The sequence below is a fragment of the Micromonospora sp. AP08 genome (genome assembly GCF_008085935.1).
In the GTDB taxonomy this organism is placed as follows: domain Bacteria; phylum Actinomycetota; class Actinomycetes; order Mycobacteriales; family Micromonosporaceae; genus Micromonospora; species Micromonospora chersina.
In genome coordinates, this window is the sequence record NZ_VSEZ01000021.1 from 1 (window position 1) to 55,618 (window position 55,618).

55 protein-coding genes, 1 tRNA gene, 1 pseudogene and 1 riboswitch (1 of these 58 cut by a window edge) are annotated in these 55,618 nt (G+C 73.3%); of the genes and pseudogenes, 30 read left to right on the forward strand and 27 right to left on the reverse strand.

Annotated features, from left to right (window positions below; translation table 11 throughout):
- Positions 1-89 precede the first annotated feature (89 nt).
- The 5 genes from FXF50_RS26035 to dnaK form a co-directional block, all read right to left on the reverse strand.
- Positions 90-299, reverse strand: coding sequence for a hypothetical protein (locus FXF50_RS26035; RefSeq protein ID WP_148431580.1), 210 nt, complete (start codon positions 297-299; stop codon positions 90-92).
- Between the two features lie 173 nt (positions 300-472).
- A complete protein-coding gene (locus FXF50_RS26040) occupies positions 473-913 on the reverse strand; it encodes a heat shock protein transcriptional repressor HspR (protein WP_091315949.1) in 441 nt (146 codons plus the stop codon).
- A gap of 31 nt (positions 914-944) precedes the next feature.
- Positions 945-2,129 carry a molecular chaperone DnaJ gene (gene dnaJ, locus FXF50_RS26045; protein ID WP_148431581.1) on the reverse strand — a complete coding sequence of 395 codons (1,185 nt, stop codon included), beginning with the start codon at positions 2,127-2,129 and terminating at the stop codon, positions 945-947.
- Positions 2,130-2,208: 79 nt separating this feature from the next.
- Entirely contained in the window at positions 2,209-2,967 is a 759-nt protein-coding gene (gene grpE / locus FXF50_RS26050; protein WP_148431582.1) for a nucleotide exchange factor GrpE, read from the reverse strand.
- Positions 2,968-3,013: 46 nt separating this feature from the next.
- On the reverse strand, positions 3,014-4,879 hold the full coding sequence (dnaK, locus tag FXF50_RS26055; protein ID WP_148431583.1) for a molecular chaperone DnaK: 1,866 nt from the start codon (positions 4,877-4,879) through the stop codon (positions 3,014-3,016).
- A 208-nt stretch (positions 4,880-5,087) separates the two neighbouring features.
- On the opposite strand from dnaK, the gene FXF50_RS26060 reads away from it, so the two are divergent.
- The 3 genes from FXF50_RS26060 (at position 5,088) to FXF50_RS26070 (ending at position 9,890) form a co-directional block, all read left to right on the forward strand.
- Positions 5,088-6,923, forward strand: a complete 1,836-nt coding sequence (locus FXF50_RS26060; RefSeq protein ID WP_148431584.1) for a GTPase domain-containing protein — start codon at positions 5,088-5,090, stop codon at positions 6,921-6,923.
- A 17-nt stretch (positions 6,924-6,940) separates the two neighbouring features.
- Positions 6,941-8,599: a GTPase gene (locus tag FXF50_RS26065; RefSeq protein ID WP_148431634.1), complete on the forward strand. Its 1,659-nt coding sequence runs from the start codon at positions 6,941-6,943 to the stop codon at positions 8,597-8,599.
- Between the two features lie 67 nt (positions 8,600-8,666).
- Positions 8,667-9,890: a hypothetical protein gene (locus FXF50_RS26070; RefSeq protein WP_148431585.1), complete on the forward strand. Its 1,224-nt coding sequence runs from the start codon at positions 8,667-8,669 to the stop codon at positions 9,888-9,890.
- Positions 9,891-9,916: 26 nt separating this feature from the next.
- Here the strand turns inward: FXF50_RS26070 and FXF50_RS26075 are convergent, their stop codons facing one another.
- Positions 9,917-10,684 carry a hypothetical protein gene (locus FXF50_RS26075; RefSeq protein ID WP_148431586.1) on the reverse strand — a complete coding sequence of 256 codons (768 nt, stop codon included), beginning with the start codon at positions 10,682-10,684 and terminating at the stop codon, positions 9,917-9,919.
- A gap of 486 nt (positions 10,685-11,170) precedes the next feature.
- Here FXF50_RS26075 and pdhA point away from each other — a divergent pair, with 486 nt between their 5' ends.
- From pdhA to FXF50_RS26095, 5 genes are all read left to right on the forward strand, one after another.
- Positions 11,171-12,349: a pyruvate dehydrogenase (acetyl-transferring) E1 component subunit alpha gene (gene pdhA / locus FXF50_RS26080; RefSeq protein ID WP_148431587.1), complete on the forward strand. Its 1,179-nt coding sequence runs from the start codon at positions 11,171-11,173 to the stop codon at positions 12,347-12,349.
- On the forward strand, positions 12,349-13,338 hold the full coding sequence (locus tag FXF50_RS26085) for an alpha-ketoacid dehydrogenase subunit beta (RefSeq protein ID WP_148431588.1): 990 nt from the start codon (positions 12,349-12,351) through the stop codon (positions 13,336-13,338). Before pdhA ends, FXF50_RS26085 begins: the two co-directional genes overlap by 1 nt.
- 5 nt (positions 13,339-13,343) lie before the next feature.
- A complete protein-coding gene (locus tag FXF50_RS26090; protein WP_148431635.1) occupies positions 13,344-14,819 on the forward strand; it encodes a dihydrolipoamide acetyltransferase family protein in 1,476 nt (491 codons plus the stop codon).
- Between the two features lie 222 nt (positions 14,820-15,041).
- On the forward strand, positions 15,042-15,179 hold the full coding sequence (locus FXF50_RS29460; RefSeq protein ID WP_165823299.1) for a hypothetical protein: 138 nt from the start codon (positions 15,042-15,044) through the stop codon (positions 15,177-15,179).
- A 351-nt stretch (positions 15,180-15,530) separates the two neighbouring features.
- Positions 15,531-18,575 (forward strand): hypothetical protein, encoded by a 3,045-nt coding sequence (locus tag FXF50_RS26095; protein ID WP_148431589.1) that lies wholly within the window; start codon positions 15,531-15,533, stop codon positions 18,573-18,575.
- Positions 18,576-18,640: 65 nt separating this feature from the next.
- Here the strand turns inward: FXF50_RS26095 and FXF50_RS26100 are convergent, their stop codons facing one another.
- Positions 18,641-19,219 (reverse strand): TIGR03086 family metal-binding protein, encoded by a 579-nt coding sequence (locus tag FXF50_RS26100; RefSeq protein WP_148431590.1) that lies wholly within the window; start codon positions 19,217-19,219, stop codon positions 18,641-18,643.
- A gap of 194 nt (positions 19,220-19,413) precedes the next feature.
- Between FXF50_RS26100 and FXF50_RS26105 the strand changes: the two genes are divergently transcribed.
- From FXF50_RS26105 to FXF50_RS26125, 6 genes are all read left to right on the forward strand, one after another.
- Positions 19,414-20,958, forward strand: coding sequence for a recombinase family protein (locus FXF50_RS26105; RefSeq protein ID WP_148431591.1), 1,545 nt, complete (start codon positions 19,414-19,416; stop codon positions 20,956-20,958).
- A gap of 214 nt (positions 20,959-21,172) precedes the next feature.
- Positions 21,173-21,676: a DUF2637 domain-containing protein gene (locus FXF50_RS26110; RefSeq protein ID WP_148431592.1), complete on the forward strand. Its 504-nt coding sequence runs from the start codon at positions 21,173-21,175 to the stop codon at positions 21,674-21,676.
- Positions 21,677-21,897: 221 nt separating this feature from the next.
- Positions 21,898-22,254: a hypothetical protein gene (locus FXF50_RS26115; RefSeq protein WP_148431593.1), complete on the forward strand. Its 357-nt coding sequence runs from the start codon at positions 21,898-21,900 to the stop codon at positions 22,252-22,254.
- A gap of 525 nt (positions 22,255-22,779) precedes the next feature.
- A complete protein-coding gene (locus FXF50_RS26120; RefSeq protein WP_187399826.1) occupies positions 22,780-23,076 on the forward strand; it encodes a hypothetical protein in 297 nt (98 codons plus the stop codon).
- Positions 23,077-23,730: 654 nt separating this feature from the next.
- Positions 23,731-23,889, forward strand: a complete 159-nt coding sequence (locus tag FXF50_RS29465) for a hypothetical protein (RefSeq protein ID WP_187399827.1) — start codon at positions 23,731-23,733, stop codon at positions 23,887-23,889.
- A gap of 122 nt (positions 23,890-24,011) precedes the next feature.
- On the forward strand, positions 24,012-25,850 hold the full coding sequence (locus FXF50_RS26125; protein WP_148431595.1) for an NHL domain-containing thioredoxin family protein: 1,839 nt from the start codon (positions 24,012-24,014) through the stop codon (positions 25,848-25,850).
- Between the two features lie 16 nt (positions 25,851-25,866).
- Here the strand turns inward: FXF50_RS26125 and FXF50_RS26130 are convergent, their stop codons facing one another.
- Genes FXF50_RS26130 through FXF50_RS26140 form a run of 3 tightly spaced genes read right to left on the reverse strand, consistent with a single transcriptional unit; the run spans position 25,867 to position 28,146 of the window.
- Positions 25,867-26,616, reverse strand: coding sequence for a LamB/YcsF family protein (locus FXF50_RS26130; RefSeq protein ID WP_148431596.1), 750 nt, complete (start codon positions 26,614-26,616; stop codon positions 25,867-25,869).
- Entirely contained in the window at positions 26,600-27,637 is a 1,038-nt protein-coding gene (locus FXF50_RS26135; protein WP_370464158.1) for a biotin-dependent carboxyltransferase family protein, read from the reverse strand. Before FXF50_RS26135 ends, FXF50_RS26130 begins: the two co-directional genes overlap by 17 nt.
- Positions 27,535-28,146, reverse strand: coding sequence for an allophanate hydrolase subunit 1 (locus FXF50_RS26140; RefSeq protein WP_148431598.1), 612 nt, complete (start codon positions 28,144-28,146; stop codon positions 27,535-27,537). The genes FXF50_RS26135 and FXF50_RS26140 overlap by 103 nt, the downstream gene beginning before the upstream one ends.
- Positions 28,147-28,222: 76 nt before the next feature.
- Here FXF50_RS26140 and FXF50_RS26145 point away from each other — a divergent pair, with 76 nt between their 5' ends.
- Positions 28,223-28,900, forward strand: coding sequence for a hemolysin III family protein (locus tag FXF50_RS26145; protein ID WP_091322101.1), 678 nt, complete (start codon positions 28,223-28,225; stop codon positions 28,898-28,900).
- Positions 28,901-28,971: 71 nt separating this feature from the next.
- Here FXF50_RS26145 and FXF50_RS26150 read toward each other — a convergent pair whose 3' ends face one another.
- Complete coding sequence (locus tag FXF50_RS26150; protein WP_148431599.1) at positions 28,972-29,262, reverse strand: DUF6458 family protein; 291 nt, start codon at positions 29,260-29,262, stop codon at positions 28,972-28,974.
- Between the two features lie 116 nt (positions 29,263-29,378).
- Here FXF50_RS26150 and FXF50_RS26155 point away from each other — a divergent pair, with 116 nt between their 5' ends.
- Positions 29,379-29,915 (forward strand): histidine phosphatase family protein, encoded by a 537-nt coding sequence (locus FXF50_RS26155; RefSeq protein WP_148431600.1) that lies wholly within the window; start codon positions 29,379-29,381, stop codon positions 29,913-29,915.
- Between the two features lie 29 nt (positions 29,916-29,944).
- On the opposite strand, the gene FXF50_RS26160 is transcribed toward FXF50_RS26155, so the two are convergent.
- The 4 genes from FXF50_RS26160 to FXF50_RS26175 form a co-directional block, all read right to left on the reverse strand.
- Positions 29,945-30,214, reverse strand: a complete 270-nt coding sequence (locus tag FXF50_RS26160; protein WP_013283345.1) for a DUF6458 family protein — start codon at positions 30,212-30,214, stop codon at positions 29,945-29,947.
- Positions 30,215-30,388: 174 nt separating this feature from the next.
- A complete protein-coding gene (locus FXF50_RS26165; protein ID WP_148431601.1) occupies positions 30,389-32,245 on the reverse strand; it encodes an acyl-CoA dehydrogenase in 1,857 nt (618 codons plus the stop codon).
- A 140-nt stretch (positions 32,246-32,385) separates the two neighbouring features.
- Positions 32,386-33,513 (reverse strand): PP2C family protein-serine/threonine phosphatase, encoded by a 1,128-nt coding sequence (locus tag FXF50_RS26170; RefSeq protein ID WP_148431602.1) that lies wholly within the window; start codon positions 33,511-33,513, stop codon positions 32,386-32,388.
- Positions 33,514-33,613: 100 nt separating this feature from the next.
- The gene (locus FXF50_RS26175; protein WP_148431603.1) at positions 33,614-34,237 is read right to left on the reverse strand and encodes a septal ring lytic transglycosylase RlpA family protein; all 624 of its coding nucleotides are present in this window, start codon (positions 34,235-34,237) and stop codon (positions 33,614-33,616) included.
- A 205-nt stretch (positions 34,238-34,442) separates the two neighbouring features.
- Here FXF50_RS26175 and FXF50_RS26180 point away from each other — a divergent pair, with 205 nt between their 5' ends.
- Together FXF50_RS26180 and FXF50_RS26185 are read left to right on the forward strand one after the other, a co-directional pair.
- Positions 34,443-34,982, forward strand: coding sequence for a phosphoribosyltransferase (locus FXF50_RS26180; protein WP_148431604.1), 540 nt, complete (start codon positions 34,443-34,445; stop codon positions 34,980-34,982).
- A gap of 41 nt (positions 34,983-35,023) precedes the next feature.
- Positions 35,024-36,043 (forward strand): questin oxidase family protein, encoded by a 1,020-nt coding sequence (locus tag FXF50_RS26185; protein ID WP_148431605.1) that lies wholly within the window; start codon positions 35,024-35,026, stop codon positions 36,041-36,043.
- Here FXF50_RS26185 and FXF50_RS26190 read toward each other — a convergent pair.
- Entirely contained in the window at positions 36,036-36,548 is a 513-nt protein-coding gene (locus tag FXF50_RS26190; protein ID WP_148431606.1) for an alpha/beta hydrolase, read from the reverse strand. The two genes, FXF50_RS26185 and FXF50_RS26190, sit on opposite strands and share 8 nt — an antisense overlap.
- A gap of 87 nt (positions 36,549-36,635) precedes the next feature.
- On the opposite strand from FXF50_RS26190, the gene FXF50_RS26195 reads away from it, so the two are divergent.
- Complete coding sequence (locus tag FXF50_RS26195; protein WP_148431607.1) at positions 36,636-37,070, forward strand: ASCH domain-containing protein; 435 nt, start codon at positions 36,636-36,638, stop codon at positions 37,068-37,070.
- A 3-nt stretch (positions 37,071-37,073) separates the two neighbouring features.
- On the opposite strand, the gene FXF50_RS26200 is transcribed toward FXF50_RS26195, so the two are convergent.
- A complete protein-coding gene (locus FXF50_RS26200) occupies positions 37,074-37,952 on the reverse strand; it encodes an LLM class flavin-dependent oxidoreductase (protein ID WP_148431608.1) in 879 nt (292 codons plus the stop codon).
- A gap of 49 nt (positions 37,953-38,001) precedes the next feature.
- Complete coding sequence (locus FXF50_RS26205) at positions 38,002-39,054, reverse strand: MerR family transcriptional regulator (RefSeq protein WP_148431609.1); 1,053 nt, start codon at positions 39,052-39,054, stop codon at positions 38,002-38,004.
- Between the two features lie 141 nt (positions 39,055-39,195).
- Between FXF50_RS26205 and FXF50_RS26210 the strand changes: the two genes are divergently transcribed.
- A complete protein-coding gene (locus FXF50_RS26210) occupies positions 39,196-39,516 on the forward strand; it encodes a PadR family transcriptional regulator (RefSeq protein ID WP_148431636.1) in 321 nt (106 codons plus the stop codon).
- A gap of 38 nt (positions 39,517-39,554) precedes the next feature.
- A complete protein-coding gene (locus FXF50_RS26215) occupies positions 39,555-40,628 on the forward strand; it encodes a hypothetical protein (RefSeq protein ID WP_148431610.1) in 1,074 nt (357 codons plus the stop codon).
- On the opposite strand, the gene FXF50_RS26220 is transcribed toward FXF50_RS26215, so the two are convergent.
- Positions 40,615-41,175 (reverse strand): NUDIX hydrolase, encoded by a 561-nt coding sequence (locus tag FXF50_RS26220; RefSeq protein ID WP_148431611.1) that lies wholly within the window; start codon positions 41,173-41,175, stop codon positions 40,615-40,617. The genes FXF50_RS26215 and FXF50_RS26220 overlap by 14 nt on opposite strands.
- A gap of 31 nt (positions 41,176-41,206) precedes the next feature.
- On the reverse strand, positions 41,207-41,605 hold the full coding sequence (locus tag FXF50_RS26225) for a LysR substrate-binding domain-containing protein (RefSeq protein ID WP_255510197.1): 399 nt from the start codon (positions 41,603-41,605) through the stop codon (positions 41,207-41,209).
- 46 nt (positions 41,606-41,651) lie between these two features.
- Here FXF50_RS26225 and FXF50_RS30315 point away from each other — a divergent pair.
- The 4 genes and pseudogenes from FXF50_RS30315 to FXF50_RS26245 form a co-directional block, all read left to right on the forward strand.
- Positions 41,652-41,708: pseudogene (locus FXF50_RS30315) on the forward strand (hypothetical protein); the annotation flags it as partial.
- A gap of 103 nt (positions 41,709-41,811) precedes the next feature.
- Positions 41,812-42,303, forward strand: a complete 492-nt coding sequence (locus FXF50_RS26235; protein WP_148431612.1) for a GNAT family N-acetyltransferase — start codon at positions 41,812-41,814, stop codon at positions 42,301-42,303.
- Between the two features lie 83 nt (positions 42,304-42,386).
- A complete protein-coding gene (locus FXF50_RS26240) occupies positions 42,387-43,118 on the forward strand; it encodes a DUF899 family protein (protein ID WP_148431613.1) in 732 nt (243 codons plus the stop codon).
- Positions 43,119-43,138: 20 nt separating this feature from the next.
- Complete coding sequence (locus FXF50_RS26245) at positions 43,139-43,915, forward strand: nucleotidyltransferase domain-containing protein (RefSeq protein WP_187399828.1); 777 nt, start codon at positions 43,139-43,141, stop codon at positions 43,913-43,915.
- 154 nt (positions 43,916-44,069) lie between these two features.
- Here FXF50_RS26245 and FXF50_RS26250 read toward each other — a convergent pair whose 3' ends face one another.
- Entirely contained in the window at positions 44,070-44,717 is a 648-nt protein-coding gene (locus FXF50_RS26250) for an MOSC domain-containing protein (protein WP_148431615.1), read from the reverse strand.
- A 132-nt stretch (positions 44,718-44,849) separates the two neighbouring features.
- On the opposite strand from FXF50_RS26250, the gene FXF50_RS26255 reads away from it, so the two are divergent.
- Positions 44,850-45,611 (forward strand): hypothetical protein, encoded by a 762-nt coding sequence (locus tag FXF50_RS26255; RefSeq protein ID WP_148431616.1) that lies wholly within the window; start codon positions 44,850-44,852, stop codon positions 45,609-45,611.
- A 58-nt stretch (positions 45,612-45,669) separates the two neighbouring features.
- Positions 45,670-46,107 carry a hypothetical protein gene (locus FXF50_RS26260; protein ID WP_148431617.1) on the forward strand — a complete coding sequence of 146 codons (438 nt, stop codon included), beginning with the start codon at positions 45,670-45,672 and terminating at the stop codon, positions 46,105-46,107.
- A 559-nt stretch (positions 46,108-46,666) separates the two neighbouring features.
- On the opposite strand, the gene FXF50_RS26265 is transcribed toward FXF50_RS26260, so the two are convergent.
- A tRNA-Gly gene (locus tag FXF50_RS26265) sits at positions 46,667-46,740 on the reverse strand.
- Between the two features lie 241 nt (positions 46,741-46,981).
- Here FXF50_RS26265 and FXF50_RS26270 point away from each other — a divergent pair.
- The gene (locus FXF50_RS26270) at positions 46,982-47,965 is read left to right on the forward strand and encodes a zinc metalloprotease (protein ID WP_148431618.1); all 984 of its coding nucleotides are present in this window, start codon (positions 46,982-46,984) and stop codon (positions 47,963-47,965) included.
- Positions 47,966-48,035: 70 nt separating this feature from the next.
- Here the strand turns inward: FXF50_RS26270 and FXF50_RS26275 are convergent, their stop codons facing one another.
- Positions 48,036-48,581 (reverse strand): pyridoxamine 5'-phosphate oxidase family protein, encoded by a 546-nt coding sequence (locus tag FXF50_RS26275; protein WP_148431619.1) that lies wholly within the window; start codon positions 48,579-48,581, stop codon positions 48,036-48,038.
- Positions 48,582-48,659: 78 nt separating this feature from the next.
- Between FXF50_RS26275 and dcd the strand changes: the two genes are divergently transcribed.
- Entirely contained in the window at positions 48,660-49,238 is a 579-nt protein-coding gene (gene dcd, locus FXF50_RS26280; RefSeq protein WP_091264644.1) for a dCTP deaminase, read from the forward strand.
- Positions 49,239-49,298: 60 nt separating this feature from the next.
- Here the strand turns inward: dcd and FXF50_RS26285 are convergent, their stop codons facing one another.
- A complete protein-coding gene (locus FXF50_RS26285) occupies positions 49,299-50,336 on the reverse strand; it encodes an NlpC/P60 family protein (RefSeq protein ID WP_148431620.1) in 1,038 nt (345 codons plus the stop codon).
- Between the two features lie 11 nt (positions 50,337-50,347).
- Positions 50,348-50,485: riboswitch (cyclic di-AMP (ydaO/yuaA leader) on the reverse strand.
- Positions 50,486-50,726: 241 nt separating this feature from the next.
- Between FXF50_RS26285 and FXF50_RS26290 the strand changes: the two genes are divergently transcribed.
- Positions 50,727-52,724, forward strand: coding sequence for an N-acetylmuramoyl-L-alanine amidase (locus tag FXF50_RS26290; protein ID WP_255510198.1), 1,998 nt, complete (start codon positions 50,727-50,729; stop codon positions 52,722-52,724).
- A gap of 64 nt (positions 52,725-52,788) precedes the next feature.
- On the opposite strand, the gene FXF50_RS26295 is transcribed toward FXF50_RS26290, so the two are convergent.
- The 3 genes from FXF50_RS26295 to FXF50_RS26305 all read right to left on the reverse strand — a co-directional run.
- Positions 52,789-53,805: a C40 family peptidase gene (locus tag FXF50_RS26295; RefSeq protein ID WP_255510199.1), complete on the reverse strand. Its 1,017-nt coding sequence runs from the start codon at positions 53,803-53,805 to the stop codon at positions 52,789-52,791.
- A gap of 164 nt (positions 53,806-53,969) precedes the next feature.
- Complete coding sequence (locus FXF50_RS26300) at positions 53,970-54,974, reverse strand: hemolysin family protein (protein ID WP_148431623.1); 1,005 nt, start codon at positions 54,972-54,974, stop codon at positions 53,970-53,972.
- Positions 54,967-55,618: the 3' end of a hemolysin family protein gene (locus FXF50_RS26305; RefSeq protein ID WP_187399830.1), read on the reverse strand. The gene runs 710 nt beyond the window's last position; the window shows 652 of its 1,362 coding nt (coding positions 711-1,362); its start codon lies beyond the right edge, outside the window; the stop codon is at positions 54,967-54,969. The genes FXF50_RS26300 and FXF50_RS26305 overlap by 8 nt, the downstream gene beginning before the upstream one ends.

Genomic DNA, 55,618 nt, shown 5'->3' on the forward strand with positions numbered 1-55,618 from the left:
CGGCATCCCAGCGTCCCGGCCCGCACGGTCTCTTGACGGCGAACGGGCCGGGACCCCCCGTGGGTCCCGGCCCGCACGTCGGCGGATCGTCAGCCGGTCGATCCGCCCTGCTTCCTGCGTCGCTCGTCGTCCCTGGCCCGGTCGACGCCGTGGTCCACCTGGTCCATGAAGCGCCCTTCCCTGACCTTGTCGGTGAAGACACCCTTGGTCACCCGGTCGAACCGTTGCCGGACGTTCTCGGCCACCTCTTCCAGCCGTTCCTGCGCCCGCTCCGCCACCGTCTTCGCCGATTCCGCCATGGCTCCCCCTGCCAGTTCGGAGTCCGAATTGAGGCGCTTGGCCGCATTCACAGGCTACCGAACCCGCCCCTGCCGCGCCTCCACTTTCGCCCAACCACCCGCCCGCGCGCCGGCGCAAGCGAAGGCCGGCGCGGCCCTGCTGGGCGCGCGCCGGCCTGAGTCGGTGGGTGAGGTCAGCGCTCCGGGGTACGGCGGGGACGCCAGACCACGAGCGCCGTGGAGGTGCGGTTGGTGGGGACGAGGTCGCCGCGGGAGAAGCCGCCCAGCGACTCCAGCTCGGCGATCCGGCGGTACGCGGCGTCCAGCTCCGCCTCCAGCCGGGCCACCCGCTGCTGGGCCTCCTCCAGCAACCGCTCCAGGTTGATGATCCGCTTGACCCCGGCCAGGTTGATCCCGTCGTCCTGGCTGAGCCGCTGCACCTCGCGCAGCAGCACCACGTCCCGGACGCTGTACCGGCGACCGCCCCCGGCCGCCCGGCCGGCCTGCACCAGGCCCAGCCGGTCGTACTGGCGGAGGGTCTGCGGGTGCATTCCCGCCATCCGCGCCGCCACCGAGATCATCAGGACCTTGGCCTCGTAGGCAGGGTCACCCGAGCCGACGAACTCCTGCGACATCCCCGCTCACCTCCGCTGCCTCGTCACCCGGTCAACTGAATCGACGCACCCGCGCGTCGAGATGTTCCCGCGCCGCCGGCGGGGTCTGCTCCGCGAACGTCTCCAGCGCCGCCCGCGCCTCGTCGGACAGCGTGGCGGGGACCACCACGTCGAGGGTGACCAGCAGGTCACCGACGCGGCCGTCCTTGCGTACGACGCCCTTGCCCCGGGCGCGCAGCACCCGACCGCTGGGCGTACCCGGTGGCACCCGCAGGGTCACCGTGCCGTCCAGGGTCGGCACCCGCAGGTCGGTGCCGAGCACCGCCTCCGCGAACGTGATCGGCACGGTCAGGGTCAGGTCGTCACCGGTGCGCCCGAACAGCTCGTCCGGGCGGACCTTCACGTGCACGAACAGGTCGCCCGCCGGGCCGCCCCGCTCGCCGGGCTCGCCCCGGCCGGCCAGCCGGATGCGCTGGCCGTCGGCCACACCCGCCGGGAAGCGCACGTTCAGGGTGCGGGTCTTGGTGACCCCGCCGGTGCCCTGGCACTCGGGGCACTTCTCCTCGACGATGGTGCCGACGCCCTGGCAGTTGCGGCACGGCTCGGAGAAGCTGAACGACCCCTGGTTGCGGGTGGTCACCCCGGCGCCGTGGCAGACCGGGCAGGCCACCGGCTGGGTGCCGGGCTTGGCCCCGTTGCCGTGGCAGGTGTCGCAGACCCCGGGGGCACGCAGCGTCAACGGCAGCGTGACGCCGCGGACCGCGTCGGGGAAGTCGAGCGCCACCTCGGTCTCGACGTCCCGACCCCGGGCGGGGCCGCGCGGGCGGGCCGCGCCGCCGGCGCCCCCACCCGTGAAGATCGAGCTGAACAGGTCGCCCAGGCCGCCCCCACCGAACCGGGCCTCGCCGCCGGCCGCCCCGCCGCCGAACAGGTCGGAGACGTCGAACGGCATGCCGCCGGGCTGGCCCGCGCCGCGGGCGTTGCGCCGGAAGGCGCCCGAGCCGAAGAGCGAGCGCATCTCGTCGTACTCGCGGCGCTTCTTCTCGTCGCCGAGCACGGCGTACGCCTCGGAGACGGCCTTGAACCGCTCCTCGGCCCTCGGGTCCCCGGGGTTGTGGTCCGGGTGCGACTCCCGAGCCAGCTTCCGGTACGACTTCTTGATCTCGTCCGAGGAGGCGGACTTCTCCACGCCCAGCGCGGCGTAGTAGTCCTTCTCGATCCAGTCCTTGGAACTCACCGGTCCACCCCCTTCCACGGGACGTATCCCGGTCGTCCCGCCCGCCCGTTGTGGGCGGGCGGGACGTCACGGGTCGGCACTACTCCGGATCGGCGACCGCGACCAGGGCGGGCCGCAGCAGCCGTTCGCCGAGCTGGTAACCCCGGCGCATGACCTGCACGCAGGTCGGTTCGGTCACGTCGGCGGAGGTCTGGTGCGCCACCGCCTCGTGCCGGGTCGGGTCGAACGGGTCACCCTGCTCGCCGAAGGCGGTCAGGCCGAACTTGCCCAGCGCGGCGGTGAGCTGGTCGGCCACGCTGCCGAACGGGCCCACCAGGTCGCCGTGCTCGCGGGCCCGGTCCAGGTCGTCGAGGATCGGCAGCAGCGCGGTCAGCACCGTGCCGGTCGCCTGCTCCTGGACCAGGCTGCGGTCCCGGTCGACCCGCTTGCGGTAGTTGGCGTACTCCGCCGACACCCGCTGGACGTCGCGGGTCCGCTCGTCCAGCTCGGCCCGGAGCGACTCCAGCTCGGCACCGAGCGGGGCGTTGGCCGCGGCGGCTTCCTCGCTCGGCTCGGCCGGGGCGTCCACCACGGGCGGGCCGGAGACCGGGGCGTCGCCCTCGCCCTTGATCTCGTCGACCACGACCTCGGCCTCCTCGACCAGCCCCTCGGCGGGCGCGTCGGCCGCGGCGTCGGCGGCCGACGTGTCGGTCACCGCCTGCTCGGTGGTCTTGCCGATCTTGCGCTTGTCACGGATGACGACCCGCGGCTCCTCGCCGGCGCCCTGCCCGGCGGCCGCGGAGCCACCCGGCGCCGACCCGGTGGAGCCCGGGTCGGCGGCTCGTGGCTTCTCCGTCATGCGGCTACCTCATCCCTCTGCGAGAAACGTGTCCGGGGACCGAAGGTCACTTCTTGTCCTCGTCCACGATCTCCGCGTCGACCACGTCGTCGGGGCCGCCGGCCTGGGCGCCACCGGGCGCACCCGCACCCGCGCCCGCGCCCGGCCCGGCCGCGCCCGGGGCCCCCTGCTCGCCCTGCTGCTGCGAGTAGAGCAGCGAGCCGGCCTGCTGGGAGACCTGCGCCAGCTTCTCGTGCGCGGCCTTGATCTTCTCGATGTCCTGGCCGCCGAGGGCGCTGCGCAGCTCGCCGAGCGCCTCGTTGAGCTGGTCGCGGTTCTCGGCGGGCAGCTTGTCGCCGCTCTCGGCGAGGAACTTCTCGGTCTGCCACTGGAGCGCCTCGGCCACGTTGCGGGTCTCCGCCTCGTCGCGGCGCCGCTTGTCCTCGTCGGCGTGCTCCTCGGCGTCCCGGCGCATCCGCTCGATGTCGTCCTTCGGCAGCGAGGAGCCGCCGGTGATCGTCATCTTCTGTTCCTTGCCGGTGCCCAGGTCCTTGGCGTGCACGTTGACGATGCCGTTGGCGTCGATGTCGAAGGTGACCTCGATCTGCGGCACGCCGCGGGGCGCCGGCGGGAGGCCGGTCAGCTCGAAGGTGCCGAGCTTCTTGTTGTAGGCCGCGATCTCCCGCTCGCCCTGGAACACCTGGATCAGCACCGACGGCTGGTTGTCGTCGGCCGTGGTGAAGACCTCGGAACGCTTGGTCGGGATGGTGGTGTTGCGCTCGATCAGCTTGGTGAAGATGCCGCCCTTGGTCTCGATGCCCAGGCTCAGCGGGGTCACGTCGAGCAGCAGGACGTCCTTGACCTCACCCTTGAGCACACCGGCCTGGAGGGCGGCGCCGACGGCGACGACCTCGTCCGGGTTGACGCCCTTGTTCGGGTCGCGGCCCGTGAGCTGCTTGACCAGGTCGGTCACGGCCGGCATCCGGGTCGAGCCGCCGACCAGGATGACGTGGTCGACGTCGGAGATCTTGATCCCGGCGTCCTTGACGGCCTGCTCGAACGGGCCCTTGCAGCGGTCCAGCAGGTCCTGCGTCATGCGCTGGAACTCGGCGCGGCTCAGGGTCACGTCGAGGTGCAGCGGGCCGGCCGCACCGGCGGTGATGTACGGCAGGTTGATGTTGCTGGTGGTGGCGGCGGACAGCTCGATCTTGGCCTTCTCGGCCGCCTCCTTGAGCCGCTGCATGGCCATCTTGTCCTGGGACAGGTCGATGCCGTGCTCGCCGCGGAAGGTCTTCACCAGGTGGTCGATGATCCGCTGGTCCCAGTCGTCACCACCGAGGTGGTTGTCACCGCTGGTGGACTTGACCTCGATGACGCCCTCGGCCAGTTCCAGCAGCGAGACGTCGAAGGTGCCGCCACCCAGGTCGAAGACCAGGACGGTCTGCTCCTTGGAGCCCTTGTCGAGGCCGTAGGCCAGGGCCGCCGCGGTCGGCTCGTTCACGATCCGCAGCACGTTGAAGCCGGCGATCTCGCCGGCCTCCTTGGTGGCCTGCCGCTGGCCGTCGTTGAAGTAGGCCGGCACGGTGATGACCGCGTCGGTGATCTGCTCACCCAGGTACGCCTCGGCGTCCCGCTTGAGCTTCATCAGCGTGCGGGCCGAGATCTCCTGCGGGGTGTACTTCTTGCCGTCGATGTCGACGGTCCAGTTGGTGCCGATCTCCCGCTTGACCGAGCGGATGGTCCGGTCCGGGTTCGTCACCGCCTGGCGCTTGGCGACCTCACCGACGAGCACCTCGCCGTTGCGGGCGAACGCGACGATCGAGGGGGTCGTCCGCGAGCCCTCCGCGTTGGCGATGACGGTGGGCTCACCGCCCTCGAGAACGCTGACGCAGGAGTTCGTCGTGCCGAGGTCGATGCCGACCGCACGTGCCATGTTCGCTTCCTCGCTTCGTAACGGTGAGCAGGTCAACGGGCCTGCCCGGCGGGTCGCCCGCAGCGACCGCACCACAAGTTGAGTGAACTTGACTCAATAGTGCCACGCGCCCGGCAATCCGCAAGTCGAGGTTGAGCCGACCCGACGCAACCTGACCGTTATTACCGTCCGGTTGTCTTACCTTGCGTCGGTCGGGCACGCTTTAGCGGTGACGACGCACGGCGATCCCGCCACCCATGCCGGCGCGCCCGCCGTCGCAGCCCGCACCGGACCCGACGCCGGTCAGGACCCGCCCGCCGACCCGGGGGGTCTGCCCGCCGCACTCACCGGCCTGCGGGCCGCGATCGGGGCGGCCCGGTTCCCGCTGGCCCTGCCCTCGGCCGAGCCGGCCCGCCGCACCGCCGCCGGCCTCACCGACCAGCTCGACGACTACCTGCTGCCCCGGCTCGCCCGCCTCGACGCCCCGCTGCTGGTCGTGGTCGGCGGCTCGACGGGCGCCGGCAAGTCGACGCTGGTCAACAGCCTGGTCCAGGCGCGGGTCAGCGCCGCCGGGGTCCTGCGCCCGACCACCCGCTCGCCGGTGCTGGTCTGCAACCCGGCCGACGCCGCCTGGTTCCGCCAGGGCGAGCTGCTGCCCGGCCTGACCCGCACCACCGAGCCGAGCGAGCACCCGGGCACCCTTCAGCTGGTCACCGCCCCCGCACTCCCGGCCGGTCTGGCCTTCCTCGACGCGCCCGACATCGACTCGGTGGTCGACGCCAACCGGGCGCTCGCCGGTCAGCTGCTGGCCGCCGCCGACCTCTGGCTCTTCGTCACCACGGCCGCCCGCTACGCCGACGCCGTCCCGTGGGAGCTGCTGCGCAGCGCCCGGGCCCGCGGCACGGCCGTGGCCATGGTCCTCGACCGGGTGCCCCCCGAGGCGGCCGACGAGATCGCCGCCCACCTGTCGGAGATGCTCGCCGCGCAGGACCTGGGCGCCGCGCCGCTGTTCGTGCTGCCGGAGACGTGGGTGGACGGGCAGGGGCTGCTTCCCGACCGGGTCACCGCCCCGCTGGCCGCCTGGTTCGCCCGGCTCGCCGCCGACGCCGAGGCCCGTTCGGCGGTGGTTCGGCAGACCCTCGACGGCGCGCTGGCCGCCCTGCACCCCACCGTGGACGCGCTGGCGGACGCCGCCGACGAGCAGGTGGCCGCCGCCGACGCGCTCGACGAGCGGGTCCGGGCGGCCTACCGGGGTGCAGAACGGACCGTCGACCAGGGGCTCAAGGACGGCCGGCTCCTGCGCGGCGAGGTGCTCGCCCGCTGGCAGGAGTTCGTCGGCACCGGCGAGTTCTTCCGCAGCCTGGAGGCGCGGATCGGCCGGCTGCGCGACCGGGTGGTCGCCGCGGTCACCGGCCGTCCGGCTCCGGCCGCCGAGCTGCGGAACGCCATCGAGTCCCAGCTCGTCACGCTGCTGCGCGGGGTGGCCGCCGAGGCGGCGGAGAACGCGTACACCGGGTGGAAGGCGCACCCGGCCGGGGCGGCGCTGCTCGAACCGGAGCTGGCGCACCCCTCGGCCGACCTGCCCGAGCGCGCCGAGCGGCTGGTCCGCGACTGGCAGCGCGGCGTGCTGGAGCTGGTCCGGGCCGAGGGCGGCGACCGGCGCTTCGTGGCCCGCACCGCCGCGTACGCGGTCAACGCCACCGGCCTGGCCGTCATGATCGCGGTCTTCGCGGCCACCGCCTTCATCCCGACCGGCCTGGAGGTCGCCACCGGCGCCGGCACCACGGTCGCCGCGCAGGCGGTGCTCCAGGCGATCTTCGGCGACCAGGCGGTCCGCAACCTGGCCAGCAAGGCGCGGGTGGACCTGCTGGAGCGGATCGGCGCGCTGCTGAGCGAGGAGGCCGACCGGTTCCTCGCCCGCACCGCGGAGGCGCGCCCGGCCGCCGAGACGGGCGCCGCGCTGCGCCGGGCCGCCGGCGAGGTGGAGAAGGCCCGGCACCGCGCCGGCCTCTCCGGCACGTCGGGCCCGGTGCTGCCCGCCGCCGACCAGGGCGGGCGCGCGTGAGCAACATCGTCGGCCGGATGCGGGAGGCGTTCCGGGGCGGGCAGCGGGTCGACCCCGACGTCCTGATCGCGCGCCTCCAGGCGGTCCAGCGCTTCCTCGGCGCCGTCGACGGCCAGGTGCCCGACGCCCAGCTGGTCAGCGCGCACACCGTGGTCGAACGGGCCGGCACCCGGCTCGCCCTCTCCGGCCACCACACCGTGGTCGCGCTGGCCGGCGCGACCGGCAGCGGCAAGTCGAGCCTGTTCAACGCCCTCGCCCGGCTGGACCTCTCCCCGGTCGGCGTCCGCCGGCCCACCACCGGGGTGGCGCACGCCTGCGTCTGGGGGCAGCTGGACGGCGCGTCCCGGCTGCTCGACTGGATCGGGGTGCTGCCCCGGCACCGGTTCGTCCGGGAGAGCCCGCTGGACGGCGCCGACGAGTCCGCCCTGCACGGCCTCGTCCTGCTGGACCTGCCCGACTTCGACTCGGTGCAGCGGACCCACCGGCTGGAGGTGGACCGGCTGCTCGGCCTGGTCGACCTGGTGGTCTGGGTGGTCGACCCGCAGAAGTACGCCGACCGCGTCATCCACACCAGCTACCTGCGCGAGTTCCACCGGCACCGGGACGTGACCGTGGTGGTGCTCAACCAGGCCGACCGCCTGCCCCCGGCCGAGCTGCCCCGGGTCCTCGGCGACCTGCGCCGGCTGCTCGACGCCGACGGGCTGGAGGGGGTCCCGCTGCTGCCCACCGTGGCGGTGGACCCGGCCGGGCTGGACGGGCTCCGCGCCGAGCTGGAGCGTACGGTCGCCGAACGGCAGGCCGCGCTGCGCCGGCTGGCCGGTGACGTCGACGCCGTGGTGGCCGAACTCGAACCGCTGGTCGGGCCGGAGGCGCCCCGCAGCGGGCCGGGTGACGCCTCGGCGCGGCAGCTCACGACGGCGCTGGCCGGATCGGCCGGGGTGCCGACGGTGGCCGAGGCGGTCGAGGGGGCGTACCGGCACCGGGCCGTGGGCAGCACCGGCTGGCCGCTGGTCCGCGGCTGGCGGAAGCTGCGGCCGGACCCGCTGCGCCGGCTGCACCTGCCCGGCGGGGGTGCCGACGCGCCGGCGGAGAGCCTGGTCGCGGCCACCTCCGTACCCGATGCCACCGCCGCGCAGCGCTCGGCGCTCAACCTGGCCATCCGCGCGGTGGCCGACCGGTCCGCCGCCGACCTGCCGGCGCCCTGGCCGGCCGCGGTGACCGCCGCGGCCCGGTCGCGGCTGGCCGATCTGCCGGACGCGCTGGACCACGCGGTGGCCGCCACCGACCTGGGCATGGACCGCCGGCCGACCTGGTGGCGGGTGGTCGGCGCGCTCCAGTGGCTGGTCACCCTCGCGGCGCTGGCCGGCCTGGCCTGGCTGGTGCTGGGCTACGCGCTGCGCATCCTCGGCCTGCCCGCCCTGGACTACCCGGACCTCGGCGAGGTGCCCTGGCCCACCGTGCTGCTGCTCGGCGGCCTGCTGGCCGGGCTGCTGGTCGCGGCGCTGACCCGGCCGGTGATCCGGTGGGCGGCGCGGCGCGCCCGGCAGCGGGCGGAGCGGCGGCTGCTCACCTCGGTGGGCAGCGTCGGCGAGAAGTACGTGCTGAACCCGGTCTGGGCGGTGCTGGCCCGTTACGCCGAGGCGCGCGAGGCGCTGCGGGAGGCGGCCCGGGGCTGAGCGCCGGCACGGCAGGCCCGGCGTGCTGACCGGTGTCCCGGCCGGCCGCACGGCGTAGGGTCGGTGCATGGCCACGCCACAGACCCCCTACGAGGCGGTGCTGCACGCCGCTCGCGACGTGACGAGGCTCGACTCCGCCCTGGACGCGGAGATGCTCGGCGCCGCGCTGCTCGGCAGCGTCTACGCCGTTGCCGAGACCGATCGGGAGAACGCCGTCCGCGAGTTCGTGGCCGGCTTCCTCTCCGCCACCTCGCGCCGCCGCAGCGCCGCCGCGACCACCATCCGCGCCGTCTTCGCCGCCCTGGTGCCGGACGCCGAGGGCGCCGCCCGGATCCGCCCGGGCGCGCACGCCCCCGGCTGGGCCGGCCAGCTCGGCCGGGTGCACCTCACCGGCGCCTGGTCGTACGGCGACGTGTACGGCGACCAGACCTCCTACCTGGCCACCTTCGCCTACGACGACGCCGAGGGCGGGCCGGAGCACGCCCTGGTCGCCCTGGTCGACCACAACATCGGGATCACCAAGGACGTGTTCGTGGGCGGCCCGGCCGCCCGGATCGTCGAGCAGGCCCGGGAGATCTGCACCGAGGACGAGTTCACCTGGTTCCGCACGGAGGACCCGGTTCGGATGCGCGCCGAGGTGGGTCGTCACCTGGCGGTCACCGACGACCTCGGCGAGCTGCCCGCGCAGGGCTCGCTGGCCACCGACCGGGCGCTGGTGGGTGCGCGGCTGGCCGCGCTTCCCGGCCCGGCCCTGCCGGCGGCGACGGCCGACGTCCCGCCGCTCACCGACGAGGTGCGGACCCGGCTGATCCGGGCCTTCCTCGCCTCGCCGGAGGCCGTCCGGTTCGGCCTCGACCGGGTGGCCGACGGGGAGCTGGCCTCGCTGCACTTCTGCCTGGGCCTGCTGCTGGACCACGCGGCGAGCTTCCCGGACGCCGACCCGATGCGCTGGAGCCCGACGGTGGCCGAGCTGTTCCTGCTCGACTGGGTGCACCGCCGGGCCGTGCTGGACATGGACGACGCGGCCATGCTGCCCCGGGTGCTGCGCGGCTGGGCGGCGTACGCGGCCCGCCAGCGGGGGCTGCCGCCGGCGGCGGCCACCCGCACGGACGAGGCGGTCGTGGAGATGGTCCCCGAGTTCGCCCGGCTCTACAGCACCGGCGAGCGGCGCAGCCCGGCCACGGCGGCCGTGGCCCAGCTCATGGCGGACGGCGTGGACCCGGACGATCCGGCCGCGCTGGACGCCTGGATCGAGGCGAACCGTCACCGCCTCACCGACGACCCGGCCTGACCCGTCCGGCCGCGATCCAGGCCGGATCAGGCCGCGGTGGCGGTCGGGTCCGCGCCGGCCGACGCCGTGGCGCTCGGGTCCGGGTCGTCGCGCGGGCTGGGCGTCGGCGTGGGCGACTCCTCCGGCGGCGTGCCGGTCGGTGACGGGGTGCCGTCCGGCGGCGCCGTGGTCGCGTCCGGCCCGTCGGTCGGCGACGGCTCCCGGGTCGGCTCCGGCGAGCTGCTGGTGGGTTCGGCGGTCGGGCGGGGGCTCGGCTCCGGCGTGGCCGGGCGCGACGGCGACGGCGACGGCACCGGCGACGGACTCGGCGAGCCGGCCGGCGTGGTGCGGGTCGGGCGGGGCACCGGCACGGGCGCGGGGGCGGCCGGGCGGGACCGCCGGGAGCCGAGGTCGCTGTCGTCGGGCAGGGCCGGCGCGGCGGGGAGCACCGGCACGGGCGGCACGGTGGTGGCCGCCGGGGCGGGAACGGGCGTCCGGGTGGGCGGCAGGGGGGACTGATTCCCCTCGGGCAGCGGGATGACCACCGGGCCGACCGAGGGGGTGGGGATGAACGGGGTGCTGCTGTCCGGCAGGGCGCTGTTCCCCACGCTGGCCGATCCGGCGCTGATGGCGGCGAGGATGGGCATGGAGGCGGTGCCGGCCAGCAGGGCGACGGTGAACAGGTAGCCGCGGCTCGGGCCGCCCAGGCCGTGTGCGCGGTGGGCTCCGACCACCCGCCGGTAGGCGGTTCGGGGCACCGCCCGGTGCCGGCCGAGGAACGGAGTACCCGGAGGACCCTCTGGCGGCTCGGACACCGGCACACTCCTCGTACGCGTCGACAGGGCGGAAACCCGGCGCAGGCCAAACGGACAAATGCCGCGCGGGGGTTATCGCCAGCTTGAACCAGTGACGCTCAGTTCACCAGCCACCACAGCGTGTCGACACACAAATTGTCCGTCGGCCGCCGACGGCTCACCAGACAAATGCGTCTATGAGTCGCGAACGAGACGGAACGTCACCGGTGGGGGAGGCCATACTGTGGGCCCGCTCACCTCCTCTGCAATCATTCAGGCACGACGGCAACGCAGCCGCTACCTCCGCGCACCCCGCGGCTGGTGCGGTACGGCGCCGGCGCTCCCGGGTCGGGCTCCTGATCGGACCCGGCTCACGCCGCGCGGCAACCCTCACCGGGGCTAGGCGCGGCCGCCAGGGACCGACCCGGCACCAGCCGGGTCGGGCGCACGATGTGCGCGGCACGGGTCACCCCCCGGCGCCGGCGCAGACCAGACAGGGAGAGACGGATGGCAAAGGGCGACCCCGGGGCCGCCACCCGCACCAGGCGGGCCGCACCCCGTACCAAGCGCGCCGCCGCCGCAGGCGAACCGGAGCTCGTGCAGCTGCTCACGCCCGAGGGCGAGCGGATCGAGAGCGCGCTCGGCCCGGACGGGACCGAGTACCGCGTCGACTTCACCGACGAGGAGTACCGCGGGCTCTACCGCGACCTCGTGCTGGTCCGGAAGCTCGACGCCGAGGCCACGGCGCTCCAGCGCCAGGGCGAGCTGGGCCTCTGGGCCAGCCTGCTGGGCCAGGAGGCCGCGCAGGTCGGCTCCGGCCGGGCGCTGCGCACGCAGGACATGGCCTTCCCGACCTACCGGGAGCACGGCGTCCTCTACTGCCGGGGCATCGACCCGATCATGCCGCTCGGCCTGTTCCGCGGCGTCGACCAGGGCGGCTGGGACCCGAACGAGTTCAAGTTCAACATGTACACGATCGTCATCGGGGCGCAGACCCTGCACGCGACCGGGTACGCCATGGGCGTCGCCATGGACGGCAAGACCGGCAGCGACGACGGCGAGGCGGTGATCGCCTACTTCGGCGACGGCGCCACCAGCCAGGGCGACGTCAACGAGTCCTTCGTCTGGGCCAGCGTCTTCAACGCCCCGCTGGTGTTCTTCTGCCAGAACAACCAGTACGCCATCTCGGAGCCGCTGGAGCGGCAGACCCGCGTCCCGCTCTACCAGCGGGCCGGCGGCTTCGGCTTCCCCGGCGTCCGGGTGGACGGCAACGACGTCCTCGCGTCGTACGCGGTGACCCGGCACGCGCTGGACAACGCGCGCCACGGCCAGGGCCCGAGCCTCATCGAGGCGTACACCTACCGGATGGGCGCGCACACCACCTCCGACGACCCGACCCGCTACCGGATCGCCAGCGAGGTCGAGGCCTGGCAGGCCAAGGACCCGATCGCCCGGATGAAGGCGTTCCTCACCAAGCAGCAGATCGTCGACGAGTCGTTCTTCGCCGAGGTCGACGAGCAGGCCCGCGCCGAGTCGGTGCACCTGCGCGAGCGGGTGCTGAACATGCCGAACCCGGAGCCGGTGAGCATGTTCGACCACGTCTACCCCAACGGGTCCCCCGAGCTCGACGAGCAGCGGGCCCAGTTCGCCAAGTACATGGAGTCGTTCGAGGGGAGCGCCCACTGATGGCCACGGAAACGCTCACCCTCGGCAAGGCCCTCAACGCCGGCCTGCGCAAGGCCCTGGAGAACGACCCGAAGGTCGTCATCATGGGCGAGGACGTCGGCAAGCTCGGCGGTGTCTTCCGGATCACCGACGGCCTCCAGAAGGACTTCGGCGACCAGCGGGTGATCGACACCCCGCTGGCCGAGTCCGGCATCATCGGCACCGCGGTCGGCCTGGCCATCCGCGGCTTCCGGCCGGTCTGCGAGATCCAGTTCGACGGCTTCGTCTACCCCGCGTACGACCAGATCGTGTCGCAGGTGGCGAAGATGCACTACCGCTCGCAGGGCAAGGTGCGGATCCCCATGGTCATCCGGATCCCCTACGGCGGCGGCATCGGCGCGGTCGAGCACCACTCGGAGTCGCCCGAGGCGTACTTCGCCCACACCGCCGGCCTGAAGGTCGTGACCTGCGCGAACCCGCAGGACGCGTACTCGATGATCCAGCAGGCCATCGCCTCCGACGACCCGATCGTCTTCCTGGAGCCGAAGCGGCGCTACTGGGAGAAGGGCCCGGTCGAGCTGGACGCGCCGCTGGCCGACGCGTACCCGCTGCACGCCGCCCGGGTCGCCCGTCCGGGCACCGACGCCACCGTGCTGGCGTACGGCCCGATGGTGCGTACCGCCCTGGACGCGGCCACCGCCGCCGCCGAGGACGGCCGGGAGCTGGAGGTCGTCGACCTGCGTACGCTCTCGCCGCTGGACCTGACCGCCGCGTACGACTCGGTGAAGCGCACCGGCCGCTGCGTGGTCGTCCACGAGGCCCCGGGCAACCTGGGCCTCGGGTCGGAGATCGCCGCCCGGATCACCGAGGAGTGCTTCTACTCCCTGGAGTCCCCGGTGCTGCGGGTCACCGGCTTCGACACCCCCTACCCGGCCGCCCGGGTGGAGGAGGAGTACCTGCCGGACCTCGACCGGGTGCTCGACGCCGTCGACCGCACCTTCGGCTGGTGAGCGGCATGTCGCGGATCAAGGAGTTCAACCTCCCCGACCTGGGCGAGGGCCTGACCGAGGGCGAGATCCTCGCCTGGCTGGTCAAGGTGGGCGACGACATCGAGCTGAACCAGCCGATCGTCGAGGTGGAGACCGCCAAGGCGGCGGTCGAGATCCCGGCGAAGTGGGCCGGCCGGGTCCAGGCGATCTTCCACCCGGAGGGCGCCACGGTCGAGGTCGGCAGCCCGATCATCGCGATCGACACCGACCCGAACGCCGGCCCGATCGAGCAGTCGACGACCGGTGCGCCGGCCGCCGACCTCCCCACCCCGTCGGCGGCCTCGCTGGCCGCCGTCGAGGTCGCGCCCGAGGAGGGCATGGTCGAGCCGGGCCTGATCGGTGGCGTGGCGCCGGGCGGGCGTACCGCCGTGCTGGTCGGCTACGGCCCGCGGAACGCGCCGGCGAAGCGCCGCCCGCGCAAGGGCGGCGTCCCGGCCCAGGCCGCGACCGCCCCGGCCGCTCCGGTCCAGGCCGCTCCGGTCCAGGCCGCTCCGGCGCCGGCCCCGGTGGTTCCGGCGCCCGCGCTGAACGGCAACGGCCGGCCGGCGGGCGGCCCGGTGCTGGCCAAGCCGCCGGTCCGCAAGCTCGCCAAGGACCTCGGCGTCGACCTCGCCACGCTGACCGGGTCGGGCCCGCTGGGCTCGATCACCCGGGAGGACGTACAGCGGGCGGCGTCGGCCCCGGCGGCGGCCGAGCCGCTGACGGTCGCGGCGCCGGTCACGGCCGCCGCGAGCTTCGGCGCCGACCGCGAGCAGCGCATCCCCGTCAAGGGGGTACGCAAGCTCACCGCGGAGAACATGTCGCGCTCGGCGTTCACCGCCCCGCACGTCACGGAGTTCCTGACCGTCGACATGACGCGGGCCATGAAGGCGCTGGACCGGCTCCGCGAGCGGCGCGAGTGGCGGGACGTCCGCGTCTCGCCGCTGCTGCTGGTCGCCAAGGCGGTGCTGCTGGCGGTCAAGCGTCACCCGATGGTCAACTCGACCTGGGCCGGCGACGAGATCGTGGTCAAGGACTACGTGAACCTGGGCATCGCGGCGGCCACCGAGCGCGGCCTGATCGTGCCGAACATCAAGGACGCCGGCCGGCTCTCGCTGCGCGGGCTGGCGGACGCGATGACGGACCTCGTGCAGACGGCCAAGGCGGGGAAGACCTCGCCGGCCGACATGTCCGGCGGCACGCTGACCATCACCAACGTCGGCGTCTTCGGCGTCGACACCGGCACGCCGATCCTGCCCCCGGGCGAGTCCGCGATCCTCGCCTTCGGCGCGGTGCGGGAGCTGCCCTGGGTGCACAAGGGCAAGGTCAAGCCGCGCCTGGTCACCACCCTGGGGCTCTCCTTCGACCACCGGATCATCGACGGTGAGCTCGGCTCGAAGTTCCTCCGCGACGTCGGGGACTTCCTGGCCGACCCGGAGGCGGCGCTGCTCGCCTGGACCTGACGGTCCGACCGCACCAGGCGACGGCCGGTGTGCACGGGTGAACACCCGGCACACCGGCCGTTGCCATTGGGGGAAGAAACCTTGGGCTGACAGTGCAGTTGACCTACGATCCTTAGGTCCGTGGTTCAGCTCACCTAATAATCGATGGAGTTTGGCGGCGTTCTGCGGTTCAATAGACACATCAAGGGGCTGACAACCGAATAGCCAGGAGGAGAGACCCAGATGAGCATGATCGAGCGAATCCGCAACCGCCGCGACGCCAACCGCCGCGCCCGCGCCATCGAGCACGCGCTGCGTTCCGCCAACTCGCCCGCGGTCCGCGAGGAGCTTCTCGCCATCGCCCAGCGTCACATGAGCTGACGCTCCCCAACTTTCCTCACCTCCTCCAGTTCGAAGACCCGCCCGGGCGCACCGGGCGGGTCTTCGGCGTCTCACATCGATTGACACCGGGATTCCACCTCGCCGCACCGCCCGGTACGGTGGGGCTCGGTCGCCAACCGCCCGCCCCCGGACCGATCGCCTCGACAGCAACCGATCGATATCGTCCGGTGACGTTCGGTGACGGCCGGTGCTCCCCCGGGCGCCTCCGGGCGGCCACCGGATACGGTGCGGGGAGCCCGCACGGCCGGTACCTGCCGGCGACGCCGGCAGCCATGCCGACGGTCCCGATCGGCATATCGGCGGCCGACATGTGATGGAGGAGGCGCACCCATGACGTCCGAGGCCCCGCACCGCCCCGGCCAGGAGCCGGGCGAGGTGTCGCCGGGCGCCGGCGGACCGGTGCCGTACGGCGACCGCCCGGCGCAGCAGGACAACGGGTACGGCGCGCCCGACCTCGGCTGGGCGCCGCCCCCGCCGGCCGGTCGGCCCGCGCAGCCGGCCCCCGCCTGGGCCGCGGCCGACGACCAGCCCCCCGCCTGGTCGCCGCCGGGCGGCCAGCCCGCCGCCGGCCGGGCCACCGCCCAGGTGCCCCCGCCGGCCGAGCCGGGCGGTTGGGGCGCCCCCGCGCAGCCCGCCTGGGCCGCGCCCGAGCAGTCCGCTCCGGCCTGGGGCGCGCGCGACCAGGGCGCACCCGCCTGGGGCACGCCGGAGCAGGGCGGCCCTCACCGCGCCGCCGAGCAGGGGCCGCCCGCCTGGGGCGCCGCCCCCCAGAGCAACCCCACCGAGTCCAACCCGCCGGCCTGGGCGAACGAGCAGGGCGGACCCGCCTGGGGCGCCGCCCCGGCCCCGGCCGGCGAGCAGCCCGCCTGGGCGCAGGCCGGCGATCCGGGCAACCGCGGCGCCGCCCAGGTGCCCGCGCCCGCCACCGTGCCGAACGAATCGTGGGCCACCCCGGCCGGGCAGGACGACCCCCACCGGTCCGGCGGGTGGAGCCCGGCCGGCGGGCAGCAGGACGACGACCGCGCCGGTGGCTGGCGCCCGGCGCAGGAGGACAACTCCGGCGGTTGGGCCGTCGGGGCCGCCGCCCAGCAGCAGGACGACCAGCCCGCCTGGGGCCAGCAGGGCGAGCAGCCCGCCCCCGGCTGGTCGCCGGCCGATCCGCCCGCCCGCGCCGCGGCCAAGGTCTCCGTCCCCGGCGCCGCCCGGCCCGAGGGCGCCTGGCCCGGCCAGCAGGATCAGGGGCGCTCCGGCGGCTGGCCGGCGCAGGACGACGACCCGGCCCGCTCCGGCGGCTGGCAGAACGGCCCGGCGGCGCAGGCCGACGAGGCGGGCCGCGCCGGCGGCTGGGAGAACGGCCCGGCGCAGCAGGACGAGCCGGCACGCGCCGGCGGCTGGGAGAACGGCCCGGCGCAGCAGGACGAGCCGGCACGCGCCGGCGGCTGGGAGAACGGTCCGGCGCAGCAGGACGAGCCGGCACGCGCCGGCGGTTGGCCGGCGCAGCAGGACGAGCCGGCACGCGCCGGCAGCTGGGAGAACGGCCGCGACGACGACCCGGACCGCTCCGGCGGCTGGGCCGCGGGTCGGTCCGCCGGCGCCGCCGAGGCGCCGCAGCCGGCCGCCTGGGGCGGCCCCGAGGAGCAGCGTCCGGCGGCCGCCTGGAACGGCGCGGCGGCGGTGCCACAGCAGCGCGAACCGGCCGACGAGCCGGGGCAGCCCGGCTGGGGTGCCGCCGCGCCCGCGCCGACCGAGGCGCCCGCCCGGGCCAGCGCGTCCGTCCCGTCCCCCGACTCGCCGCCCGCCTGGGCGGGCAACCAGGACAACCCGGGACAGTGGGGGCGCGAGCGTCCGGCCATCCCGGAGGCCGAGCCGTGGTCGCCCGACGAGGCGTGGGGCCGGGCCGCGGAGGCCCAGCCCGAGCAGGCCGCGTCGCCGGCCTGGGAACCGGCCCGCGCCGACGACGGACCGATCTACGAGGCGGCCCCGGGCCCGGGGATCTCCCCGGCCAACGCCGTGCCGCTGCCGCCGCAGGAGCAGCGGGTGCCGGGCGCCGCCCTGGCCTCCGCGCCACCCGCCGACTACGCGTCGTTCAACCCCGGCACCGAGTCGGGGGACCGGAACCCGCGGGCGTACGAGCCGGAGCAGGCCGCCGAGGCCGGCTGGGGCGCGCCCGGCCCGGCGCATGAGGAGCCGCAGTCGCCGGCCGGGCCGATGGTCCCCGGGCCGCGTACGTCGCCGGAGGCCGGCGCGGGCGGTGCCGTCTCGGCCAGCGCCTCGGTGCCGATGGCCAGCCGGGTCACGCCCCCGGCCGACCAGCCGCTGCCCTCGACCGGCGGCTCGGCCCCGCAACCGCGGGTCTACGGCCGACCCGCCCGCCCGGAGCCGGAGGAGGCGCCCGGGCAGGACGGCCCGAACGGCTTCCCCGAGCCGGGCCCGCAGTCGCGGACGGACGAGTCGGACCGCCAGCACGGCTACGCCGACGCGCCCCCGGTGCACTCGGCCCCGCCGTCGTCGCCCGCCGCCCCGCCGCCGTTCCCGCCCGGCGTGCCGTCCTTCATGGACGCGCCCGGCAGCAACCGGCCGGTCAACGGCGTGCACCCGCACAACGGCGAGCGCCCCGGCGGGCCGCACGACCCGTTCGGGCCCCCCGGTGGGCAGCGCGACCCGTTCGGCGCCCCCGGCGGGCAGCAGGACCCGTTCGGCACCCCCGGCGGGCAGCAGGACCCGTTCGGCACCCCCGGCGGGCAGCAGGACCCGTTCGGCGCCCCCGGCGGGCAGCAGGACCCGTTCGGCGGGCGGAACGGCCGCCACGACGCGTTCGGGGGGCCGGGAGGCGCTCCCGGAGACCCGCACGGCGGGCCGGCCGGCGGCCGCGCCTCGGTCGGCGTACCGGGGTCGGGGCCGATGGGCGAGCCGGGCGGCTTCCCGCCCGCGTTCCCGCCGCCGCCGCAGCAGGCCCCGCCGGCCTGGCCGCACGCGGGCCCGGGCGGTGACCCGGACCAGGGCCGCTTCGAGGCGTTCCGGCCGGAGGCCGAGCCGAAGACCGAGGCGCCCACGCCGAAGGTGCGCAACGGCCGGGTGCTGGCTGCGGTGCTCATCGCCGCGGTGCTCATCCTCGCCGTGCCGCTCGGCCTGCTCACCCTGCTCGGCAAGGTCGGTGGGGACGACAAGCCGGCCGGCTTCGACCCGGCGGTGGGCTCCTGCGTCAAGCAGTCCGGGACGACCGCGGTGCCGGCCACCTGCGGCGAGCAGGGCGCGTTCACGGTGGTGTCGAGGGTGGACAGCAAGGACAAGTGCGCCGACCCGGCGCAGCCCCAGGTGGTCCTGCCGGGCGACGGGGCCAACCGGGTGCTCTGCCTCAAGCCGGCGGGCCAGTAGCAACTCCCACGACGGCGGGGCCACGGTGATCGTGGCCCCGCCGTTGTCGTCTCTGCCGCCAGTCGTCACTTCGTCCAATGGGGATCGCGGCCGAGGTAGGCCAGCAGGGCGGCGACCGGGTCGTCGCCGGGCCGGGCGGGCAGCGCGGCGGCGTACGCGAATCCGCGCAGCGGCTCGACGGTCGCCCGGGCCGCCGGCATGAGCTGGGCGGCCAGCTCGGCGGTGAGCGGGGCCGGCTGCCCGGTGGCCACCGCGACGTCCCAGGCGTGGACCGCGGCGTCCAGCGCGCAGGCTGCGGCGGCGAGCTGCGGGTCCATGGTCGGCACGGGCGGCAGCGGCGTGCCGACCGGTCCGGCGGCGGGGTCGACCCGCGCCCACGCCGCGTCGGCGGCCTCGATGGCGCTCCGCACGATGCTCTGAAAGCCCTCCTCGTGACCCCGCGGCGGCTCGAACGGGTTGTACGTCGGCATCGTGCCGGCGCCGAGGGTCGCCGCCCACGCGTGCTGGTCGCCGGCCGCGTGCATGAGCACCTGCCCGACGGTCCACCGGTGGCACGGGGTCGGGTCGTCGAGCCGGTCGGCCGGCACTCCCTCGGCGGCGCGGCGCAGGAGGTCGAGGGCGGTGGTGAGGACGGGGAAGCCCACGAGACCGATCCTTTCGTCGAACGGAATGTTTCGTTCCGTTTCACCATAGCAGAACGGAACGATCTGTTCCAGTAGTGACCCTCGCCAGGGGACGTCACCCTGGCCGACTTCCGCGGCAAGATCGTCCTGCTGTACTTTGGGAAGTCCTAGAAGAGGCTTGCAGCTTGTCATGCCGAGCACTTAACGTCCTCGACATGTCGCACCATGAACACCTCGCCGACCTGTACCTACGCCTGTCCCTCGACCGCGAGGGAAAGACCGCGATCGAGCGCCAAGAGGCCGACTGCCGCGCCTGGGCCGCGCGCAACGGCCTAGAGGTCCGTACCGTACACATCGACCGGGGTCGGTCCGGCTACAAGGCCGTAGACCGCGCCGGGTTTGACGCCGCCATATCCGCCCTCACGACCGGCACCGTCGGGACGCTGGTCGTCTGGAAGGTCGACCGCCTCTCCCGGCGTGGCATGGGCCAGGTCGGCCAAGTCCTCGACGACGTCGAGAAGGCCGGAGGCCGGATCGTCTTCGTACAGGACGGCCTAGACACGTCGCACACACAGTCGCGGATCGTCCTCGCGCTGCTCTCCGAGGTCGCCCGCAGCGAGTCCGCGAACATCGGTCTTCGCGTCGCGTCGGCGAAGGCCCACCTACGCAACCTCGGCCGGTGGATTGGCGGTCAACCGCCGTACGGCCTGGCGGTCGCCGAGGACGGCCGGCTAGACCATGACCCGCGCACCGCGCCGACCGCCCGCGAGATCGCCGACCGGGCCCTGTCCGGCGAACCGCTGGTGAAGATCGCCCGCGACCTGAACGCCCGCGAGATCCCCGCGACGCGAGGCGGGAAATGGGGAGTCGGGTCCCTGTCGGTTCTACTCAAGTCCCCCGCGTTCGCTGGCCTCCTGCCCGAGACCGTCAAGCGCGACGGGAAGTACACGGGGAAGGTCGTCCCCTGGCGCGACCCCGAGACCGGCGAGACGGTCGAGATTGGCCGGGGGATCATCACCCCGGCCGAGCAACTGCAAGTCGTCCGCCTCCTGGAAGCCCGCACCGCCACCGACGCCCTCGGCCGCGCCCGGGGCGTCCGTGCCCAAACCTCGCACCTCCTGACTGGCTACCTGCGGTGCGGTTCGTGCGGGCGTCGCATGTCCGCCGCCGGTCAGTCCTACGTCTGCCAGGGCCGCCGCCTCGGCCACCCGTGCCCGGCGCACGTCACGGCGATGATCCCCGCCGTAGACCGCGCCGTGGTTGACGCCTTCATTAACCGACTGGCCGCGACCGAACCTGGCGACCCGCTACTAGACGCCGTCGCCGAACGCTGGGTTGCCCGGCATGACCCGGACGTGATCCGCGAGCGGGCAACCATCACCGCCGCGCTGGACGACGCTAACGCGGCCCTGGTCGACCTCGAAGACGCCCGCTATCTGCGCGGCGAGTTCGTCGGCCCCGAGGCCGTCCAGCGATGGACGCGTTTACACGAACGGCTGACCACCCGCGTTGCCGGACTGCGCCGCAACCTCGCCGAGTTCCCCTTGCCCGAGGCCGATATCAGCCCGCTACTCGACCCGGTCCTAGCCCGCGAAGCGTGGGACGTCGCCACGGTTGCCGACCGCCGCGACCTCCTCGGCTTGGCTCTGAACGCCGTAACGGTCCTACCTGCGAACGGTCGCCGGGGCGTGCGATTCGACCCCGCCGCGCGCCTTCGCTTCACCTGGGCCGACGAACCCGAGCCCGCGCCGGTCAACTGACCCCGCCGCCCGCCCACATAAAGGCAGGCCCCGGCCGAGGCGATTCCGCCGCCGACCGAGGCACTAACGAACCCCAGGAGGTTCGCTGTGCCCCACCCTATCTACCCCCCCGACGCCTCGCCCTCGCCGTCGTCGGCCGCGCCCGCGACCTCGTGCCCTTCCTCGCGGCCCTGGCCGCCGCCCATCCGTCCGCCTCGACGTCGGGGCGTGCCGCATGACCGCCCGCCGTTTCGGGTCCCTCGCCGGTGCCGTCGCGGTAACCGTGATCCCGGCCGTTGCGAGCTACGACCATATGAGGACCGTCGCCCTGGACGCCGGGCAACCGGCCTTCCTGGCCGCGCTCCTACCCCTGTCGCTGGACGGCCTCGTCCTCGTCGGGACCGTGGCCCTCGGCGACGGCCGCCGCTCGCGGTGGTCGGCCTGGCTCGCCTTCCTCGTCGGCGTGGCCGCTTCGCTGGCCGCGAACGTCATGGCCGCCGAGCCCCACCCTGTCCCGTGCCGTGTCCGCGTGGCCCGCCGTGGCCTTGCTGCTCACGGTCGAGGTGTTGGCACGATCCGGCCGCGCCCCGGCGACGACGGTCACGAGCATGCCCACCGCGCCGACCTCGGCCACGACGCCGCCGACGGCCACCCCAGCGACGCCCCCGGCCACGGCCACGACGACGGCCACGCTCGCCAGTCCGGCCACCGTGCCGACGACGCCCTCGGCCCGGCGTGACCACCGCCCCCCGCGGCCACGGCCGAGATGTGGCCGCCGAGATTGGCCGAGCGCCGCGGACGGCGCGTCGATATATGTCGGCCGTCCGCGCGAAGATGACCACCGCGACGGCCGTGGCCGGCGCCTAACCTCCCAGCGGGGGCGGTGTCCGCCATGGCCGCCGGCCCCGCCCTCGCCCTCGCCCTGGCCCTCGCCCGTCCCATCGTCCAAGGAGCGCCCTCATGCCCTGGCGTCCGTCGCCCGCGTCCCTGTCCTACGCCCCGCCCGCCTACCCCTCGCACGACTACAAAGGCGAGGGCGAAATCATCACGATCCGCTGCGTCGGCGAGGTCGTCGGCCACATGACCCGGAAGGACGGCGACTGGACCGCGATCGGCTGGCTTCCCCGGCCGGGCCTCAGCGAAGCGGCCGGGATCGTGCGCGAGATCGTGGAGGACATCCTCCGCGAGTTCTCCCGCGACGGCCGCCCGATGGTCGACGCCCTGGCGGAGGTCCTCAACAAGACCCAGCACGACCGGCCCGTGACCGGCCCGCTGGACGGCTTCCGGCACCCACTGGCCGACGAGGACACGCAGTAGCGTCCACGCGCCGGGGGACGGTGGCGGTTCTGCGGGAATCAATGGCTGAGCCTGTTGCGGTCGCAGTCCATACTGGAGACAGACGGATAGTCGGGCCAGCAACCTCGCCGGAGAGAGTGATTCGTGTCGACGGACCAGGTAGCTACTCTCGTCTTCTCGACCGCCGCTGTCCTAATCTCCATCGGAGGTCTGTTCGTCTCCGTCTTAAGCTTTCGGCGCTCTGGTCCACAAATATCGATCAGACCAGTCGCTGAAGTTAAGGAGGCCAACAAAACGGTTGCATCATGGGCCGGAGTGGCGGGGTCCGTGATAAACAGCGGGCAGGCCGCAATCCAAATCACCCGTGTCGGCTATGTTGTTCGGGTTCGCACGTACCGCTTCATTGGCTGGCGGCAGCCGGCGCGGTATTCCATCGGAGTAAAGGATGGGTCAACGCGACTGGAAGGCTTCCACTCAAAGTCTTTCACGCTTCCGGCACCCATCTTGACTCTCATGTTGTACCACAATAAAGGCAAGGACGCTCGGGTGCGTGTGTTCATTGAGGTTGGTTCTGGTCGCACCATCATGAGCGGACCAGTGCGGGTGCCGGCATACGCGCTGAGCGACGGATTTTCGTCACAAGGCAGGCGCAGGAGCGTGCCAAGATTCGAGTCCTTCAAAATCTGGATTATGTCGCGCATGCCGGTGAGCATGGCTGCGGAACTTGGCGTGCCGGCTAGATATCGGAACCGAAGGAAATGGCGAGATTGGCGACTGGACCGCGTCGCCTTCCTGCCGCACCCCAAGAAGATCCCCGGCCACGTCGAGTTTTTCGACGGATAGTCCTTCCGCACACCGCGCCGCTGGACGTTGTCCGCGATGGCCGACGACGATTAGCCCACTCACACCTCCAAAGAGAAAGAAGAGCCGCGCACGAATGCGCGACCCGTCGTCCAAACCTCGATCCTGACTAGCAAATTGCTCGGACCCGCACCCCGAAGGGGCCCTACTCGGTCAGCGGAAGAGCTTGAGGAGGAAACGCAGGGGCAGGAACATCAGCTGGACCGTCCACTTAATCGAGTAGTACATCAGGCGGAACATCAGGGTGAACAGTTGAACGACGATGCCCACGGGCCGTGCCTTTCTTTGTGTGTGACTGGCGCGATGATCTTAGGGCAGCCAGGAGACCTTCGCGCCGCCCCCTGCTCCGGCCCCACCCAAGCCGCCCCGGCATCCCGCCGAGGGCGGCTTTCGGCGTTGCCGCGACCGCGAATCCCTTTTACGTCCTGTCGTCCATATTGATAAATACCGCTTGAACACGCTGGCGCATAGGCCTAGTAGGGGGAGATGTCCGTCCGTTCGGATTCCCGCGTCGTCACCCCCCGCTGGCCCATAGGCCAGATAGCGGGGATGAGCGCGCGGTATCAAGCCCGGCCCAAAGGCCAGGTAGACGCCGCTGCGTTATGTGCCAAAACCCCCCGGCGTAATCTCAGGCCCATGAGCGCCCACGAAGGAGACGGCCCGACGCCGCCCCGTTTCCCGCCCGACCTCATCGACGAACTGTGCGCGTGGATCGCCGACCAGCTCGGCGAGCCGCACCCCGTACGCCACCCGGCCTGTCGGCCCGTTCCGACGAGCCGCCGCCGTCGCGCCTGACCCCCCATAGGACCCCTTCCTGCGCCCGCTCGGCCCCGGTACCTAGTCCAGCTAGCGCCGGGGTCGTTTGGTGTTTCTAGGGCCTCTCTCGGCGTCGTTCGCGGCGTGGCAGGCTTGGCCGCATGACCTCTGCACCACGGGTACGAGCTCCCGAGCTTCGCGGGCGGGCTTGGCTGAACACAGGCGGACGAAACCTGACATTGCGGGACCTCCGAGGTCGTTGCGTCATCCTAGATTTCTGGACCTTCTGCTGCATCAACTGCCTCCACGTGCTCGATGAACTGCGCCCGCTCGAGGAGAAGTACGGCGACGTCCTGGTCGTCATCGGGGTGCACTCGCCGAAGTTCGAGCACGAGAAGGACCCGGTGGCCCTCGCCGCCGCCGTCGAGCGGTACGGCGTGCACCACCCGGTGCTCGACGACCCCGAGATGGACATGTGGCAGCAGTACGCGGCGAAGGCCTGGCCGACCCTCTCGGTGGTCGACCCCGAGGGCTACGTGGTGGCCACCATGGCCGGCGAGGGGCACGCCGAGGGGCTGGCCCGGCTGATCGACGACCTGATCGCCACCCACGAGGCGAAGGGCACCCTGCACCGGGGCGAGGGCCCGTACGTGCCGCCGGCCGAGCCGGAGACCGCGCTGCGCTTCCCCGGCAAGGCCGTGGTGCTCGACGGCGGCAACCTGCTCGTCTCCGACTCGGCCCGGCACTCCCTGGTCGAGCTGGCCCCGGACGGGGAGACCCTGGTCCGGCGGATCGGCACGGGTGACCGTGGCCACGCCGACGGCCCGGCGGAGGCCGCGACCTTCTCCGAGCCGCAGGGGCTCTGCCTGCTGCCCCCGCACATGGCCGAGGTGGCCGGCTACGACCTGGTCGTCGCCGACACCGTCAACCACCTGCTGCGCGGCGTGAAGCTGGACACCGGCGAGGTGGTCACGGTCGCCGGCACCGGGCGGCAGTGGCGCTCCACGGTCGACGACCACGCGCACGACGCCCGCTCCGTCGACCTCTCCTCCCCCTGGGACGTGGCCTGGTACGACGACCGGGTCGTGGTGGCCATGGCCGGCATCCACCAGCTCTGGTGGTTCGACCCGACGAAGCGGACCGCCGGCATGTACGCCGGCACCACCGTCGAGGCGCTGCGCGACGGCCCGCTGCCGGACGTGTGGATGGCCCAGCCCTCCGGCCTGTCCGTCTCGGCCGACGGCGCCCGGCTGTGGGTGGCCGACAGCGAGACCAGCGCCATCCGCTACGTGGAGAACGGCGTGATGGGCACCGCCGTGGGGCAGGGCCTGTTCGACTTCGGCCACGTCGACGGCCCGGCCGACCGGGCGCTGCTCCAGCACCCGCTCGGGGTGTGCGCGCTGCCGGACGGCTCGGTGCTGATCGCGGACACCTACAACGGCGCGGTGCGCCGCTTCGACCCGGAGACGAACCAGGTCGCCACGGTGGCCGACGGGCTGGCCGAGCCGAGCGACGTGGCGCTCACCACCGAGGGCGAGGTGCTGGTGGTCGAGTCGGCCGCGCACCGGCTGACCCGGCTGGCCCCGGGCGCGCTGACCGCGGCGGGCGCGAACACCGTGGACGGCCCGCGGCACAAGCTGGAGCGCAAGCCCACCGACGTGGCGGCCGGCGAGCTGACCCTCGACGTGATCTTCACGCCGGGGCCTGGGCAGAAGCTGGACGAGACGTACGGGCCGTCGACCCGGGTGGTGGTCTCGGCGTCCCCGCCGGAGCTGCTGGTCGAGGGGGCCGGGACGAGCACGGACCTGTCCCGCCGCCTGGTGCTGAGCGGCGACGTGGCGCAGGGGGTGCTCCAGGTGACCGCCCAGGCGGCCACGTGCGACGCCGACGTGGAGCACGCGGCCTGCCACCTGACCCGGCAGGACTGGGGCGTGCCGGTCCGCGTGGTGGCCGGCGGGGCGACCCGCCTGCCGCTGGTGCTGCGCGGCCTGGACGCCTGACGGGCCGGGCCGCCGCTCAGGCGAACGGGGTGGGCGTGACCCCGGCGTCGATGAGCGCGGCCCGGACCAGTTCGGCGCAGCGCACCGCGCCCGGGGTGTCGCCGTGCAGGCAGATCGACTCGACCGGGCAGGGCACCATGCTGCCGTCGACGGCGACCACGGTCCGCTCGGTGGCCATCCGGACCGCCCGGGCGGCCACTTCGTCGGGGTCGCTGACCAGCGCGTTCGCGGCGCTCCGGGGCACCAGCTGCCCGTTGGGCAGGTAGTTCCGGTCGGCGAAGCCCTCGGCGACCACCCGTAGGCCGGCGCCCACGGCGAGCTGTGCGAGGACCGAGCCGGGCGGGCAGAGCACGGGCAGGTCGTGGTCGTACCCGCTGACCGCGGCGACCAGCGCGGCGGCCTGGACCTCGTCGCAGGCGGCCGCGTGGTAGAGCGCGCCGTGCGGCTTGAGGTAGCGCACCCGGGTGCCGGCCAGCCGGCAGAAGGCGTCCAGCGCGCCGAGTTGGTAGACCGTCTCGTCGCGCAGCACGGCGAAGTCGTACGCGATGTGCCGCCGGCCGAAGCCCGCGAGGTCCCGGTAGCCGACCTGGGCGCCGACGGCGACCCCGCGCCGGGCGGCGGCCGCGCACACCCGGTGCATGGTGGACGCGTCGCCGCCGTGGAAGCCGCAGGCCACGTTGGCGGAGGTGACCAGCCCCAGCAGCGCCTCGTCGTCGCCGAGCCGCCAGATGCCGAATCCCTCACCGAGGTCAGCGTTGAGGTCCATGGAACGTCACCGTAGTCCCTGGGCGGGCCTGCGCGAGCGGGGTCACGTCGTCCACCACCCCGATGACCGGGTATCCGCCGGTGGTGGGGTGGTCGGCCAGGAAGATCAGCGGTTGGCCGTCCGGCGGCACCTGCACCGCGCCCAGGACGAGGCCCTCGCTGGGCAGCTCGCCGGCCACCGCGCGGGGCAGCGCCGCGCCGGCGAGTCGCGCGCCGACCCGGTTGCTGGCCGGGCTGACCGTGTACGCGGTGCGCAGCAGCACGTCGAGCGCGGCGGGGATGAACCAGTCCTGCCGGGGGCCGGGGCGCAGGGCCAGCCGCAGTCCGGCCGGCACGGCCGGGGCCACGGTGAGGTCCACCGGGGCCGGCGGCCCGGTCGGGGCGCTGACCGGGACCCGGTCGCCGTCGCGCAGCGGGGGCGGGCCGAGGCCGGAGAGGGTGTCGGTGGCCCGGCTGCCGAGCACGGGTGCGACCGCGATCCCGCCGGAGACGGCGAGCCAGCTGCGCACCCCGGCGCGGGCGGGACCGATCCGCAGGATCGCCCCCGCGGGCAGCGACAGCGGCCGCCCCGTGTCCCCGGGCCGCCGCTCGACAGGCCCGCGCTCGGCGGATGGCTCGTCGGCGGGCCGGCGCCCGACCGGCCGGCCAGCACCCGGCGGCGTGTCGGCGGGACGGCGTTCGACCAGCACGTCCACCGGCGCGCCGGTGAGCGCCACGGTGACGGCGCGGGTGAACCGCAGCTCACAGCCGGTCAGGGTGATCTCCAGGCCGGCGGCGTGCTCGGGGTTGCCGACGAGCCGGTTGGCCAGCCGCAGGGCGGCCGGGTCGAGCGCGCCGGAGCGGGGCACGCCGAGGTGGGCCCAGCCGGGCCGGCCCTGGTCCTGCACGGTGGTGAGGGCGCCGGCCCGGAGCACCTCGATCACGGGCGCACCAGCCGGACCCGGGTGCCGGGGGTGAGCCGGGCCGGCGGGTCGGCGTGCACGTCGAAGAGGACCAGGTCGGTCCGCCCGACCAGCAGCCAGCCGCCGGGCGAGGCGGTCGGGTAGATCCCGGCGTACGGGCCGGCCAGCGCGACCGAGCCGGCCGGCACCCGGGTGCGCGGGGTGGCGAGCCGGGGCACGGCCAGCTCGGCCGGCAACCCGGTGAGGTACGCGAACCCGGGCGCGAAGCCGCAGAACGCCACCCGGAACTCGGTTCGGTGCAGCCGTTCCACCACGGCGGGCACGTCGACACCCCAGTGCTCGGCGACGGCGGGCAGGTCCGCGCCGTCGTACACCGTGGGGACCCGGACCTCGGCGGCGCCGGTGGTGACGGCGCCGCCTTCCGGGGTCCACCCGGCGATCCGCGCGGCGGCGACCGCCGGGTCCGGTACGCCGTCGACCAGCACGGTGGCCGCCGCCGGGACGATCTCGACAGCGCTCAGCTCGCCCGCCGCGCGGCGGCGCCACAGCTCGGCCCGCCACGCCTCGACCTGTTCGGGGCCGTCGCAGTCGAGGAGCAGGGCGTGCGCGCCGACGGGCCGGATCCGCATCCCGTCATCCTCGCGTCGGCTGCCGTGACGGTCCACACTACTTGCAAGTAACCTACGGTGTCGTAACCTAATGGGCGTGACCACCTCCGCACCGCTCCGGCTCAAGCCGGTCGACATCGGGAAGCCCCGGATGCGCGGCTGGCTGCACACCTACGCGTTCTTCGCCGCGCTCGTCTGCGGCATCGTGCTCTGCTCCATCGCCGCCGCCCGCCCCGGGTGGGCGCCGCTGGTGAGCTGCCTGATCTACAGCCTCACCGTGTGCGGTCTCTTCGGCACCAGCGCGCTCTACCACCGCCGGGTCTGGTCGGAGCGGGGCTACCAGATCATGCGCCGGATGGACCACTCGATGATCTTCGTGTTCATCGCCGGCACCTACACGCCGTTCTGCGCGCTGCTGCTGGACACCCGGCACGCCACGATCATGCTCAGCCTGGTGTGGGGCGGCGCCCTGGCCGGGGTGGCGGTCAAGCTGATCTGGCCGCACGCGCCGCGCTGGGTCTCCGCCCCGCTCTACCTGGCGCTCGGCTGGGTCGCGGTGGCGATGCTGCCGGAGATCCTGCACGCCGGCGGGGTCACCGCCCTGGTGCTGCTGAGCGTCGGCGGGGCGATCTACAGCGTCGGCGCGGTCTTCTACGCGCTGCGCCGGCCGAACCCGTGGCCCACCGTCTTCGGCCACCACGAGTTCTTCCACGCCTGCACCCTGGTCGCCGCGATCTGCCACCACATCGCGATCTACTTCGCGCTGTTCGCCTGAGGGCCGCCCGGTCCGGAAAAGGGGCGAGGGCCCCACGCCGTTGCGGGGGCCCTCGACGTTCGCGGTGCGGATCAGGCGGGGTAGCCCGAGCCCGGCCGGCGCACCTCGCGGTACTCCTCGCGCACGATCCGGTCGTCCTGCACCGGCACGACCGGCTCGGCCACGACGCGCTCGCGCACCGGGGCGGCCACCACGCGGCGGCGGCTGTTCCAGAAGTAGAGCGTGGTGATCAGGCCCGCCACACCGGCGAGCATGAGCACCCAACCCACCACGTTCAGGTTCAGCCACCCCAGGTTGGCGTCGATGGCGAACGCGAAGATCGCGCCGAGCGCGATCAGGAAGATGCTGGCACCGATGCCCATGACGTCGCCTCCTTGGCGTCCTGCTGGCGTTTCCTGCCCGCCGCGGCCATGGATGAGGTAGCGGCACACATCGACTTACCCAGGCGCTCGGATCGCCAATCAGGCAAGCTGAGCGCATGACCGACGGCAGGAACCAGCAGCGGACGTTGGTGCTGTTGCGGCACGCCAAGGCCGAGCAGTCCCCGGAGGACCCGGACGAGGAGCGGCCGCTGACCGCACGCGGGCACGCCGACGCGTCCGCAGCCGGCGCCTGGCTGGCCCGGCACGCGCTGCTTCCCGACGTGGTGCTCTGCTCGACCGCCCGCCGGACCCGGCAGACCTGGCACGGGGTGGCGCTGGGCGCGACCGGGTCCCCGCCGGAGGGGGGCCCGACGGGGCCGGCGCCGGCGGTGCGCTACGAGCCGGCCGCGTACGAGGCGCACCCGGACGGGCTGCTGGAACTGGTCCGCGGCGTCGACCCCGACGTCCGCTACGTGCTGCTGATCGCCCACAATCCGGGCATCTCGCTGCTCTCCGCGCTGCTCGACCCGGAGCGGGCGGATCCGGACGGGCTGCGCACCACCGACCTGGTCGTGCACCGGCCCACCACCCGCTGGGCCGACCTCGCGCCGGGCGGGGCGCCCATCACGGCCCGGCACACCGCACGTGGCTGAGCCCACCCGGGCGGGTGGGCTCAGCGAGGTCAGGACGGCGGGGCGGTCGGCGGCGGCGGGTCCGGCGGCGGGGGCATCATCGCGGTGGGGTGGGAAAGCCGGTTCTCCTCCACGATGAGCGTGCGTGCCCGCTTGCGGCGGTCCTGCCAGAACCAGAGCGTGGTGAGCAATACGCCCAGCCCGGCCAGGATGAACACCCAGCCGACCGCGCGCAGGTCGATCCACCAGACGTTGGCCCGGATGGCGAAGGTCATGATCGCGCCGAGCGCGATGAGAAAGATGGCGCTGCCAATGCCCATGTGCGCTGCACTCCCCTGTGCGGTGGCCCTTGGGCGTGCCCTGTCGTGGTCCGCGACGGTTACCCGCCAGGCGGCCGGCCTACCGGCCCGGGGCGGAAAACACGGCGGCGGCCGGCGAGCTGTCCGCTCGCCGGCCGCCGGCCGGTCGTCAGGGTCGAATCACCCCGTGGGGGATCAGAACGCCTCCTCCGGGAGGTCCATGATCTCCAGGTCGGCGCCCTCGATGATCCGCCGGTCGGCGCCGATGCGGGGCAGCACCTCGCGGGCGAAGAACCGGGCGGCGGCCACCTTGCCGGTGTAGAACGCCTTGTCGCTGGCGGAGACCTCGCCAGCGAGGGCCTTCAGCGCCACGTCCGCCTGCTTCTGGAGCAGCCAGCCGACCACCAGGTCGCCGACCGCCAGCAGGAACCGGCGGCTGCTCAGGCCGACCTTGTAGAGGGCGCGGGCGTCACCGCCCTGGGCCTCGGTCAGCCAGCCCATCATCACGCCGAGGATGTTCTGGATCTCGCCGAGCGCCTTGCCGAGCGCCTGCCGCTCCTCCTTGAGCTGGCCGTTGCCGGCCTCGGAGGCGATGAACTCCTGGATCTCGCCGGCGACCGCCATGAGCGCCTTGCCGTTGTCCCGGACGATCTTCCGGAAGATCAGGTCGAGGCTCTGGATCGCGGTCGTGCCCTCGTAGAGGGTGTCGATCTTGGCGTCCCGGACGTACTGCTCCAGCGGGTAGTCCTGGAGGAAGCCGGAGCCGCCGAAGGTCTGCAGCGACTCGTGGCCGAGCAGCTCGTACGCCCGCTCCGAGCCGACGCCCTTGACCAGCGGGAGGAGCAGGTCGTTGACCCGCTTGGCCAGCTTGGTGGCCTTCTCGTCGCCGGCCGCCTCGGCCACCGCCACCTTGTCCTGCCAGGTGGCCGTGTAGCAGACCAGCGCGCGCAGGCCCTCGGCGTACGACTTCTGCATGAGCAGCGAGCGGCGCACGTCCGGGTGGTGGGTGATCGTCACCCGCGGGGCGGTCTTGTCGGTCTGCTGGACCAGGTCGGCGCCCTGCACCCGGTTCTTGGCGTACTCCAGCGCGTTCAGGTAGCCGGTGGAGAGGGTGGCGATCGCCTTGGTGCCGACCATCATCCGGGCGTACTCGATGATCATGAACATCTGCCGGATGCCCTCGTGCTTCTCGCCGAGCAGCCACCCCTTGGCCGGCACGCCGTGCTCGCCGAAGGTCACCTCGCAGGTGTTGGAGACCTTCAGGCCCATCTTGTGCTCGACGTTGGTCGCGAAGACGCCGTTGCGCTCGCCCAGCTCGCCGGTCTCCTCGTCGAAGTGGAACTTCGGCACGACGAAGAGGGACAGGCCCTTGGTGCCCGGGCCGCCGACGCCCTCGACGCCGACCGGGCGGGCCAGCACGTAGTGGACGATGTTGTCGGTCAGGTCGTGCTCGCCCGAGGTGATGAAGCGCTTCACGCCCTCGATGTGCCACGAGCCGTCGGGCTGCTGGATCGCCCGGGTGCGGCCGGCGCCCACGTCCGAGCCGGCGTCCGGCTCGGTCAGCACCATGGTCGAGCCCCACTGCTTCTCGATGAAGAGGCGGGCCCACTTCTTCTGCTGCTCGGTGCCCTCGACGTGCAGCACGTGCGCGAAGGACGGGCCGGAGGCGTACATCCAGATCGGGGCGTTGGCGCCGAGCACCAGCTCGGCGAGCGACCACCAGAGGGCACGCGGGGCGTTGGTGCCGCCGAGGGCCTCCGGCAGGTCCAGCCGCCAGAACTCGGAGTCCATGAACGCCTGGTAGGACTTCTTGAACGACTCCGGCAGCGGCGCGGTGTGCGTCGCGGGGTCGAAGACCGGCGGGTTGCGGTCGCTGTCGGAGTAGCTGGCGGCCAGGTCCTCGCGGGCCAGGCGGTCGACCTCGGAGAGGAAGCTACGGGCGGTGTCGACGTCCAGGTCCGTGTACGGCGCCTGGCCGAACGTCCGGTCCGCCCCGAAGACCTCGAAGAGGTTGAACTCGAGGTCCCGAAGGTTGCTCTTGTAGTGGGTCATGCTCGCTGGCCCCGCTTCCGGACAGGTGTTACCGATCAGTAACTCCAGACTGTATTACTCGTCGGTAGCCAACGACAAGCCGATCTCGGAAGTGACAGCGATTACACACTTCCCGTTCACCCGATGGGCTGACCGCCGGCTCAGCTCTCCGCCGCGCCGACCTCCCAGCTCGGCACGGGCGCGGCCGTGGCGGTGCGCGGCCCGGTGTACTCCATGAGGACCAGCGCGATGTCGTCGTCGAGCCGGCCGTGCACCCACTCGACCAGGGCGGTCTCCAGCGAGGCGAGACCGTCGGCGACGGTGCCGTGGCCGAGCAGCCGCCAGGCCCGGTCGGCGGTCGGGAAGAACTCCCCGTCCCGGCGCGCCTCGCCCAGCCCGTCCGTGAAGAGCAGCAGCCGGTCGCCCGGCTCCAGCCGCTCGACCCGGGGCCGGACCACCGGCATGAAGCCGAGCGGCGGCGCGGGCGCGGGCGGCTCCAGCGGGATCACCGCGCCCCGGCGCAGCAGCAGCGGTGGCGGGTGGCCGCAGTTGACGATGGTGAGGGTGCCGCCCCGCTCCTCGACCAGCGCGGCGGTCACGAAGTCCTCGTCGCCCACGTTGCGGGCCACGGCCCGGTCCAGGTCGGTCACCACGGCACGCAGGTCCGCCCGCTCGTACGCCACGTGCCGGTAGGAGCCGAGCACGATGCTGGCCAGCCGGACCGCGTCGAGCCCCTTGCCGCGCACGTCACCGATGATCATGCGGACGCCGTACGGGGTGTCCATCGCCTCGTAGAGGTCGCCGCCGATCTCGGCGGTCGCCGTGGAGGAGATGTAGCGGGCCGCCACCGCCAGGGTGCCGACCTGCGGGCCCAGCGACCGGAGCACCGCCTGCTGCGCGACCGAGGCGAGCCGGGACAGCTCGGCGATCCGCTCGGACTGGCGCTGGCGTACCGCCGCCACGGCGCCGGCGATCGCGGTGGCCAGCGCGATGCCGGCCACGTTGACCGCGGTGACCAGCGACATCGTCTGCTCGGCGAGGGCGAACGCGGCCCCGATCCCGGTGGCGAGCAGGCCCACCCCGAGCACCACCCGCCAGGACGCGAGCGCGGCGGCGAGGAACGGGGCGGCCACCATCAGCGCCACGTAGTGCGCGGGACGGCCGTCGGCCAGCTCCACGGCGGAGACGATCGCGAGCAGCGCGAGGGCCGCGCCGAGGCCGGCGCGGGATCCGGGGCTCAGCGGGCCGTGGCCCGACTGGAAGGGTTGCGTGCGTACACCGCACAGCATGCCTGATGGACGTGAACGGGTGAATGAACCTGGCCCGTCGTCCGAGGATGTTCTGCCCGGCCGGATCCCGCCGCCGACCCGATCGCCACCGGCCACCCGGTCAGCCGAGGACCTCGTACCTGACGGTCAGCTCGCCGAGGTCGGTCGAGGCGATCGCGGCGAAGGCGGCCCGGGACAGGTCGATGCACCGGCCGTCGATGTACGGGCCGCGGTCGTTGATCCGCACCACGACCGACTTGCCGTTGGCCGGGTTGGTCACCCGGACCTTGGTGTTGAAGGGCAGGGTCTTGTGCGCGGCGGTCAGCGCGTCCGGGTTGAACGTCTCGCCGTTGGCCGTCATCTGGCCCTCGTCGTAGAAGGACGCGCCGCAGGAGCCGCTGTCCACGACCTTCGGGGCGGCGGTGGTCCTCTTCGCGGTCGGCTTCGGGCTGGCGGTCCGGGGCTTGCTCCGGGAGGCCGCCTGCGTCCGGGTCGGGCTCGGGGTGGCCGTCGGCGAGGGGCTGAGGCTCGGCGACGCGCTCGGCGAGGCGGAGGGGGACGCCGAGCTGGGGGCGAGCGTGCTGGGCAGGGCCTCGACGGCGGCCGGCGTCGCGGCGGGCTCGGCCGAGGTGAGCTGGACCGCGCCGACCGTCCCGCCGATGGCGAGCGCCACACCGACGGCCGCGGTGGCGGCGATGCCGGCCGGCGAGGAGAACTTGCGGGTACGAAGGTGCCTACCAGCCACCGCCCGGTCCTTTCGTCTGCTGAACAAACCGGCTCGGACCGTAACGAGAGAAGCACTTCCGAAGTCAACGTGATCATGGTGCTATGCCCGCATTTACCCCGGTACGTGTAGCCGATCAAGCCAGCACCACTCCACCGAACGGAGGAATCAGCGCTGGCCGGGGCCGGTGCGAACTCAGCTGGCGCCGGTGTCCCAGGATGGGGGCGTGCTGAGCCGACGCCTGGTTGAGCTGTTCCGCTGGGTCGACCCCGGCCCCGGGAGCAGTCACCTCGTCAGTGACCTCTCCGGCTGGTGGCGGGATCCCGAGGTGCTCGCCGGGGTCGGGCCCGCCCTGGCCGGCCTCTACCCGGCCGCCCGGCCGACCGTGGTGATCGCCCCCGAGGTGACCGGGCTGCTGCTCGGCCCGCTGGTCGCGGTGGCCGCCGGCGCGGGGTTCCTGCCGGCATACAAGGACGGCGGGGAGCGGCGCCGGGTCGGGCCGATGCGCTGGGCCGAGACGCCCCCGGACTATCGGGGCCGGCAGCTCCGGATCGGCGTGGACGCCCGCCGGCTCGGCCCCGGCGACCGGGTGCTGCTGGCCGACGACTGGGTGGCCACCGGGGCGCAGCTCGACGCGCTGCACCGCCTGGTCCGGGACAGCGGGGCCGAGTTCGTGGGCACGGCCGCGCTCGTGGCGACCTGTCCGGCGCCGGTCGCCGAGCGGCTCCGGCTGCGCGCCCTGCTGAGCGGGGCGCAGCTGCCCTGAGGGGTTGACCTGAAGGGCGCTTCAACTCCCAGGATCGACGCATGGACGACGGCATCCTCGACGAGGCGTACCAACGGCTGCACCGGACCGGCCCGGAGTTCGAGGGCTGGCTCTCCAACCACGGACCGATGGCGGTCGAGGCGCTGGTCCGCCACGGCCACGCCACCCGGGTGCACCGCTGGCTGGACGACTACCTGCGCCGGCTCGACGAGCTGCCCCGCGGCCTGCGGCCGGTCGACGACTGGCGGGACGCGCTGGGCGACCCGAAACGGGCCGGCGACTGGCTCGCCCACTTCGACCGCGAGCTGCGCGACCGACCCTGGCGCGAGGTGCTCGGCGAATGGTGGCCACGGCTGCTGCCGGGCATCGCGGCCGGCGCCACGCACGGGGTGATCCGGGTCGGGCACGCGGTGCGGGTGCTGCGCACCGACGGGGAGAACCCGCAGCGGCTGGCCGAGCTGGGCCAGGCGCTCGGTTACTGGGCCGCGCGCTGGCAGCCGGTGCCCGGCGCCGGCCCGCTCACCGGGCGGTCCGACGTGCCGGCCGCGCTCGCGGCGGTGCCCCGGATCCCGACGCAGACCGGCGGGATCCGGGACCGGCTGGGCCGGCTGCCCGACCTGCCCGGCTGGTCCGACGCCGCGACGGCGCTGCGCCCGCCGGCCGACCCGGCCGCAGCCGAGCGGACCCTCACCGAGCTGGTGCACCGGACCGGGCTCGACTACCTCCGGTTCGGGCACGGCAACCCGGTGATGCTGGTGCACGCGGTGACCGCGCCGACCGCGGTGAGACGCACCCTGCCGGCCCTGGATCCGGCGCTCTGGGCGCCGAGCGTCGCCGCGGCCTGGTCGGCCACGGCCGCCGTGACCTCGGTGTACGCCCCACCCACACCGGCCCCCGCACCGGCGGTGAGCGACGGGGAGCCCGCTGAGGTGTTCGCCCGGGCCGCCCGGCACGGCGACGCGCACGTGGTGAAGCTGGCCGACGCGGTGCTGGAGGCGCACGCCGCGACCGGCGACGCCCGGGTGCTGGCCGCCGCCGGCTACGCCGGTCAGCTCATCTGACGAAGTCCTCGACGGCGGTGCAGACCCGGCCCAGCGCCTCGGCGGAACGCGCCAGCGGGCCGGGCACCAGCATCGAGTGGTCGGCGTCCGGCACCTCCAGCACGTGCGGGCTGAGGCGCCGGGCGACCGCGCCGTCCCAGACCGAGTCGGCGGTGCCGCCGACCAGCAGGCACGGCGCGGTGGCCCGGCCGAGGCCGTCCAGCACGTCCGGGTTGTTGAGCAGCGGGGTCAGCCAGACCGCGCGCAGACCCCGGTCGGCGGCGAGCGGGGTGGCGAAGGCGCCCAGCGACTTGCCCACCAGCAGGTCGGCGCCGTCGAGCACCGGGGTCACCTGCTCGGCCACCCACTCCGGGGCCCGGTCGATGCGCAGGTCGCGAGGCACCTGCCAGGTCACCTCGTGCACCTTGAAGCCGAGGCGGCGCAGCGCCTCCCCCACATACGCGAAGAGTGGGCCCCGGGTGTCGTAACCCCGGCCCGGCACCAGCACCGCCCGCCGATCCGCCATGCGCCCCACGCTAGTCCCGCCGGGGCGTCCCGTGGGGGCGGGCGAAATCCCGCGACGGGCCGGTGGCCGGCCGTTAGCCTCGGCAGGATGTGGCCCCGCATCGGTGGACTCCGCACCCTCGCCCTCGGCACGCCCGGCGAGCTGCGCACCACCCTCAACACCCTCGTGCTGTCCGGCGTGAAGACCGCCACGGCCGGCCTGCTGACCGACGAGTACGCCGCCGAGAACGAGGAGTTGGAACACGTCGGCGAACGGCTGGTCCTGGTCGACGACGACGACAAGCTGATCGGCGTCGTCGAGGTCACCGACGTAGAGGTGGTCCGCTTCGCCGACGTGTCCTGGGATTTCGCCCGCTCCGAGGGGGAGGGCGACCGGTCCATCGAGGAGTGGCGCGAGGGACACCGCCGCTACTGGGCCCGGGTCGGCTTCCCCGTCGACGACGACAGCCAGGTGGTCTGCATCCGGTTCCGGCTGGTCTCCGCCGGGGACGGCGGGATCAGCACCGGCGACCTGGGCACCTGACGGTCACGCCCGGCGCAGCTCCGGCAGCAGCTGCACCGCCTCGACCAGCACCGCCTCGTCGCCCGCGTACCAGCTGCTGGCGCGCGGCCAGTGGGTCACGACGTCGGTGAAGCCCAGCCTTGCGGCCCGGGCCACCTGCTCGGCGAAGAAGTCCGCGCTGCGCAGCGAGAAGACCGGCGCCGAGTCCAGCGACAGGTAGCGATCCAGGGCGGCCGGGTCGCGCCCGGCCTGCTCCAGCGTCGCGTCCAGCCGGGCGGACAGCTCCGCAACGGTCGACCACCAGCTCTCCAGGTCGTCGCCGCCCAGCCCGGTGGTCACCCAGCCCTGCCCGAAACGGGCCACCAGCCGCATCGAGCGGGGCCCGTTCGCGGCGACCACGAACGGCACCCGGGGCTGCTGGACGCAGCCGGGATTGTTCCGCGCGTCGACCGCGGCGAACCACTCGCCGCGCCAGGTGGTGCCGTCCTCCCGCAGGATCAGGTCGAGCAGCTCGGTGAACTCGGCGAACCGGTCGACCCGCTGCCGGGGCGGCAGGGTCTCCCCGCCGAGGACCGCCGAGTCGAAGCCGATGCCGCCCGCGCCGAGGCCGAGCAGCACCCGGCCCCCGGAGACGTCGTCCAGCGCGGTGACCTGCCGGGCGAACGCCGCCGGGTGCCGGAAGTTCGGCGAGGCGACCAGGGTCCCGAGGCGGATCCGGGAGGTCACCGTCGCGGCGGCGGTGAGCGTGGTCATCGAGTCGAACCAGGGGCCGTCGACCAGGTCGCGCCACCCCAGGTGGTCGTAGGTCCAGGCGTGGTCGAAGCCCCACTCGTCCGCCTGCTGCCAGCGCCGCCGGGACTCGGACCAGCGCTGGTCGGGCAGGATCACGATGCCAATCCGCATGATCGCCAGCGTACGACCCGGGTCGGACACCCCGACCCGGGTCGGGGGACTACGCCGTCACCAGGTCGGCGACCACGCACGCGACGTTGTCGGGCGCGCCGGCCGCGTACGCGAGGTCCACCAGGCGCCCGACGGCGGTCTCCGGGTCCTCGGCCCCGGCGAGCGTGGCGTGCAGCGCCTCGGGGTCGACCACCGCGGCGAGCCCGTCGGAGCAGAGCAGGTAACGGTCACCGGGCAGCGCCGTCCGCAGCGCGAGATCGGCCTCGACCTCGCCGGCGCCGAGGGCCCGGGCCAGCAGGGCCCGCTGCGGGTGCGCCCCGGCCTCCGCCAGGGTGAGCTTTCCCTGGTCGACCAGCGACTGGACCCAGGTGTGGTCCTGGGTGAGCCGGGACAGCTCGCCGCCGCGCAGCAGGTACGCCCGGGTGTCCCCGACGTGCACGAGGGCCAGTCGGGTCCCGCGCCGCAGGATGGCGGTGAGCGTGGTGACCGGCTGGTGGCCGCCGGTCGCGTGGGCGCGTACCGCACGGTCGGCCGCGCCGACCGCGTCGGCGAGGGCGGCGAGCAGGTCACCGGCCGGCGCGTCGGCCGGCTCCAGCGGCCGCAGCGCGTCCACGGCGGCGGTGCTGGCGGCGGCCCCGCCCGGGCCCCGCATGCCGTCCGCCACGGCGAGCAGCGTCGCGCTGGCGTACGCGGTGTCCTCGTTGGAGTCCCGGACGGTGCCCGTCTCGCAGCGGACGGCGTACCGGAAGGTGGTGTCGGACATGGTGGTGCCCCTCTCGGTCAGCTGGTCGACGAGGAGCGCGACGGCGTGCCCGCGGGCCACCGTGTCGGCACTGACCCGCCGCCACCAGGCGTCGACCGCCTCGGCGGCGGCGTCCGGCGGCAGGCCGCAGACGGCCTGGATCTCGGCCAGCGGCATGCCGGCCCGGCGCAGCGCGGCGATCAGCCGCGCCCGGACGAGCTGGGCCGGCGCGTAGTACCGGTAGCCCGAACGCGGGTCGACGGCGGCCGGTGGCAGCAGCCCCAGCTCGTCGTAGAGCCGCAGCGCCTTGGGCGTCAGGCGCGCCGCGCGGGCGAACGCCCCGATGGTCAGCAGCTCCACGGGCCCATCCTCCTCGCGCCGGTCGCGTTCCTCGTGCCGGTCGCGGCGACCGGCACGGACCACGCTGGGCCTTGCCGCAGGGGCAGGGTCAAGGCGTTGACGACGTATCGATCACTTATATATGTTGCCGGCGTGACCCAGATGCGGGAGCCCACGTTCCTGATCCTCACCGCGCTGGCGGGCGGCCCCCGGCACGGCTACGGGATCATCCAGGAGGTCGCCGCGCTCTCCGCCACGCGCGTCAGCCTGCTGCCCGGCACCCTCTACACCGCGCTGGACCGGCTCACCGCGCAGGGCCTCGTCGAGCGCGACCGGGAGGAGGTGGTGGACGGCCGGCTGCGCCGCTACTACCGGCTCACCACCGCCGGCCTCGACGCCCTCCGCGCCGAGACCGCCCGGCTGCGCCAGCTCGCCGCCGCCGCCGAGACCCGGCTGCGCGCCCTGCGCCCCCGCACCGCCTGACCCACGTCCCGCCACGCCTTCCGACCGCAGGGGAGACCATGTCGCTCACCCGCCACTACCGCCGGTTGCTGCTCGCCTATCCCCGCGCGTACCGGCGGGAGCGTGGGGAGGAACTGCTCGGGCTGCTGCTCGACGCCGCACCCGCCGGGCAGACCCGACCCACCCTCGGCGAGGCGGTCGACCTGATCCGGGGTGGCCTGCGTTGCCGCCTCGGCCGGCCGGGCAGCAGCACGGTCGGCGTGTGGGCCGTCCTCACCGCGCTGATCTGCGGGCTGTTCACCGCCGCGCTGGCCAGCCGGGTCGCCTGGGAGACCTCCCGGCCGCAGCCGGACCGGGCCGAGTTCGCCGCGGTCTTCGCCGAGGCGTTCCCCGGGCACCGCCTGGGCGAGGACGTGTCGACCGCCCGCGCGCTGTTCGTCATCTACGGCCAGCCGCTGTCCCGCGCGTCCCTGCGCGATCTGCTGCTCGGCGACGGCGGCGAGTACCAGGAGGGGGGCGCCGGCGGCTCCGCGGTCGGCCCGATGCCGACGTCCGAGGCGGAGACGCTGGCGACGGCGCAGCAACGTCTCCGGGCGGCCGGCTGGCAGGTGTACGAGCCGACCTCCGAGGTGCTCCAGACCTGCGCCGACCCGCGCTGCGACCCGGCGAGCCAGCCGGTCGAGACCGTCCTGGTGGCCCGCCGGGGCGACACCGTGCTCCGGGCCACGTTCGACGACCCCCGCTCCTTCGGCTCGTACCTCGGGGTGGAGCTCCAGCGGGCCGCGCCGCCGGCCGTGCTGCCCGTCGCCGTGCTGGCCGGGCTGGTCGGCGGCGTCCTGGCCTGGCTGGTGTTCGCCTGGACGAGCCGGCGCACCGAGGACCGGCGGCGGGCGCCCCTGCTGCTGGGGATCACCCTGTTCCTCTGGTGGGCGCCAGCGCTGCTGAGCACCGCGACGCTGGCCCCACACCATCTCGACGAGCCGCACCCGAACTGGCACCCGCTCTGGGAGTGGCTCGGCCAGCCGACCCTCTCGCTGTTCTTCCTGGCCGGCCTGGCCGCAGCGCTGATCCTGCTGGCCACCGCGCTGACCCCCCGCCGGGACCTGCAGCCGCTGAGGGTCAGCCTCGGCTGAGCTTCGCCAGCATCCGGCCGAGATGCGGCTCGACCGTCCCGGGCGGGGCCGCGGCGACCTCGGCGGGCGTCCACCAGCGGACGGCCCGGAACTCCGCCGGGTCGGGGATCAGCTTCTGGTCGCGGCTGCCGGTGAGCACGTACCAGAGGCTCACGTCGGTGTGCCGCTCCTCCGGCGGGCCGACCGTTTCGGTCACCGTGAGGAAGGCCGGGCGCTCGCCGAGGGCCGGCGCGAAGACGGCCGGCACGCCCAACTCCTCCACCATCTCCCGGCGTACGGTCTGCGCGGGGTCCTCGCCCGGCTCGACGTGACCGCCGCTGGGCAGCCACATTCCGGCCTTGCGATGGTCGACCAGCAGCACCGCCCCGTCCGTCTCGTCGCGGAGCAGGAAGTAGGCCACCAGGTGCGGCGAGGGCGTGCGTGGCTTCACCCGGCGGAAGATGTCCGCCGTCCCGGCCAGCCAGGCCAGTGCCGTCGCCCGGTGCCGCGCCTCCAGCTCGTCGCCCGGCGTGAGCGCCTCGACCAGCGCCCGGATCTCGTCCCGCACGCCGTCATGCTGCCAGCCGGGACCGACAACGTCAGGCCGCCGGGGCGGGGTTGGCGTCGACCGCGGCGCGGACGAACTCGCGTACCCGGGTGGTGGTGTTGCTGGCCAGCCAGACCGGACCGCGACGGATCGGCGGCGCGTCGCGGATCGGCACGTACGCCAGGCCCGGGCGGGCGTGGTAGTGCCGGGTCTGCTCGCCCACCGGCAGCACCCCGCGCCCCATCGCGACCAGGGCCAGCATCTCGGAGAACGAGGTGCCGGCCGGGCCCTGCGGCACGGGCCGCCCGGACGGGGTCCGGTCCGGGGTGCGGTCCCGCTTGAACGCGGCCGAGGTCACCGCCGGGTACTGCACCACCGGGTGGTCGGCCAGCACCTCCAGCGACACCGACTCCGCGCCGGCCAGCGGGTGGTCCGCGGCCACCGCGAGCACCCGGCGCTCGTACCTGCGCAGCTGCCTGGACGGCTCGCTGCGGCGGCTGGGTACCGACCACGTCGACCTATGCCAGCTCCACCTCGGCGACCTACCGGTCGCGGAGGCGCTGGACCTCATCGGGCCGCTCGAAGAGCTGGTCGCCGCCGGAAAGATCCGGGCGTCGAGGACCTGCTGGCCGACCTCCGCGTTGCTACCGTCGCCTGATGCCCACACTCGAACGGCTCGCCACCCGTCATGCTCCGGCGCTGCTCCGCTTCGAGCGGATGAACCGGGAGTACTTCGCGCGGTTCGTGCCGGACCGGGGCGACGACTACTTCGACGAGTTCGCCGACCGGCTGACGGACCTGCTCAAGGAGCAGGACAGCGGCATGTGCCACTTCCACGTCCTCGTCGACGAGGACGGCACGGTGCTGGGCCGGTTCAACCTGGTCGACGTGGCCGACGGCAGCGCCGAGCTGGGCTACCGGGTGGCCGAGCGGGCCACCGGGCGCGGCGTGGCCCGCGAAGGCGTACGCCGGGTCTGCGCCCTGGCCCGCGACGAGTACGGGCTGCGCCGCCTGGTCGCGTCGGCGGCGCTGGCGAACCCGGCCTCCCTGGCGGTGCTCCGGCGGACCGGGTTCGTGCCGGTCGAGGAGGTGCTGATCGGCGGCGAGCCCTGCCTGCGGCACGTCCTCGACCTCACCGCGCACTCCTGACTCCCGGGTGACCGATGAGAATCACCGGACGGGCAGGTCCATACCGGTGACCGATTCGAACGTCCCGAAGGAGACCGCCCGCGATGGCAACTCCCACCCACCTCACCGCCCTCCCGCCGGTCGTCGACCGGGAGACGTGGCGGCGCGAACGTGACCACCTGCTGGCCCGGGAGAAGGCCCACACCCGCGAGGGCGACGCCATCGCGGCCGCCCGGCGCCGGCTGCCCATGACACCCGTCCCGCCCGTCACCGTGCAGGGCCCCGGCGGGGAGACGCCGCTGCTGGAGGTCTTCGAGGGCCGCCGGATGCTGATGGCCTACTTCCACATGTGGCACGACGGCAAGCCGTACGAGGACCAGTGCGAGGGGTGCACCTTCTCGACCTGCCACATGGAGAGGCTGGACTACCTGCACGCCCGGGACGTCACCTACGCCGTGCTCTGCCAGGGCTCCTACGCCGACAGCGCCCCGTTCGCGGAGTGCATGGGCTACCGCTTCCCCTGGTACTCGGCGCGGGACACCGACCCGGCGCTGGTGGACGGCCGTGGCTTCGGGTCCATCGCCTGCTACCTGCGCGACGACGACGGCCAGATCTATGAGACCTGGTGGACCACCGGGCGCGGCGTCGAGGCGTTGACGACCAGCTACCACGCCCTCGACCTCACGGTGTACGGCCGGCAGGAGAACTGGGAGGACTCACCGGAGGGATGGCCGAAGGTCAGCGGGCACCCGTGGCGTCTCGACGGCCGCCCCATCGCGCAGTGGAGCCGCCCGGGTGTCACGGCCGCGACCGGGGCGTCCTGCTGCGGGGATTGATCCCGGCTACCGTCAGCGGGGTGTTCGAGGAGCTGACCCGGCGATACCTGCACGCGGTCGACCGGGCGCTGCCCGGTTACGTGCGGGCGCTCTACGTCGTCGGGTCAGCAGCGCTCGGCGCCTGGCAGCCCGGCGCCAGCGACGTCGACACGGTCATCCTGACGTCGCGCCCACCGACCCGCGACGACCTGGCCCAGCTCGCGCGGATCCACGCCGGCATGCCCCGGTCACCCCACGTCGACGGCGTCTACCTCGAACCCGCGCTGGCCCGATCCTGGCCGGCGGACGGCCGGGCCGTCCCGTTCGTGGTCGACGGCGAGTTCCGGACCGACACGCCCTGCGGCGAGCTGACCCCGGTCCTCTGGCTCACCCTGCGACGCCACGGCATCCCGGTACGCGGCCCGGCCGTCGCCGAGTTGCGGGTACGGGTCGACCCGGAGCAGCTCCGCCGGTACAACCTCGACAATCTGCGGGAGTACTGGCAGGCCAGGGTGGCCCCGTTCCCGGCGGAGCTCGCCGGCGTGGCCCCGGCCACCCCCGTGGACGGCGGGGTCGTGAGCTGGTTCGTGCTGGGACCCGCGCGACTGCACCACACGCTGGCCCACGGCGACATCATCTCCAAGACCGCGGCGGGGGAATACCTGGCGGGCCTGTTTCCCGAGTACGCCGACCTGGCGCGACGGGCCGTCGGTTGGCGTGCCGGCGGCGCGGAGTTGTTCACCGCCGCCGACCTGCTCGCCGCGGCCCACAGCGTCAACGCGGTCGCCGACGACGCCTGGCGCCGCTTCGGGGACTGATCGGCGAGGACCAAAGGCACTCCCACGGCGACGGAAGGCTTCCCTCAGGTGTCGCGGGCCGCCGAGGCGGCGATCACGCTCGCCGGTGCGGGACTGGTGGCAGTCGGCGCCGTGCGCAGCTCCCGCGAGGCGGGCGCCGCCCAGGTGGCCCTCCTCAGGGGCACCGCCTGCGGGCCAGTTCCCTCTCCTCCTGAGGCAGCGCCTCGGCGGCCAGCAGTTGCGGCAACAGTTCCGGTTCGAGTGTCATCGCGCGGAAGACGAGTTCGACGGTCACGTCGTGGGCGGGCCGGTACATGACCTCGACCGGGTCCTCGGCGCGGACCTGGCCCGGCTCGATCACGCGCAGATAGGCGCCCGGCAGCGCGGCCCGCGTGAACCGCTTGATCCAGCCGTGCTGTTGCAGCCAGCCCTGGAATGTCGCACAAGGGATCCGTGCGCAGGACACCTCCAGGACGACATCCGACCCGATCCGCCAGCGTTCGCCGATCAATGCGCGATTGACATCGAGGCCGATGGTCGTCAGGTTCTCCCCGAAGCCACCGTTCGCGATCCGCCGGTCCAACTCCGCTTCCCAGCGATCGAGATCCTCGCGGGCGTACGCGTAGACAGCCTGGTCGGGACCGCCGTGGTGCTTCACGTCGTAGACACGGTCGCCCGCGAGACCGACCTCGCCGGTGCCCTTGGGGCCGGGGGCGGTGACAGCGACCGAGCCGGAAACAGGTCGCTTGTCGATCCCTGTCGCGCTGAGCTTCTTCCATGGATTGGGTCGAGGCCTGCCCACGTTGACGGAGAGAAGCTTCATGGCAGGCAAGGTAGGGCCGGTTGCCCCGCCGAAGCGAACCATTTCCCGGCCACCGCCGGCGAAGCATCCACCCGACCGTGGCCCGGCCATCACGGGTCGAACTACTCTGGCCGGTATGTGCCTCTCGCAGCCGTGACCCTGTGCCGCCGGCTCGCCGTCGCGGTTGCCCTGGCCGGGTCTGCCGGCTATCTGGTGGGGCAATGGTTCGCGTCCCCTGGCGGTGGAGCCCTCGACCGCCTGTCGTCCTTCGGGTTCCTGGCTGCCGGCGTAACCACGCTGCTGCTGCTGACTGTGGCCGTCCTCGCGGGACGACCGGCGGTCTTCATCGTGCGGCCGGCAGAGCCGTCCTTCACCGCGCCGCCCAGCGCCCAAGCGCTCTTTGTCGCCCTTGGGTTTACCTATTGGGCCTCGGGGCAGGTCGGCTCGCTGGTCGGCTCGGCCAAGTCGCACGACCTAACGTTCTGGGACGCCGTTGTGGTGGTCTTCTGGATGGTCGGGGCTGGTGTGCTCCTGGCTCGAGCCTGGCGTGGTCTGGGTGTCCACCTACGCCCTGACGGAGTGCGGTGGCGGGAGCTGACCGGATCGGTGAGCGTGCCCTGGGACGCACTGGCACCTGGTCGTCCGCTTCGGCCCGCGGCCCGTACCAAGATCCTGGCTCTCACGTACGCACGGCCCGAACTGGTGCGGCGTCGCGGCATCGTGCTGGGCCACCAACTCCTGAGCATCGACAACATCGCCGGCTGGTTCGTCGCGGATGCCATCCGGCACTACGTGACGCACCCCGAAGGCCGGGCAGCGATCGGCACGGAGGCCGAATACGACCGCCTCCTCCATGCGATCGGCAACGAACCGACCGACGCACCTACCAGGCCCTGGATCGGAACAAACCCCTAGATCGAACTGTCGTGAGGCGGTAAGACTGGCCCACCAGCTCGCTCCAGAGGAGGTTCTGATGACGGGCGTAGCCGAGACACTGCTGCGTCTGGCCAAGTCAGATGACTTCTCGGAGCGGGCGCATGCCGGCACCGAGCTGAGCCTGTTCGCTGGATCCGAGACCGTCGACCGGGCGCTCGTGGAGCTCCTGCTGGATGACGACAACACCAGTGTCGTCCAGGACACCGCGGAAGCTTTGATCAAGCGAGGTGACAGAGCAGCGCTCCGCCCGTTCGCCGCGGCCTGGCATCGTGTTGAAGCACAGGTGGACAACACCCACTTGACGGAGATCGCCGACTACCTTTACGGCGCCACCAGCTATGGCCTCTGGCTCGACTCGAACGATCCGCAGCGGGCCGGCCTCCGAACGGTGCTCGCGACACTGCTCGATGACCAGGACCAGACGGTCCGCAAAGGTGCTGATGGCCTGCTCGGCCAATTGGGCAGTACAAGCTAGGCGGACGGGGCAGCCGGATCCGCGGGACTGGAGGCATGGTCACATGAGGTCGAGGCTACGCAAGCTGCATGTCGCCGGTCGGGAGTTCACCTGGAAGGCCGACATCCGCGACGCGTCCGGACCTGACGGTCGTCTCCATCGCTGCATCCGAATCCGCGTCTGGGGAGCGGGAAAGAACGGTCGCGCTCTGCAGGCCGACCTCACTGACCGGCCCCAGCCGGCGCCTGGGGAGGAAACGTATCCGTACCCGACGGCTGAGAACGTGCGCGCACTTGCCCGGTACGGCATCAGCGTTGGCTGGACGCCGGAGGCGGTGGGCGGAACGTTCCGCATGACTTCCGCCGCGGACGTCGAGTTGCCCGGGTTTGCCATCACTGATCTCTTGTGGGCCGCAGAACCCGCCCACTAGCTCAGGTGCGGTTCCTCAGCCGCCCGACGACCCGGCCGGATGGGTCACGCCTCGACCCGCGCCGCGATGATCTACCAGCACACCACCGAGGAGCATGACGAACGATCGAGGCCCCAGCCAGGAAACCTGTCCTGAGCTGGGGCCTCACGCTGGAGCGGGTGACGGGAATCGAACCCGCACTGTCAGCTTGGGAAGCTGATGTTCTGCCATTGAACTACACCCGCAGGCGGCACCACTGTACCTGAGGCCACCACCTCCCTGCACCCAGGTACCCCCGCAGCCCGATCACGCGTCGCAACCGGACCGAAACGATCTTGTCATCGTGGAGCCCCGATCAGCAGCGGAAAGTTTCACCATGGCAACATATGGCCGTTCTCAAATCCTTCGATCGGATGTAACGTCTCCCACACGTTTCCGACCCGGCGTGACATACCCCCTGTCATGCCGTTCGAAAGAGGTGGGCCCATGGGACTGCGTCCCAACCTGCTGACCCGGCGTACCGCCGGCGTCGCGTCGACGACCCTCGCGCTGCTGCTCAGCACCGCCGCCGTGGGCGTCGTCCCCGCTGCTTCGGCCTTCTCGGCCGCCCCGGACGCGTCCTGCGTCGGACCCGCTGACGTCCACTCGGACGCCCGGGTCAAGAAGGGCGGCACGGCCAAGCTGGACCCGAACGAGCTGACCGCCAAGCAGGTCCGTGAGCGCGAGGCCGACCTGGCCGCGGCGCTGCGTGAGCGGGCGAACTTCCGCGCTGGCGCCGGGGCCACCCCGCTCGCCACGGTGACCATCCCCGTCGTCGTCCACGTCATCCAGCGGGACAGCACCCGGGCCGGCGGCAACATCCCGGACTCGATGGTGACCCAGCAGATCGACGTGCTGAACAAGGCGTACGCCGGTGCCACCGGTGGCGCCCCGACCGCCTTCAGCTTCCAGCTCGCCAAGGTGCACCACGTCACCAACGCCGCCTGGTACCCGATCGTGCAGGGTTCCTCGGCCGAGCGCGCGATGAAGACCTCGCTGCGCGAGGGCGGCAAGAACACGCTCAACCTCTACCTGGGCGAGCTGAGCGACGACCTGCTCGGCTGGGCGACCTTCCCGCAGCGCAAGCTGAACAGCATGGACGGCGTGGTCGCGCTGAGCGAGTCGCTGCCGGGCGGCACCGCGACCAACTACAACCAGGGCGACACCGGCACCCACGAGGTCGGCCACTGGCTGAACCTCTACCACACCTTCCAGGGTGGCTGCTCGGGCTCGGGCGACAGCGTCTCCGACACCCCGGCCGAGGCCTCGCCGGCCTTCCAGTGCCCGACCGGTCGCGACACCTGCACCACCGCCGGCCTGGACCCGATCACCAACTTCATGGACTACACCTACGACTCGTGCATGTACCAGTTCACCCCTGGTCAGGCGAGCCGCATGCTGACCGCGTGGAACGCCTACCGCGCGGCCTGACCGTCCCGCACCACACGCCGGTGCCGGTCCCGTCCTCGGACGGGGCCGGCACCGGCTTTTCCGTGCGGGTTCAGGCCGCCGGGCGGCGGGTGTCGAAGCCGTGCCGGCCGCGTCGGCCCTCCGGGGCGAGCGGGTCGCGCCGGGCCGGGGCGCCGGCCCCCGGATCGAGCCAGACGCGCACCTCCGGCCGGCCGCCGTCGGGACGCGTCACCTGGTCGCGCCGGGTCAGCATCGCCACGTCGACGGTGAACTCGAACAGCCGCCAGTCGCCCTGCGGCGCGGCCCGGCCGATCCGGGCCACCCGGGCCACGGTCGCCGGATCGGTCACGGGGCGGGCCCGGCCGGCCACGTAGGCCTCGTCGTCGCTCTCCTCGGGCGGGAAGGAGTGCAGCGCGAAACGGCCGTCGCGTTCGAGGTCGCGGCGCTTGGGCGAGTCGATGACGAAGCACCAGAGCCCGTCGTCGGTGATGACCGGGGAGACCGGGTGCACCCGCGGGCCGCCGTCGGCGCGGACCGTGGCGAGGTAGCCGAAACCCGGCCCGTACTGCTGCAACAGGAGGCGGATCTCGTCGGCGAGGCGGGGCTCGTCGGCGGCGAATTCGGACCAGGAAGCCATGCGGACATTCTATCGAACAGGTGTACGAAGATGTAGTCCGACACGCAGGTCACCCGTACCGGTCGCTATGGTGTTGCGATGCTGCTCTCCGACCGCGACCTGGTCTCCGAGATCAAGGCGGGCACGCTCGCGCTGGAGCCCTTCGAGCCCACGCTGGTGCAACCGTCCAGCATCGACGTACGTCTGGACCGGCTCTTCCGGGTCTTCAACAACCATCTCTACACGCACATCGACCCGTCCGTGCAGCAGGACGACCTCACCTCGATGGTGGAGGTGCCCGAAGGCCAGCCGTTCGTGCTGCACCCGGGCGAGTTCGTGCTCGCCTCCACGCTGGAGGTGATCTCGCTGGGCGACCAGCTCGCCGGGCGCCTGGAGGGCAAGTCCAGCCTGGGCCGGCTCGGCCTGCTCACCCACTCCACGGCCGGCTTCATCGACCCGGGCTTCTCCGGCCACGTCACGCTGGAGCTGTCCAACGTGGCCAACCTGCCGATCACGCTCTGGCCGGGCATGAAGATCGGCCAGCTGTGCATCTTCCGGCTCTCCTCGCCGGCCGAGCACCCGTACGGCTCGGCGGTCTACGGGTCGCGCTACCAGGGGCAGCGCGGGCCGACCCCGAGCCGGTCGTGGCAGAACTGGCGCACCTGGCCGACCCGCTGACCGGCCGGCACGGCGGAACGGCGCAGGGGCCCCCGCGGCACGGGAGCCCCCGCGGACCGGTCAGCCCGGGCGGCCGTAGCTGTTGATCTGGCCGTCGTCGACGCGCTTCATGGTGATCGGCTTGCCCGACTGGGAGGCGTGCACCACCCAGCCGTCGCCGACGTACATGCCGACGTGGTGCAGGTCGCTGTAGTAGAAGACGAGGTCACCGGCGCGCAGCTCGCTCCGGCTCACCCGCCGGGTCACGTCGTGCTGCTGCCGCGCATTGTGCGGCAGCGAGACGCCGGCCTTGGCCCAGGCCGCCATGGTGAGGCCGGAGCAGTCGTAGTGGTCGGGGCCGGCGGCGCCCCAGACGTAGATCTTGCCGATCTGGGCGCAGGCGAACTTGACCGCGATGCCGGCCGGGCCACCGGGGTAGCCGGCGGGGCAGGGGGCCGGGCGCAGCGGACCGCCACCGCCGCTGCCGTAGACCTTGAGCCGGAGCTTCTGCAGCTTGACGATCTCGGCGTCGATCTGCTTCTTCTTCGCCGCGAGCTGCGCCTCGGTGCGCGCCAGCTCGCCGATCATCTCGTCCAGCGGCTGCTTCTTGGCGGCCAGCTGGTCGCGCAGCTCGGCGACGGTCCGCACCTGCGCCTGCTGGCGGTTCGCGAAGCGGTCGAGCAGTGCGAGGCCGTCCACCAGCTCGCTCGGGGACCGGCTGCCCAACAGCGCGTTGACGGTGGAGAGATTGTTGTCGCCCTTGTACGCGTCGGCGGCGAGGCCGCCCACCTGACCGAGGGCGGCGTCCACCCGGGCCTGGAGCGGGGCGATCTGCTTGGCGAGCGCGGCAGCCTGCTTGCGCTTGGCGGCGAGCTGCTCGCGGGTGGCGTTGACCTGTTCGATGATCGGTTCGAGCTTGTTCCAGTCCTGGTCGATCTGGCGCTCGATCTCGGTGACCGACGGTTCGGCGTGGGCCGCCGTGGCGCCGCCGGTCAGGACGACGGCGGTGCCGGCCAGGGCGGCGAGGACGGTGGTGAAGCGGGACCAGCGGGAACGCGGCGCAGCCGTCGACCGGTCGACCGACCGGCCCGACGGTGGCCGCGGGGCATGGTGTGCCACCGGGCTTCCGTACTCCTTCTTCGTGCCCGCCTACCGAGTTAGCTGACGGGTTCGGGCGGGAAGGGAGCCGCCCTACCGCAGTGGCTGCGGATTCACCCCAGGTACCTGGGTCCCCGGCTCGCCCGGAGGCGACTCGGCGGTGTCGGACCGTCACCACCCGGGTTGGACGGTGAAACTGGCGGCCGACGATTGACCAGAGTAGAGATGACCGTTACCGATCCGCAACCCAAGTCGCCGTGACACTCCGTACCCGAAGGTTTTTTTCACCGAAGATTACTTGTCGGAAAGGTATTGACCCGGAGGGTGCGTGGGGCGAGGGTGAGGACGCAGTGACCCCCATCCCTGTCTGGAGGTTCGATGCACCTCTCCCCCCCGCCGTCGGGCAGACGGATGCTGCTGGCAGCCGCCGTCGCGGCGGCCACCGCGCTCGTGGCCACCGGACCGGTGGCCGCGGAACCGCTCACCGCCCCACCCCCCACCGACCGCCAGGAGCAGTACGCCGCCGCCGCGGCGGAGTACGGCGTGCCGCAGAGCGTCCTGCTCGGCGTCTCGTACCTGGAATCGCGGTGGGACACCCACCCGGGCCAGCCGAGCACCAGCGGCGGCTACGGCCCGATGCACCTCACCGACGCCCAGCACGTCCTCTCGACCCCGGCCAGCGGCCACGTCGACGAGGACGAGGACCCGCGGGGCGACGACTCGCGTCCGCTCACCCTCGACCCGGCCACCGCGTCGGCGCCGGCGGAGGACGCGCTGCCGCAGGCGTCCCTGCAGACGCTCGACGCCGCCGCGGCGCTCACCGGCCTCGCCGAGGAGACGCTGCGCACCGACGCGGCCGCGAACATCCGGGGCGGGGCGGCGCTGCTCGCCTCGTACCAGAAGGAACTGGCTGCGCCGGTCGGCGCCGGCACCGACCCGGCGGCCTGGTACGGCGCGGTGGCCCGCTACTCCGGCGCGGACACCGAGGACGCGGCGGCGGCCTTCGCCGACGAGGTCTACGACCAGCTTGGCCTCGGCGCGACCCGGACCACCGACGACGGCCAGCGGGTGACCCTGGCCGCCACCACGGTGACGCCGGACCAGTCCGGGCTGCACAAGCTGGGGCTGCGCCGCGCCGAACGGCCGGACGGCCTGGAATGCCCGGTGCGGCTGGCCTGCGAGTGGATCCCCGCCCCCTACGAGCAGCTCAGCGCGGACCCGGGGGACTACGGCAACCACGACCTCGGGAACCGGCCGGCCCAGCAGAAGATCGAGTACATCGTCATCCACGACACCGAGGGCTACTTCGGCCCGAGCGTGAACCTGGTGAAGCGGGCCGACTACCTGGGCTGGCACTACACGCTGCGCTCGGTGGACGGCTACGTCGCCCAGCACATCAAGGCCAAGGACGTCGGCTGGCACGCCGGCAACTGGTACGTCAACGCCAAGTCCATCGGCCTGGAGCACGAGGGCTTCGCGGGTCACGGCACCTGGTACACCGAGGCGATGTACCGGGCCTCGGCCAAGCTGGTCCGTCACCTGGCCCTGCGCTTCCAGATCCCGCTGGACCGGCAGCACATCATCGGCCACGACAACGTCCCCGGCACCACCGCCGGGACGGTGCGCGGCATGCACTGGGACCCGGGCCCGTACTGGGACTGGTCGCACTACTTCGACCTCATGAAGGCCCCGTTCCAGTCCACCGGCACGCCGCACACCGGCCTGGTCACGATCGACCCGGACTTCGCCGCCAACCGGCCCGCCTTCACCGGTTGCAACCAGCAGCCGCCGGGCGTGCCGAAGCCCACGCCGCCGGCCGCGCCGTGCCCGCTGCGCGGCTCGTCGGCGGTGGTCCTGCGCACCGCACCGAGCGCGACCGCTCCGCTGGTCAACGACCTCGGGCTGCGGCCGGACGGCACGCCGGACACCATGTACGTCTCCGACCACGGCGCCCGCGCCTCGGCCGGCCAGACGTACGCCCTCGCGGACATCCAGGGCGACTGGACCGCGATCTGGTACCTCAACCAGAAGGCCTGGTTCTACAACCCGGCCTCCGCGCCGACGGCCAAGTGGGCGAACGGCTTCGTGGTGACGCCCAAGGCCGGGAAGACCACCATCCCGGTGTACGGGCGCGCCTACCCCGAGCGGGCGGCCTACCCGGCCGGGGTGCCGTACCAGACCATCTCCCCGCTGCAGTACAGCCTCTCGGCGGGCCAGCGGTACGCGGTCGGCGGGGTCCTGCCGGGCGAGTACTACCGGGCGGTCACCTTCGACGGCTCGTCGCCGGGTGACTGGACGGTGATCCGCGGCGAGAACCGGTACGTGCAGATCCAGTTCGGCCACCGCGTGATGTTCGTGAACCTGGACGACGTCCAGATCCAGCCCGCCTCGGTCGGCGCGCCCGCCTGACCGACCTCACGACGAAGGCCCCCGGTCCGCGTGGACCGGGGGCCTTCGTGCTGCTCGGGGTGGGTCAGTACGGCCTGCGGAAGCCGGCGACCGGCATGGTGTTGATGCTGGACACCTGGACCGGCTTTCCGGTCCGGGGCGCGTGCACCATGATGTTGTTGCCCAGGTAGAGGCCCATGTGGTGCAGGTCGCTGAAGAAGAAGATCAGATCCCCCGGCCGGGCCTCGGCTCGGGAGATCGCCCGTCCCTCGTTCCACTGCGCGCCGGTGAAGTGGGTGAGCGAGATGCCCGCCGCCTTGTAGGCGTACTGGGTGAGGCCGGAGCAGTCGAACGAGTTCGGGCCGGTGGCGCCCCAGACGTACGGGTCGCCGACCTGGGCGCACGCCGTCTTGATCGCGGTGCGCGCCGCGCTGCTCACCACCCCGTCGATGGCCGGGCAGCCCGCCGGGCGGATCGAGGTCACCGGCAGCATCGCGGTCAGCCGCTTGATCTCGGAGTCGATCTGCTTCTTCTTCGCCGCGAGCTCGTTGCTCTGCTTGAGCTCAGTGGCGATCAGCGCGTCCAGCTTCTGCTTCTGCTTGTTGTACTTGTCCCGCACGGCGAGCACGCCGGCGATCTGCCGGCGCTGGTCGTCGGCGAGCCGGTCGAGGATGACCAGCTGCTCGGCGAGCGTGCCGGGCTTGGTGTTGACCAGCAGCGCGCCGAGATCCTGGGACGGGCCCTGGATGTAGTAGCGGGCCGCGATGTCGCCGACCTTGTTCATGGCCAGCGCCGACTCCAGTTCGAGCGGCACCATCTTCTTCTCGAGGTCGGCCGACTTCTTCCTGTTGACCTTGAGCTGGGCGCGCACCTTGTTGTACTGCTCGATGGTGGGCTCCAGCTGCTCCCACTGCTTGTCGATCTGGGCGTCGATCTCGTCCACCGACGGCGCCGCGTGCGCCGGGGCCGCCAGCAGCCCGGCGCCGACCGCGACGGCGGCGACCACGGTGAGGAGACGGCGTACCACCCGGTGGAACCCGGCGGGTCGGCCGGGGGGCTGGCTCGGGGCGTGACGTTCAGGGGGCATGGTTGCCACCGGCACGGACTCCTTTGCAACCGACCGCCGGGCGCCTCGCGAGAGGGAAGATCGAGGCAGACGACCCACAGCGGTCGGTGCCCCACATTAGGGAAGGCACCGGGGTGGAATCAAGGCGACCATTGGTTCAATCACGTGTGCGCAACCGCTTGTGTACCAAGGGTATTCATTTACCGGCCAACGATGGCCGTCAATACATCGTCGAGGGTCACCACGCCCAGGGGCCGGCGGCCGTCGCTCACCAGCACCATGTGCCGGCGCTCGCGCCGCATGGCGAGCAGCAGATCGGCCAGCGTACGGTCCGGCGGCACCACGGCCAGCGGCCGGTAGACGTCGGCCGGCACCGGTGCCCGCCGGCCGGCGCCCGCGTAGCCGAGCACGTCCTTCACGTGCACGAAGCCGAGCACCCGGCGGGTGGACCGCTGCACCACCGGGAAGCGGGACCGGCCGGTGCGGGTCGCCAGCACCTCCAGCGACGCCGGTGAGACGTCCTCGGCCACCGTCGTCACCGTCGACCACGGTTGCAGGGCGTCGGCCGCGGTCCGGCTGTGCAGGGCCAGCGCGCCGGTGATCCGGGCGTGTTCCTCGGCGTCCAGCAACCCCTCGGTACGCGCCTGCGAGACCAGGCCGGCCAACTCCTCCGCCGTGAACACGGTCTTCACGGCGTCGGTCGCCTCGACCCGCCACAGCCGCAGCACCTGCCGGGCCGACCACTTCATGGCCAGCAGCAGCGGCTTGGTGCCCAGGCAGAAGGCGAGCATGGCCGGGCCGAGCCAGAGCGCCGACGGCTCCGGGCCGGCCAGGGTGATGTTCTTCGGCACCATCTCGCCGACCACGGTGTGCAGGAAGACCACCACGCCGAGGGCGATCACGAAGGCCACCGGGTGCACCGCCGACGCGGGCAGGCCGAGCGCCTCGAACGGGGTCTCCAGCAGGTGGGCCAGCGCCGGCTCGGCGATGGCGCCGAGGCCGAGCGAGCAGACCGTGATGCCGAGCTGCGCCCCGGCGATCATCAACGGGATCTGGTTCATGGCCGACAGGGCCCACCGGGCCCGCTTCGACGTCGCCGCCAGCGGCTCCAGCACCGTCCGGCGGGAGGCGATCAGGGCGAACTCGCTGCCCACGAAGAAGGCGTTGCCGAGCAGCAGCACCAGGGCGATCAGCAGCTCACTCACCGTCGTCGGGCTCCTCCGGGCGGACCACCCGGACCTGCTCGATCCGGTGCCGGTCGACCTCCACGACGGTGAACTCGTACCCGCTGTCCTCGACCGTCTCCCCGGGCACGGGGATGTGCCCGAGCCGGGCCATCAGGAAGCCGGCCAGGGTCTCGTACGGCCCCTCGGGCAGCCGGAAACCCGTCTGCTCGACCAGCTCGTCCTCGCGGAGCACGCCGTCCACCAGCACGGTCCGCTCGCCGCCGGGCACCGTCAGCTCGACCGGGCCGAGGTCGTCCACCGCGTCCGGGTCGAACTCGTCGGCGATCTCCCCGACCAGCTCCTCGACGAGGTCCTCCACGGTCACCACGCCGTCCGTGCCGCCGTACTCGTCGACCACGATGGCCAGGTCGGCGCCGGCGTCCTTGAGCGCGGCCAGCACGCCGTCGAGGTCGAGGCTCTCCGGCACGTACACCGGTTCCCGGGCGACCGCGGCGACCGTGGTGGCGGCCCGCCGGGCCAGCGGCACGCCGAGCGCGTCCGGCACCCCGGCCACCCCGGTGACCAGGTCCAGCGTCTCCTCGTAGACCGGGAACCGGGTCCGGCCGGTCTGCCGGGACAGGTCCAGCAGCTCGGCGACGCTCGCCGTGGCGCGCAGCGCGATC

Bases quoted from the DNA above. Each gene is read 5' to 3' on its own strand.
- FXF50_RS26035 (WP_148431580.1), bottom strand. From the start codon at position 299: ATGGCGGAATCGGCGAAGACGGTGGCGGAGCGGGCGCAGGAACGGCTG.
- FXF50_RS26040 (WP_091315949.1), bottom strand. From the start codon at position 913: ATGTCGCAGGAGTTCGTCGGCTCGGGTGACCCTGCCTACGAGGCCAAG.
- grpE (WP_148431582.1), bottom strand. From the start codon at position 2,967: ATGACGGAGAAGCCACGAGCCGCCGACCCGGGCTCCACCGGGTCGGCG.
- dnaK (WP_148431583.1), bottom strand. From the start codon at position 4,879: ATGGCACGTGCGGTCGGCATCGACCTCGGCACGACGAACTCCTGCGTC.
- FXF50_RS26065 (WP_148431634.1), top strand. From the start codon at position 6,941: ATGCGGGAGGCGTTCCGGGGCGGGCAGCGGGTCGACCCCGACGTCCTG.
- FXF50_RS26070 (WP_148431585.1), top strand. From the start codon at position 8,667: ATGGCCACGCCACAGACCCCCTACGAGGCGGTGCTGCACGCCGCTCGC.
- pdhA (WP_148431587.1), top strand. From the start codon at position 11,171: ATGGCAAAGGGCGACCCCGGGGCCGCCACCCGCACCAGGCGGGCCGCA.
- FXF50_RS26085 (WP_148431588.1), top strand. From the start codon at position 12,349: ATGGCCACGGAAACGCTCACCCTCGGCAAGGCCCTCAACGCCGGCCTG.
- FXF50_RS26090 (WP_148431635.1), top strand. From the start codon at position 13,344: ATGTCGCGGATCAAGGAGTTCAACCTCCCCGACCTGGGCGAGGGCCTG.
- FXF50_RS29460 (WP_165823299.1), top strand. From the start codon at position 15,042: ATGAGCATGATCGAGCGAATCCGCAACCGCCGCGACGCCAACCGCCGC.
- FXF50_RS26095 (WP_148431589.1), top strand. From the start codon at position 15,531: ATGACGTCCGAGGCCCCGCACCGCCCCGGCCAGGAGCCGGGCGAGGTG.
- FXF50_RS26105 (WP_148431591.1), top strand. From the start codon at position 19,414: ATGTCGCACCATGAACACCTCGCCGACCTGTACCTACGCCTGTCCCTC.
- FXF50_RS26110 (WP_148431592.1), top strand. From the start codon at position 21,173: ATGACCGCCCGCCGTTTCGGGTCCCTCGCCGGTGCCGTCGCGGTAACC.
- FXF50_RS26115 (WP_148431593.1), top strand. From the start codon at position 21,898: ATGCCCTGGCGTCCGTCGCCCGCGTCCCTGTCCTACGCCCCGCCCGCC.
- FXF50_RS29465 (WP_187399827.1), top strand. From the start codon at position 23,731: ATGAGCGCCCACGAAGGAGACGGCCCGACGCCGCCCCGTTTCCCGCCC.
- FXF50_RS26125 (WP_148431595.1), top strand. From the start codon at position 24,012: ATGACCTCTGCACCACGGGTACGAGCTCCCGAGCTTCGCGGGCGGGCT.
- FXF50_RS26130 (WP_148431596.1), bottom strand. From the start codon at position 26,616: ATGGACCTCAACGCTGACCTCGGTGAGGGATTCGGCATCTGGCGGCTC.
- FXF50_RS26140 (WP_148431598.1), bottom strand. From the start codon at position 28,146: ATGCGGATCCGGCCCGTCGGCGCGCACGCCCTGCTCCTCGACTGCGAC.
- FXF50_RS26150 (WP_148431599.1), bottom strand. From the start codon at position 29,262: ATGGGCATCGGTGCCAGCATCTTCCTGATCGCGCTCGGCGCGATCTTC.
- FXF50_RS26155 (WP_148431600.1), top strand. From the start codon at position 29,379: ATGACCGACGGCAGGAACCAGCAGCGGACGTTGGTGCTGTTGCGGCAC.
- FXF50_RS26160 (WP_013283345.1), bottom strand. From the start codon at position 30,214: ATGGGCATTGGCAGCGCCATCTTTCTCATCGCGCTCGGCGCGATCATG.
- FXF50_RS26165 (WP_148431601.1), bottom strand. From the start codon at position 32,245: ATGACCCACTACAAGAGCAACCTTCGGGACCTCGAGTTCAACCTCTTC.
- FXF50_RS26170 (WP_148431602.1), bottom strand. From the start codon at position 33,513: ATGCTGTGCGGTGTACGCACGCAACCCTTCCAGTCGGGCCACGGCCCG.
- FXF50_RS26185 (WP_148431605.1), top strand. From the start codon at position 35,024: ATGGACGACGGCATCCTCGACGAGGCGTACCAACGGCTGCACCGGACC.
- FXF50_RS26190 (WP_148431606.1), bottom strand. From the start codon at position 36,548: ATGGCGGATCGGCGGGCGGTGCTGGTGCCGGGCCGGGGTTACGACACC.
- FXF50_RS26195 (WP_148431607.1), top strand. From the start codon at position 36,636: ATGTGGCCCCGCATCGGTGGACTCCGCACCCTCGCCCTCGGCACGCCC.
- FXF50_RS26200 (WP_148431608.1), bottom strand. From the start codon at position 37,952: ATGCGGATTGGCATCGTGATCCTGCCCGACCAGCGCTGGTCCGAGTCC.
- FXF50_RS26210 (WP_148431636.1), top strand. From the start codon at position 39,196: ATGCGGGAGCCCACGTTCCTGATCCTCACCGCGCTGGCGGGCGGCCCC.
- FXF50_RS26215 (WP_148431610.1), top strand. From the start codon at position 39,555: ATGTCGCTCACCCGCCACTACCGCCGGTTGCTGCTCGCCTATCCCCGC.
- FXF50_RS26235 (WP_148431612.1), top strand. From the start codon at position 41,812: ATGCCCACACTCGAACGGCTCGCCACCCGTCATGCTCCGGCGCTGCTC.
- FXF50_RS26240 (WP_148431613.1), top strand. From the start codon at position 42,387: ATGGCAACTCCCACCCACCTCACCGCCCTCCCGCCGGTCGTCGACCGG.
- FXF50_RS26250 (WP_148431615.1), bottom strand. From the start codon at position 44,717: ATGAAGCTTCTCTCCGTCAACGTGGGCAGGCCTCGACCCAATCCATGG.
- FXF50_RS26260 (WP_148431617.1), top strand. From the start codon at position 45,670: ATGACGGGCGTAGCCGAGACACTGCTGCGTCTGGCCAAGTCAGATGAC.
- FXF50_RS26270 (WP_148431618.1), top strand. From the start codon at position 46,982: ATGGGACTGCGTCCCAACCTGCTGACCCGGCGTACCGCCGGCGTCGCG.
- FXF50_RS26275 (WP_148431619.1), bottom strand. From the start codon at position 48,581: ATGGCTTCCTGGTCCGAATTCGCCGCCGACGAGCCCCGCCTCGCCGAC.
- dcd (WP_091264644.1), top strand. From the start codon at position 48,660: ATGCTGCTCTCCGACCGCGACCTGGTCTCCGAGATCAAGGCGGGCACG.
- FXF50_RS26290 (WP_255510198.1), top strand. From the start codon at position 50,727: ATGCTGCTGGCAGCCGCCGTCGCGGCGGCCACCGCGCTCGTGGCCACC.